Origin of the sequence: Phaeodactylibacter sp. (assembly GCF_040219495.1) — a bacterium.
In the GTDB taxonomy this organism is placed as follows: domain Bacteria; phylum Bacteroidota; class Bacteroidia; order Chitinophagales; family Saprospiraceae; genus Phaeodactylibacter.
In genome coordinates this window covers 1-57,671 of sequence record NZ_JAVJSK010000068.1, presented here as the reverse complement: position 1 = coordinate 57,671, position 57,671 = coordinate 1, and the positions used below count along the sequence as shown (strand labels likewise).

At 51.3% G+C, this 57,671-nt stretch carries 48 protein-coding genes (1 of these 48 running past the window's edge); 22 read left to right on the top strand and 26 right to left on the bottom strand.

Annotation, left to right across the window (positions count from 1 at the left end; translation table 11 throughout):
• Together RIC19_RS10240 and era are read left to right on the top strand one after the other, a co-directional pair.
• Positions 1-315, top strand: the 3' portion of a protein-coding gene (locus tag RIC19_RS10240; protein WP_350178216.1) for a hypothetical protein. It extends 279 nt beyond the left edge of the window; only the last 315 of its 594 coding nucleotides appear in the window; the start codon falls outside the window, past its left edge; its stop codon occupies positions 313-315.
• A gap of 14 nt (positions 316-329) precedes the next feature.
• Positions 330-1,220, top strand: a complete 891-nt coding sequence (era, locus tag RIC19_RS10235; protein ID WP_350178215.1) for a GTPase Era — start codon at positions 330-332, stop codon at positions 1,218-1,220.
• Here the strand turns inward: era and RIC19_RS10230 are convergent.
• Positions 1,217-1,537, bottom strand: a complete 321-nt coding sequence (locus RIC19_RS10230) for a hypothetical protein (RefSeq protein WP_350178214.1) — start codon at positions 1,535-1,537, stop codon at positions 1,217-1,219. The two genes, era and RIC19_RS10230, sit on opposite strands and share 4 nt — an antisense overlap.
• A 229-nt stretch (positions 1,538-1,766) precedes the next feature.
• Between RIC19_RS10230 and RIC19_RS10225 the strand changes: the two genes are divergently transcribed.
• Entirely contained in the window at positions 1,767-3,611 is a 1,845-nt protein-coding gene (locus tag RIC19_RS10225) for a right-handed parallel beta-helix repeat-containing protein (RefSeq protein WP_350178213.1), read from the top strand.
• A 2-nt stretch (positions 3,612-3,613) separates the two neighbouring features.
• Here the strand turns inward: RIC19_RS10225 and RIC19_RS10220 are convergent, their stop codons facing one another.
• The 4 genes from RIC19_RS10220 to RIC19_RS10205 all read right to left on the bottom strand — a co-directional run bounded on the left by RIC19_RS10220 (position 3,614) and on the right by RIC19_RS10205 (position 9,280).
• The gene (locus RIC19_RS10220) at positions 3,614-4,483 is read right to left on the bottom strand and encodes a 5-oxoprolinase subunit C family protein (RefSeq protein WP_350178212.1); all 870 of its coding nucleotides are present in this window, start codon (positions 4,481-4,483) and stop codon (positions 3,614-3,616) included.
• An 11-nt stretch (positions 4,484-4,494) separates the two neighbouring features.
• A complete protein-coding gene (pxpB, locus tag RIC19_RS10215; protein WP_350178211.1) occupies positions 4,495-5,124 on the bottom strand; it encodes a 5-oxoprolinase subunit PxpB in 630 nt (209 codons plus the stop codon).
• A complete protein-coding gene (locus RIC19_RS10210; RefSeq protein WP_350178210.1) occupies positions 5,121-5,879 on the bottom strand; it encodes a 5-oxoprolinase subunit PxpA in 759 nt (252 codons plus the stop codon). The genes pxpB and RIC19_RS10210 overlap by 4 nt, the downstream gene beginning before the upstream one ends.
• Before the next feature lie 83 nt (positions 5,880-5,962).
• Positions 5,963-9,280: a T9SS type A sorting domain-containing protein gene (locus RIC19_RS10205; RefSeq protein ID WP_350178209.1), complete on the bottom strand. Its 3,318-nt coding sequence runs from the start codon at positions 9,278-9,280 to the stop codon at positions 5,963-5,965.
• Positions 9,281-9,421: 141 nt separating this feature from the next.
• Between RIC19_RS10205 and RIC19_RS10200 the strand changes: the two genes are divergently transcribed.
• Positions 9,422-10,372 (top strand): phosphoribosylaminoimidazolesuccinocarboxamide synthase, encoded by a 951-nt coding sequence (locus RIC19_RS10200; protein ID WP_350178208.1) that lies wholly within the window; start codon positions 9,422-9,424, stop codon positions 10,370-10,372.
• Between the two features lie 205 nt (positions 10,373-10,577).
• Here RIC19_RS10200 and RIC19_RS10195 read toward each other — a convergent pair whose 3' ends face one another.
• Positions 10,578-11,789 (bottom strand): NAD(P)-dependent oxidoreductase, encoded by a 1,212-nt coding sequence (locus tag RIC19_RS10195; RefSeq protein WP_350178207.1) that lies wholly within the window; start codon positions 11,787-11,789, stop codon positions 10,578-10,580.
• Between RIC19_RS10195 and RIC19_RS10190 the strand changes: the two genes are divergently transcribed.
• From RIC19_RS10190 to RIC19_RS10180, 3 genes are all read left to right on the top strand, one after another.
• Positions 11,788-12,015, top strand: coding sequence for a hypothetical protein (locus RIC19_RS10190; RefSeq protein WP_350178206.1), 228 nt, complete (start codon positions 11,788-11,790; stop codon positions 12,013-12,015). The two genes, RIC19_RS10195 and RIC19_RS10190, sit on opposite strands and share 2 nt — an antisense overlap.
• A gap of 88 nt (positions 12,016-12,103) precedes the next feature.
• Complete coding sequence (locus RIC19_RS10185) at positions 12,104-13,156, top strand: alkaline phosphatase D family protein (RefSeq protein ID WP_350178205.1); 1,053 nt, start codon at positions 12,104-12,106, stop codon at positions 13,154-13,156.
• 220 nt (positions 13,157-13,376) lie between these two features.
• On the top strand, positions 13,377-14,276 hold the full coding sequence (locus tag RIC19_RS10180; RefSeq protein WP_350178204.1) for a prohibitin family protein: 900 nt from the start codon (positions 13,377-13,379) through the stop codon (positions 14,274-14,276).
• 120 nt (positions 14,277-14,396) lie between these two features.
• Here the strand turns inward: RIC19_RS10180 and RIC19_RS10175 are convergent, their stop codons facing one another.
• A complete protein-coding gene (locus RIC19_RS10175; RefSeq protein ID WP_350178203.1) occupies positions 14,397-15,335 on the bottom strand; it encodes a sterol desaturase family protein in 939 nt (312 codons plus the stop codon).
• A gap of 380 nt (positions 15,336-15,715) precedes the next feature.
• Between RIC19_RS10175 and RIC19_RS10170 the strand changes: the two genes are divergently transcribed.
• The gene (locus tag RIC19_RS10170) at positions 15,716-16,750 is read left to right on the top strand and encodes a hypothetical protein (protein WP_350178202.1); all 1,035 of its coding nucleotides are present in this window, start codon (positions 15,716-15,718) and stop codon (positions 16,748-16,750) included.
• Between the two features lie 549 nt (positions 16,751-17,299).
• On the opposite strand, the gene RIC19_RS10165 is transcribed toward RIC19_RS10170, so the two are convergent.
• A complete protein-coding gene (locus RIC19_RS10165; RefSeq protein ID WP_350178201.1) occupies positions 17,300-17,734 on the bottom strand; it encodes a cytochrome B in 435 nt (144 codons plus the stop codon).
• 307 nt (positions 17,735-18,041) lie between these two features.
• Here RIC19_RS10165 and RIC19_RS10160 point away from each other — a divergent pair, with 307 nt between their 5' ends.
• Positions 18,042-18,446, top strand: a complete 405-nt coding sequence (locus tag RIC19_RS10160) for a DUF983 domain-containing protein (RefSeq protein WP_350178200.1) — start codon at positions 18,042-18,044, stop codon at positions 18,444-18,446.
• A gap of 7 nt (positions 18,447-18,453) precedes the next feature.
• Positions 18,454-20,823, top strand: a complete 2,370-nt coding sequence (locus tag RIC19_RS10155) for a prolyl oligopeptidase family serine peptidase (protein WP_350178199.1) — start codon at positions 18,454-18,456, stop codon at positions 20,821-20,823.
• 23 nt (positions 20,824-20,846) lie between these two features.
• Here the strand turns inward: RIC19_RS10155 and RIC19_RS10150 are convergent, their stop codons facing one another.
• The 14 genes from RIC19_RS10150 to RIC19_RS10085 form a co-directional block, all read right to left on the bottom strand.
• Entirely contained in the window at positions 20,847-21,473 is a 627-nt protein-coding gene (locus tag RIC19_RS10150) for a chromophore lyase CpcT/CpeT (RefSeq protein WP_350178198.1), read from the bottom strand.
• Positions 21,474-21,554: 81 nt separating this feature from the next.
• Positions 21,555-23,282 carry a bifunctional isocitrate dehydrogenase kinase/phosphatase gene (aceK, locus tag RIC19_RS10145; RefSeq protein ID WP_350178197.1) on the bottom strand — a complete coding sequence of 576 codons (1,728 nt, stop codon included), beginning with the start codon at positions 23,280-23,282 and terminating at the stop codon, positions 21,555-21,557.
• Positions 23,283-23,295: 13 nt separating this feature from the next.
• The gene (locus RIC19_RS10140) at positions 23,296-24,015 is read right to left on the bottom strand and encodes a VIT1/CCC1 transporter family protein (RefSeq protein ID WP_350178196.1); all 720 of its coding nucleotides are present in this window, start codon (positions 24,013-24,015) and stop codon (positions 23,296-23,298) included.
• Between the two features lie 8 nt (positions 24,016-24,023).
• Positions 24,024-24,560, bottom strand: coding sequence for a heme-binding domain-containing protein (locus RIC19_RS10135; protein WP_350178195.1), 537 nt, complete (start codon positions 24,558-24,560; stop codon positions 24,024-24,026).
• A gap of 56 nt (positions 24,561-24,616) precedes the next feature.
• Entirely contained in the window at positions 24,617-25,843 is a 1,227-nt protein-coding gene (locus RIC19_RS10130) for a TolC family protein (protein ID WP_350178194.1), read from the bottom strand.
• Positions 25,844-26,048: 205 nt separating this feature from the next.
• The gene (locus RIC19_RS10125) at positions 26,049-26,843 is read right to left on the bottom strand and encodes a DUF2202 domain-containing protein (protein ID WP_350178193.1); all 795 of its coding nucleotides are present in this window, start codon (positions 26,841-26,843) and stop codon (positions 26,049-26,051) included.
• Positions 26,844-27,167: 324 nt separating this feature from the next.
• Positions 27,168-27,515, bottom strand: a complete 348-nt coding sequence (locus tag RIC19_RS10120; RefSeq protein ID WP_350178192.1) for a T9SS type A sorting domain-containing protein — start codon at positions 27,513-27,515, stop codon at positions 27,168-27,170.
• Between the two features lie 29 nt (positions 27,516-27,544).
• Entirely contained in the window at positions 27,545-27,694 is a 150-nt protein-coding gene (locus tag RIC19_RS10115) for a hypothetical protein (RefSeq protein WP_350178191.1), read from the bottom strand.
• An 86-nt stretch (positions 27,695-27,780) separates the two neighbouring features.
• Entirely contained in the window at positions 27,781-29,817 is a 2,037-nt protein-coding gene (locus tag RIC19_RS10110) for a dipeptidyl-peptidase 3 family protein (RefSeq protein ID WP_350178190.1), read from the bottom strand.
• Positions 29,818-29,832: 15 nt separating this feature from the next.
• On the bottom strand, positions 29,833-30,312 hold the full coding sequence (locus tag RIC19_RS10105; RefSeq protein WP_350178189.1) for a DUF4112 domain-containing protein: 480 nt from the start codon (positions 30,310-30,312) through the stop codon (positions 29,833-29,835).
• Complete coding sequence (locus tag RIC19_RS10100) at positions 30,312-30,515, bottom strand: DUF4177 domain-containing protein (protein ID WP_350178188.1); 204 nt, start codon at positions 30,513-30,515, stop codon at positions 30,312-30,314. The genes RIC19_RS10105 and RIC19_RS10100 overlap by 1 nt, the downstream gene beginning before the upstream one ends.
• Positions 30,516-30,559: 44 nt before the next feature.
• Positions 30,560-31,288 carry a metallophosphoesterase family protein gene (locus tag RIC19_RS10095; protein WP_350178187.1) on the bottom strand — a complete coding sequence of 243 codons (729 nt, stop codon included), beginning with the start codon at positions 31,286-31,288 and terminating at the stop codon, positions 30,560-30,562.
• A gap of 80 nt (positions 31,289-31,368) precedes the next feature.
• Complete coding sequence (locus tag RIC19_RS10090) at positions 31,369-31,896, bottom strand: GNAT family N-acetyltransferase (protein ID WP_350178186.1); 528 nt, start codon at positions 31,894-31,896, stop codon at positions 31,369-31,371.
• A complete protein-coding gene (locus tag RIC19_RS10085; protein ID WP_350178185.1) occupies positions 31,896-32,792 on the bottom strand; it encodes a hypothetical protein in 897 nt (298 codons plus the stop codon). Before RIC19_RS10085 ends, RIC19_RS10090 begins: the two co-directional genes overlap by 1 nt.
• 294 nt (positions 32,793-33,086) lie before the next feature.
• Between RIC19_RS10085 and RIC19_RS10080 the strand changes: the two genes are divergently transcribed.
• A complete protein-coding gene (locus RIC19_RS10080; protein WP_350178184.1) occupies positions 33,087-35,216 on the top strand; it encodes an elongation factor G in 2,130 nt (709 codons plus the stop codon).
• A gap of 155 nt (positions 35,217-35,371) precedes the next feature.
• On the opposite strand, the gene RIC19_RS10075 is transcribed toward RIC19_RS10080, so the two are convergent.
• A complete protein-coding gene (locus tag RIC19_RS10075; protein WP_350178237.1) occupies positions 35,372-38,821 on the bottom strand; it encodes a pyruvate carboxylase in 3,450 nt (1,149 codons plus the stop codon).
• 190 nt (positions 38,822-39,011) lie between these two features.
• On the opposite strand from RIC19_RS10075, the gene RIC19_RS10070 reads away from it, so the two are divergent.
• The 5 genes from RIC19_RS10070 (at position 39,012) to rplI (ending at position 44,752) form a co-directional block, all read left to right on the top strand.
• Positions 39,012-40,592 (top strand): formylglycine-generating enzyme family protein, encoded by a 1,581-nt coding sequence (locus RIC19_RS10070; protein WP_350178183.1) that lies wholly within the window; start codon positions 39,012-39,014, stop codon positions 40,590-40,592.
• Positions 40,593-40,602: 10 nt separating this feature from the next.
• Entirely contained in the window at positions 40,603-43,197 is a 2,595-nt protein-coding gene (locus tag RIC19_RS10065) for a YCF48-related protein (protein WP_350178182.1), read from the top strand.
• A gap of 290 nt (positions 43,198-43,487) precedes the next feature.
• Positions 43,488-43,970 (top strand): 30S ribosomal protein S6, encoded by a 483-nt coding sequence (gene rpsF / locus RIC19_RS10060; protein ID WP_350178181.1) that lies wholly within the window; start codon positions 43,488-43,490, stop codon positions 43,968-43,970.
• Positions 43,971-44,009: 39 nt separating this feature from the next.
• A complete protein-coding gene (gene rpsR, locus RIC19_RS10055) occupies positions 44,010-44,276 on the top strand; it encodes a 30S ribosomal protein S18 (protein ID WP_502930832.1) in 267 nt (88 codons plus the stop codon).
• Positions 44,277-44,302: 26 nt separating this feature from the next.
• Entirely contained in the window at positions 44,303-44,752 is a 450-nt protein-coding gene (gene rplI / locus RIC19_RS10050; protein WP_350178180.1) for a 50S ribosomal protein L9, read from the top strand.
• A 145-nt stretch (positions 44,753-44,897) separates the two neighbouring features.
• On the opposite strand, the gene RIC19_RS10045 is transcribed toward rplI, so the two are convergent.
• Positions 44,898-45,659 carry a M48 family metallopeptidase gene (locus RIC19_RS10045; RefSeq protein ID WP_350178179.1) on the bottom strand — a complete coding sequence of 254 codons (762 nt, stop codon included), beginning with the start codon at positions 45,657-45,659 and terminating at the stop codon, positions 44,898-44,900.
• Positions 45,660-46,613: 954 nt separating this feature from the next.
• On the opposite strand from RIC19_RS10045, the gene RIC19_RS10040 reads away from it, so the two are divergent.
• The 4 genes from RIC19_RS10040 to RIC19_RS10025 all read left to right on the top strand — a co-directional run bounded on the left by RIC19_RS10040 (position 46,614) and on the right by RIC19_RS10025 (position 53,317).
• A complete protein-coding gene (locus RIC19_RS10040) occupies positions 46,614-48,821 on the top strand; it encodes a T9SS type A sorting domain-containing protein (RefSeq protein WP_350178178.1) in 2,208 nt (735 codons plus the stop codon).
• A complete protein-coding gene (locus tag RIC19_RS10035; RefSeq protein ID WP_350178177.1) occupies positions 48,818-49,504 on the top strand; it encodes a hypothetical protein in 687 nt (228 codons plus the stop codon). The genes RIC19_RS10040 and RIC19_RS10035 overlap by 4 nt, the downstream gene beginning before the upstream one ends.
• A 775-nt stretch (positions 49,505-50,279) precedes the next feature.
• On the top strand, positions 50,280-52,637 hold the full coding sequence (locus tag RIC19_RS10030; protein ID WP_350178176.1) for a hypothetical protein: 2,358 nt from the start codon (positions 50,280-50,282) through the stop codon (positions 52,635-52,637).
• Positions 52,634-53,317, top strand: a complete 684-nt coding sequence (locus tag RIC19_RS10025) for a hypothetical protein (protein ID WP_350178175.1) — start codon at positions 52,634-52,636, stop codon at positions 53,315-53,317. Before RIC19_RS10030 ends, RIC19_RS10025 begins: the two co-directional genes overlap by 4 nt.
• Positions 53,318-54,078: 761 nt before the next feature.
• On the opposite strand, the gene RIC19_RS10020 is transcribed toward RIC19_RS10025, so the two are convergent.
• Complete coding sequence (locus RIC19_RS10020; RefSeq protein ID WP_350178174.1) at positions 54,079-54,879, bottom strand: TlpA family protein disulfide reductase; 801 nt, start codon at positions 54,877-54,879, stop codon at positions 54,079-54,081.
• A gap of 105 nt (positions 54,880-54,984) precedes the next feature.
• Here RIC19_RS10020 and RIC19_RS10015 point away from each other — a divergent pair, with 105 nt between their 5' ends.
• Positions 54,985-55,401, top strand: a complete 417-nt coding sequence (locus RIC19_RS10015) for a hypothetical protein (RefSeq protein ID WP_350178173.1) — start codon at positions 54,985-54,987, stop codon at positions 55,399-55,401.
• 60 nt (positions 55,402-55,461) lie between these two features.
• On the opposite strand, the gene serC is transcribed toward RIC19_RS10015, so the two are convergent.
• Positions 55,462-56,541, bottom strand: a complete 1,080-nt coding sequence (serC, locus tag RIC19_RS10010) for a 3-phosphoserine/phosphohydroxythreonine transaminase (RefSeq protein WP_350178172.1) — start codon at positions 56,539-56,541, stop codon at positions 55,462-55,464.
• Between the two features lie 261 nt (positions 56,542-56,802).
• Between serC and RIC19_RS10005 the strand changes: the two genes are divergently transcribed.
• Positions 56,803-57,447 (top strand): head GIN domain-containing protein, encoded by a 645-nt coding sequence (locus RIC19_RS10005; RefSeq protein ID WP_350178171.1) that lies wholly within the window; start codon positions 56,803-56,805, stop codon positions 57,445-57,447.
• The last annotated feature ends 224 nt before the right edge of the window (positions 57,448-57,671 follow it).

Genomic DNA, 57,671 nt, shown 5'->3' with positions numbered 1-57,671 from the left:
GACCGCATGTCAGATCAGGGCATCTACAAATACATCATAGTATGCGAAAATGTGCTTAACTTTCACGGCTCTGACGACTGTTACTACGAAGAGTGGTACGAGGATGTTGTTGAAGAAGGGGGGTGGATTTGCTTTGTCAACACCCTGTCTCATGTGAAAGAGGAAATGCAAGACACCCAATTGCATCAGTTTGTTAACTTTGGCGATGCGTTTAACGACATCAACTGGCGGCCTCATAAGCCTAAACTGTTTTTCAAGGCTATGGACGCGCTGGTGCACGGTGAACTTCAACGGTATCTTCCTGAAGAGCTGTAATTAATTCTAACGGCATGCATCAATCCGGATTTGTGAATATTATTGGCCGGCCTAACGTCGGCAAATCTACGCTTATGAACGCCCTTGTTGGCGAGCGTATGTCCATCATTACTAAGAAACCGCAGACCACCCGTCATCGTATCATCGGGCTGGTGAGCGGAGACGATTATCAGGTTGTTTTTTCGGATACGCCCGGGGTAATCGAAGCTCCTTCCTACCGTATGCAGGAGTCCATGAACCACTTTGCCTTCTCCACCTTTGAAGATGCAGATGTCATGATGTTTGTCACGGAGCCAGGCGAGCATTACGCTGACGACGACCCCATCATTCAGCGCCTGCAAAATGTCAAAGTGCCGCTGTTCTTGCTGATCAATAAAATTGATACCGTAGATGATGGGAAAGTGCTGGAGTTGATCAGGTTTTGGAATGACCGGATTACTTTCACAGAGACCATCCCGGTTTCTGCCCTGCAGAAGGTCAATACAGAGCGTTTGATGGAGGTGGTCATGAAGTACCTGCCTGAGGGTCCCGCTTACTACCCCAAGGATCAGCTGACCGACCGCCCGGAGCGCTTTTTTATCAGTGAAATCATCCGGGAGAAAATTCTGATTCTTTACCAACAGGAAATCCCTTATTCCTGCGAAGTGATCGTTACGGCCTTTCAGGATGGCGAAACGACGAGGGGGGAGCCATTAGTGCGTATTAGCGCGGAGATATATGTAGCTCGTAAAACCCAAAAGTCTATCATCATTGGCAAGGGCGGGAGCGCGATTAAAAAGCTCGGCATGGAAGCCCGCAAGAGTATAGAAGAGTGGTTAGATAGTAAGGTATTCCTGGAGCTGCACGTCAAGGTGAAAGATAACTGGCGGGATGATGAGCGGTCGTTAAAGCATTTTGGGTATTAATCAACCTGTCTTATTTCATAGTCTTTCCCAATCTCCACCTTGTACTCCCGTATGGCCATCGCCTGATCGTACTGCCGGGGCTCAACGCCTGTTTCGAGCAGTTTCTCTACGGGCGCGCCGCAACTGGAACAAGCCCCTTCCACGATGACATCGCCGGCCGGGTTAAGCCATAGTTTTTCCGGACGGACAGCGTTGTCTTCCTTTTGCCGGCAAGCCGGGCAGAACGCATCCCGCAGGGCAGCAGCATAGCGGGGCTCGAAGGGCTTGCCCATGATCAACCGCAGGTCTTCTTCAGTGATGGATATATCTACGTACATATTGCTTTTACTATCTTAGAGTTTGTTCCAAATATAGCCTTGGAGCGTGTTGGGACTTTAGTAATCGGGCTTGCTTATACTTCGTCCCGAAAATCCTTCCCGCAAACTGCGGGACAGGCATTTAACTCCGGCTAAACTCCGGTTTTCGTGCCTCGTACAACCAAAAAATGGTTAGTTTTCGACTAGGAGACAAAAGTCCCAACACGCTCTTAGGTCCAAACAGCTAGTCATGAAAGTTATTCGGTACAACGGTCTGGTCTTTTTATTGTTTGCTTTGACACTTTGGAGCTGTAGCACAGCGCCGAAAGCCACCCGGCTGCAGTCCGGGCTGATTATTACACAGTCAACCGATTTCCAATCTGACACCCTTTTTATTTCCAGTGAGACCTTGTCCCGGCCGGTTCTCATTATAGAAGGGGAAGGGCTGACGGTTGACTTCGGCGGTGCTTTACTCATAGGAAGTAAAACGGATACCCTGCCCAACACTTTTACCGGATTGGCTGTACTGGTGCGCAACAGCAAAAACGTGACCCTCCGCAACCTCAACGCCCGGGGGTATAAGGTGGCGCTAATGGCGGAAAATACCGATAGCCTGATTATCGAGGACTGCGACTTTAGCTATAACTACCGGCAGCGGATGAAAAGTACCCCTCAGGCAGAAGACCTCAGCGATTGGCTGTACCATCATCACAATGAGGATGACGAGTGGCTGCGGTATGGCGCGGCGGTCTATCTGAAAAACTGCGATGCCGCTACGGTCCGCCGCCTCCGCGTCACCGGCGGGCAAAACGGGCTGATGATGACCCATTGCAATCAGGGGGCTTTCTATAATAACACCATTCAGTTTAATTCAGGTATCGGTATCGGGCTGTACAGGAGTAGTTACAATCAGGTCATGCACAACCGCCTCGACTGGAATGTGCGGGGCTTCAGCTACGGGGTGTACAGCCGCGGGCAAGACAGTGCCGGCATTTTGTGCTACGAGCAAAGCTCAAACAATACCTTCGCCTACAACTCCGCCACCCACTCTGGCGATGGCTTTTTCCTTTGGGCAGGGCAGCATACGATGGATACCGGTGAGGGCGGGTGCAATGACAACATCATCTTTGGCAACGACTTTTCTCATGCGCCCACCAACGGCATTGAAGTGACTTTCAGCCGTAACATCATAGCCGCTAACCGCCTGCATGAGTGCCGCTACGGTATCTGGGGCGGGTACAGCTACGAAAGCCTGATGAGCGCCAATGACCTCCGAAACTGTGACTTCGGTATCGCTATAGAGCACGGGCACGGCAACACCATTCAGTACAATATTTTTGATAGCTGCGCTGTGGGCGTCAAGTTGTGGGAACGGGCAACGCAACCGGAGGATTGGGTCTACACTCAACAGCGGGAGGTGGATAGCCGGGATTATACCCTGCAGCATAACCTCTTTTATAAAACGGGCATTCCGCTTTCGGTCTCCGGCACCTCCAATATGGCGGTGAATGACGACAATCAGTTTTATGCATTCGAAAAGCTTTTGGAGGTTGAACAGCCTAATGACGCACTCGTGCTGGTGAAAAACCGGATTGGCAGGGGCGCGCTCGGTGACGCCAGCGCTTTTGCAAGCGATAATCCAACCGCAGACTTGCCTGCCCCCGCTGTACGCCGCAACTGGCGCACTACTAGTCGGGGGCTCGCACCCGTTCAAAAGATTCAGCCTGCCCCCTTGCCCGATGCCGGGGATGCTATGCTGCCGGAAGGGCACCTGCGTGGACGGAAGTATATCCTGGTAACCGAATGGGGGCCTTATGATTTTCGGCGGCCCATCGCCTGGCTGCGTGCACAAAACGAAGAAACAATGACTTTTTTGTTGCTCGGACCACAGGGCAATTGGCGGCTCAGCGGAGGGGAAGGCTTTACTCGGGTGACGCCCAAAACGGGGACCTTCCCGGCTACAGTCACGGCCCGAGTTGATCCGGACGCTGAACGGCAGGCTTTACAATTTGAGTTTGTGGGAGAAGCCGTGACTACCGCCTTTGGGGTGTTTAAGAAGCGGGGTGCTGCCGTATCTTTCCAGTGGGATAATTAGATTTATTCGGGTAAGGTAAACCGGATCCTGTCCCCAGGGCGCAACTGTGCTAATATGGGCAGATCGTCTGCAAGTACCTGTACCAGCCGTGGATAACCACCGGTGGTCTGTGCATCTGCCATCAGGATGATGGGCTGACCGGAAGGAGGCAACTGCACCGTACCCGGCAGTACGGCTGATGAAATGAGCTGGCCTAATGTTGAAGTATGCTCTACAGTCTCCTTCAATCGCAGCCCCATCCGGTTGGCCTCATTACTCACGGTGAAGGCTTTGCCGAAAAAGCGGGCAATCGCCAATCGGGAGAAGGCGGGCCACTCTGGACCGGGTAAGACACCCACCGTTCGTTGTTGAGGAAAGGCAGGGCGGTTTTTCAGCTCTATTGCCCGAATGGGCACCAATTTGCCGGCTTTGATATGGATACGCTGATGAGGCCGGATCACGCTTGCTGGCGTGAGCTGATCCGCCTGAAAAGGAGGCGGACTGCAACTGCCGAGCCATTTCGGTACTTGCCATTCACCGTGAACGGCCAGGTACGTTCGGCAACCTTTTTCCATGCGACCGACTTCCAGTACCGATCCGGCGCCGACGGTCAGTGTGGTGTAGGTTGGTACGGGGGCCCCATTGAGTTGAGGTTGGATAGAAGCGCCGGTCAGGGCAATTTGGGCTGGGGTATGAAAGCGCAGCCGGGGCCCCATCAGGGTACTTTCCAGAACAGGCGTAGAGAGGGGGTTATGCACCAGCTGATTAGCGAGCGCCGCCGCCCGCCGGTCCATCGCACCCCCAACGGGCACTCCGAACGACTGATAGCCCGGCCGGCCTTCATCCTGCAGGGTATCGTACCATCCGGTAGAACCTATTTCGATCTCGGGCATCTGGTTGAGGGTTAGAGGGGGGTGAAAATAACGGTATCACCGGCGCGCAGCAAAAAAGGGGCTTCCGCTTTCGGGTGGAACACCGGAGTGGGGGTCTGCCCGATGATTTGCCAGCCGCCCGGTGCTTCAAAAGGATAAATACCGGTTTGAGCACCAGCCAGGCCAATAGCTCCTGCTGGCACTGACCTGCGGGGTGTCGTTTTTCTGGGGCAGTGCAGAGGCTCAGGCACAGGCCCCAGGTACGGGAACCCCGGTAAGAACCCGATCATATATACCTGGTAGGCCCGGTTGCTGTGCTGTTTGATGATTTCGGATGTTGAGAGGCCGGTGTGCCGGGCAACAGCGGACAAGTCGGCTCCGTTATACGCCACCGGGATATCAAAAGTTCGGCCGGATTTGGGTGGTCCATCTGTGTTGACTTTCAGGCTTTCCAGTTCTGCTTTCAGGGTCGCAAAGGATACCTCCAGAGGGTTAAATACAAGGGTTAGCGAACAAAAGGCAGGGATTGAATACGCCACACCTTTGATCTGCGCCCTGTCGATCGCCCGTTGCCAGGCATGTACCTCTGCATTGATTTCGGGGTCAATGCGCTGTGGCCAATTGATGAGCAGGGCACGGTCGCCGAATGGGAGTATCTTCATACGCTACTTTTTTGAATGCCGGATTGTGCGAAGAAGTGGTCCAGTGCTTTCAAGGCAGGAACCGCCATAGGGTTGTCTCCGTGGATGCAGAGGCTGTCCACCTGAAGAGGTAGCCGGGTGCCGGCACTTGTAGTGACCGAGCTTTCCATCAGGATTTGCCGGGCTTGTTCCACCACTTTGGCGGGGTCTTTGAGCACGGCTCCGGGCATATTTCGGGGAAGCAATTGCCCCTCCGGCCCATAACGGCGGTCTGCGAAGCCCTCACGAATGAAATAGAGCCCGGCCTTCCCGGCGGCACGGGCCAGCGCTGATCCCGGTAAGCCCATGATCTTCAGGTTAGGGTCAATGGCTGTGAAGACCGCTACGGCCAGTTGGGCTTGAGCTTCATGCTGACAGAGGGTATGGTACAAAGCACCGTGGGGTTTGATGTAGGAGAGTTGACCGCCCAGGCTTTCTACCATACCTTTCAGCGCACTGACTTGATAGCGGAGCACTGCTTGCAGCTCAGTGGAAGGCAGGTTCATCGGTTGCCGGCCGAAGTTGAGCCGGTCGGGGTAGGAGGGATGGGCACCAATTTGGAGCCTGTGTTTTAGTGCTTGCCGAATGGCCGCTTCGATGAATACCGGGTCACCCCCGTGGAACCCACAGGCAATATTGCAGGAGGACAAATAGGGGAAAAGGTGGTCTTCGTGTTCAAAACGTCGTGTTTGGGTACTTTCCCCTAAGTCTGCATTGATGTCGATCGATTGCTGCATGATCCATTCCTTTTGGGGCTGCAAGTGCACTAGCCCAGGCAGGGCAGAGGCCAGGAATTGATAGCCTCTGCCCATGCTCGCGCTTACTGCTTCATTACCTTAAACAATCGGGGAAGGTCCTCGTGTTCAAACCGGAGGAAGTAAGTGCCTGCCGGGAGGTCGTACAAAGACACAATACCACGCGTAGTGTCGCCGTAGGTGACGAGGCGCGCGTGGCGCACAGTTTGCCCGTTAGCATTCAGGATACGTACCGGGAGGAAGTTGGTGCGTTCCAGCCCACGGATTTCCACCTGAACGAAGCCATCCGTTGGGTTGGGGTAGAGCTTCACGGCTTTGCCGAAGAAGGTTTGGGTTGCTGAAGAAGTCATCTCTACTGTTACCAAGAGGCTCTGTTCGCAGCCGGCACCGTCCTGAACGGTAATGATGTAATTATCGGGCGCCAATCCTTCGAAGAGGCCGCTTTCCTGAAAAGAACCATTATCCAGTTGGTACAGCAGGTCACCTTGGGCACCGGTAACATTGACCAAAATACTGCCATTGGGTTGTCCCTCTGTAGCATTGGTCACTTCTGCAGACAGGTCCAGGGCGCAAGTTGCCAGGGTTATCAGGGTGTCTGCCAGACAGCCGTTGATATCTCGTCCTACACATTCGTAAGTCCCGCCGAACAGGTTGGAAAAAACCGGGCTGTCCTGGAAGGAATCTCCGCCATTGATGCTGTACTCGAAGTCCTGAATTCCGTCAGACAGGCTGAGGATGATACTGCCATCTTCAGCGCCCGGCGCAGATTCATTTATGACTGAGGCATCAATAGACAGCAGGCAGGAAAACGTAGCGCAAAAGGTGCGTTGGGTTTGGCTGCCGAAATTGATCTCGTCGCCCAGTTGCGCGAGGATATTGCCCTCCCCGTCAACGATTTCAAAATTACCGGCCGGTGGGCCAATCAAACCATCGCCCCAGCTGTCTTTGAGCACAAAAACATAGCAGGCATCCGGCAGGCAAAACTTCGTCTCCTGCAGGGAGGTCTGTTCCTCGAAGGGGCCTCTTTCACCGATCAGGTTGCCGGTAAGGTCAAGTATTTCCCAGCTGGTTTCATCCGGGTAGGAATCCGTCAGCAGGCGGACGGTAACTTCCTGTCCATCCAGTACAGCTTCAAATTGAATTTCCCGGCTGTCATTGGCCTGGTTTTCGTCGTTCACTTCATTAGGGAACCCCACGCTGACCGCAAACTCATTGGTGCCGTTCACAAGAGGGGAAAGTTCTAGTACAATCGTTTCGGTTGCATCGGGTGGGAGGGTGCCTTCCCACTCGATATCATCACCGATCATACCATTCAGGCCTGTAGTGATGAAGGCAGAGAACAGGGTATCCACTCCGGCATTTTGGATCACCAGTTCCACCAGTGCTGTTGTATCACAAATGTTTTGCTCCAGACCAAAGATATTAGCAATCGCCACATCGTTACGAGGCAGCTGCTCTACCTGTACGCGCAGGGTATCATTGAAATTGGCGGTATCCAGCGGATGGCTGGTGAACAGGTTGATGTTGTAGGTGCCAAGGGCTTCCATATCTACGGTCTCCGAAAAAGTATGCAGGTAGATACTATCTGATGCCAGTGTGTCCGGAATGGTATCGGTGAAGACCAGGCCATTTTCAAACTGAAAGCCTATGGTGTAGTCGGCCAAAGGCTTGTAGCCAAAGTTGCGCACGGCTACCTGCACGTTTTCGGTACCGGTGAGGTAACCAGAGGATTGCGGGGCGGTCAAAGCCTGAATGCCTACGTCGTTAGAGTCGCGGCGCAGCTTTGCCGAGAGGATTTTGGTACCCCATAGCCCATTTGCTCCCATATATTCGCCGGTGAACCAAAAGTCAGTACCCGTGAGGGGGTCAACGGCCATTGCGGCATAGTCGCCCCAGCGTGACCCACTTTGTGAACTTAAGCCTTCAGCAAACTCGTATTCTTCTACAGTCATAATGCCCAGGGGGTCGGCATTCAACCGCCCCGTGTAGCGCAGTGACAAGTCGCGGTCCGGCCCCCCCACAGAGTAAGCCATTAAGATATTCCCGTTGAAGTCCATGGAGATACCGCCTGCGAAGCGGCTTAGCCCATCATCTTTACTGTAAGTGCCTTCCTGGTAGATGGACCAGTCTGCCCCCGGTGTTTTGCGGAGTTCCATCCAGCGCAGCCCAGCCCGGTCGGTACCGTCTACATCAACGGCAAAGTGAAGAAGGATGGACTCATGAGAGCCAAAGTTGAGGTAAGGGACCCGGTGGAGGATGATGTCCTGCAGGCCATCCACGAGTTGTCCGTTGGGTTGTTCAATACAGTCGAAGAAGCCACCGTTGGGGCAGATTTCGGCATCGAAGGGTGCTCCAGGTATATCCATTGGGCCCGCAACAAAATTGTTGGCATCATTTGCCCAGTCGAGGTGCACTTCCCAAAGTTCGACTTTATCCTGACCGCCTTCCCAGGCATCATCGTACAAACGTACCACGTAGCCGGGGGCGTCTGCCGGGGGTGGGGTGTTGCCATCCCAGTCTACCGGTGTTGCCACTTGAAAGCCACCCACTGAGAATTTTGGAATGCCCAGCCGCTGCACACCGGGATCAGTACCCTGCAGCATCGCGGAACGTTCTAAAGCGTAGATGGGCACATTACCATCCGATGGTTCGTTGGTGGTGACGAGGTAGGCATTGTGCCACACGGAGTACTTCGGGTAATCCGGGAAGCTGGGGGTTTGAAAGCGGTAGGCGTACCATTCGCCGGCGGGGTCATCGGTTACAGAGACGGCGACCAACAACGCATTACCGCTAAAGTCCTGGAATTCAGAAATCATCCAACGGTTGGCGGCATGGTCCCAAAGGACGATGGGGTCTCCCAGTCCTGCTACGCCAAACTCTGCCCATAGTGTACTCAGTGAGGGGAGCTCAAGGGTCAGGTTGCCTTCCAAATCGTAGATCCTGAGCATGGTACCACCACTGGCATTGGTCATTTGGATGTAGTGTTTCCCGTTGAGGTCGCCGCAGGGGTCTGGTGGAGAAACGCCGCCGGAAGCCGGTCGGTCAATGCCCTCAAAAACAAGGGAAGGCTCCACCACCAGGTTCTGGCTGCGCAGCTGCTGGTCCGCCACCCTGGGGTCCGCACCCTTGGGCAAGGCTGTTTCCGCAGCATTGCGGGGCACCCGCTGGCGCTGAGTAAAATTAGGGATTTCCTTGGGGATCATTTTCCGGAGCTTGGCTTTGCCCGTGCGGGTCCTGTCCTGGTCCGTAAGGGTTGAAAGTTCGGGGCTTTTACCCAGGAATTCCGCCGTACTCCGCTCCGCCGGTAAGGTCAGCTGTTGAGCCTGAAGCAAAAGTGGGGCGTTAAATAAGAGTACAAAAAAGGCAGTAATACAGTTCCTCATTTTTTTTGAATAGTTTAGTGGTGGAAGGGCCAAGATTCGGTTGGCTTTTTCCTATTTCAGACCTTGAATATAACAGATTGAAAGAGCCTTACGGTAATTTGCTTTGGAAATTGTAATTACCTTTGCGAAAAATCTAAGCCGATGTCTAATCTAGCCGATGCTGTATTGGAGACGCAAATGAATCTGCCGGGCCAGACGGCCTTCTACCGCGGCAAAGTACGTGATGTGTACACTATAGGCGAAAAACTCATCATGGTTGCTTCCGACCGGATTTCTGCGTTTGATCATGTCCTGCTTCGTCCTATTCCCTACAAAGGGCAGGTGCTGAATCAGGTGGCTACGCATTTCCTGAAAGCCACTGAGGATATTGTCCCCAATTGGCTGGAAGCTGTGCCTGACCCCAATGTAGCGGTAGGGGTAGCTTGTACGCCTTTCAAAGTGGAGATGGTCATCCGGGGCTATCTGGCGGGCCACGCCTGGCGGGAGTATAAGGCCGGCAAACGTGTGCTCTGCGGGGTGCCTATGCCTGATGGAATGAAAGAAAGTGACCGGTTTCCGGAGCCTATCATTACACCGGCTACTAAAGCGGACGAAGGGCACGATGAGGACATCAGCCGGGAGGAGATTATCGCGAAAGGCATTGTAAGCGAGGCCGACTACAAACAGTTGGAGCAATACACCCGGGCGCTTTTTCAGCGGGGTACAGAGATGGCAGCAAAGCAAGGCTTGCTGCTGGTAGACACCAAGTACGAGTTTGGGAAGCGCGGGGGTAAAATTTACCTGATTGACGAAATCCATACGCCAGACAGCTCCCGCTACTACTACGCAGACGGGTACGAAGCACGGCAGGCGAAAGGGGAGCGGCAAAAGCAGCTCAGCAAAGAGTTCGTGCGCGAATGGCTGATGGAGCATGGCTTTCAGGGCAAGGACGGGCAGATTATGCCTATTATGCCGGATGCATTCATTGAGCAGGTCTCTGAGCGCTATATCGAACTCTACGAACGCATCACAGGCCTGGCTTTTGAGCGTACGGATACGACAAATATTGCTCAGCGCATTGAGCAAAATATTCTAAATGGGCTGAAGGAATAGTGCTTTGTCAAGTTTGAAAAGCTGGGTTTCCAAAGGTGAGTAGAAGGAGCACCTCCACCGATGGGGGATAACATGTGACTTCTCCGAAGTCGATCTCCTGTGGTGTTGCCAAGGTTGAAAAGGTTTGACTTCTCCGAAGTCAGGTTCGTAAAGCGTTGATTTGCAATAGCAACGAGCTCCAAACATGCTCTGAGCTTTTACGCTCTTACACCCCGACCCCTTCCACATACCCTTTGAGGTATTTAAAATGAGGCCCCAACTGCCCGTTTGCTGCTACAGTAGCCCGCTCAATAACTTTGCTGTGCGGTTTCAACAACTCAGGCAAAATGTGCTCCACAAATTGCTGTCCAAAGGCTTTGGAGGCATCCCGGGGCAGCTCATTGGGGAGATTGTCGATGGTCATCATATCCACTGTATCGGGCTGATAGGGCTCGCTTTCGGCACCGGCCGCCGGATCGAATCCAAATACCGGATCAGGGATCGTGCTTGGGCGCAGTGTGGAAGGAATAGAGGAAACGGGTGCAATATCGCAGGTGACATCAGCAATCACCTGAATATTGAAGTCCTCCTCCTGCATTTCCCCCAGAGAAAAGAAAGCCGGTGCTTCATTATCCCAGTAAATGCCATTGATCATGACATCCGCTACTTTGGCGTAAGGCGCAAAGATACTTTTGTAAGCGGAAGGGTTCTGATAGAAGTCCTGCTTTTGAAAGGGTTTGCCATCCTTTCTGGCCGCATAATCTGCACAGGCGAGTACCGTGAAGACGGCTTCTTCGTAATGCTGGGTAAGGAACTCCTCCGGGCTGACTTTTTTCAGCCCCATATCCCGAAGTACCAGAGCGGCACCTTTACCTACGCGGCCTGTGCCGGTTAGGACAACCTTCATGGCGGGCCACTGCATTTGCTTGTACACCTGACGTGCCGCTGCATAGTCCAGGCAATCTTTCATGCGCACCAGGTCAAAAAGGCCCGTTCGGTTCCCATAAGCCATGATCCCGTTGTGGGCACCAACCATGCCGGCGAATTTGCCGAAAGCGATTAACCGCCTGCCCCGTTCATCCGTCAGGACCTCGTAGTCGATCAGGCGGATGTTGTTCTTTAGGACTGCCTGTAGCAGTTTCCGGTTGTAGGGCTGCTCCTTGATGGTGTGCGAAAAGAAGAAGTAAGTCTTGTTGGGGATCAGTTGGCTGACCGGTACTTCCTTTACCCCCATAAGGACTTCGCAGGAATTAAGGTCTTCGGTCAGTTTTATGTTTTGGTGTCGGTAGGCTTCATTCGGGTAACAGCGGCCCGGGGCTGGCTGCACAACGATATCAACGCCCTGGTACTTTCCCATAATGGCAGCACATTGCTCTGGAATGAGCGGAACGCGCGAGTCAGGCGGGATTTTACCCTCTCGGATAATGCCAATTTTCATGAGCTATAATTTTGGTGACTGGAGAAGCGAGCCTTCCTCAGTTTTATTTGGTGATGGTAAAAATATAGAAATCGGCGAGAACAGGAAGGAGGTGGGGGGAATTTTATCTTTTCAGGGGCTACATAAGTCAATCCAGCCCCCAAAGCGGGATTTTAGAACGTTTACCCCTTTATCTTTTGATGAGCAGTTGGTGGGTAATGCTGTTTTTACCAAACGGCAAGGCTGAAATCCTTACAAAACCTTAATTTGGGCAGGAAGAAGGATCGTGGGATATAAACACCGACTACCCCTAATCTCTAATAATTCAACCCAATATGAAGAATCAGCTTTACCTATTCCTTGTTGCGGTGCTGCTATGGAGTTGCGCAACCACACCTGAAAATGATGACGTGCAGCCCGTTACCCGCATCGCATTTGGCTCCTGCGGTTTTCAGGATCAGCCACAGCCGGTACTGCGCCTTGCTGCTGAGCAACAGCCTGATGCCTTCGTCTTTCTTGGCGACAACATCTACGGCGATACCCACAATATGGATACCCTCCGCAACAAGTACGGCCGCTGGATGGCCAAGCCGGAGTATCAGGCACTGAAAGACAGTACCGTGATTTTGGCGACCTGGGACGACCACGACTATGGCTGGAATGACAGCGGACGGCATTATCCGGAGAAAGAAGCTTCCAAGGCGATTTTCCTGGAGGTGTTTGAGGTGCCGGAAGCCGATGAACGCTACAGCCGTCCGGGCATTTATACCGATTATGTGCTGGAAGCTGGCGACAAGAAGGTGCAAATCATCCTGCTGGATACCCGGACCTTCAGAGATGATTTGCGTCCCTACGGAGGGCAGGAAGTGGACACGGTGGCTTTCCATTACGATCTGGGTTATTGGCCCTACGAAACCGGGGACTCCACAATGCTTGGCGAAACGCAGTGGGCCTGGCTGGGCAAAGCCCTCGAAAAGCCCGCTGATCTAAGGATCATAGGCAGCAGTACGCAGTTTGGGATTACGTACAACGGTTATGAAGCCTGGGCTAATTTCCCGCATGAACAGAAGCGCATGTTGGAGCTCATCAAAGCTAAAAAAGCCAATGGAGTGGTCTTTATTTCCGGCGATGTGCACTACGCGGAAGTTTCAAAGGTGGACTACCCCGGGCTGTACCCCATCTATGACGTCACGTCCAGCGGCATCACCTCTACCTGGGGCTTTGCCACTCCGAATGACCACCGGATTCAAGGGCCAGTGATGGAAAACCACTTTGGACTGCTGGAAATAGACTGGGAAAAAGGGCAATTACGCATGAAAATTATCGATGTAACGGGCAAGGAGCGCTTTACGGAGGTCGAGGCTTATGATCGGCTTGTGAAATGGTAGCGTGTTTTGGGCAGCTTTTACCTTGTCAATCACCTCCAAACATAATCTTAGGTTCCCTGTCGGCTTGCAGCACTGCAGGGAACCTAAGATTATGGAAATCACGATCCTCGGCCACTACCAACTCGCTGTCCATAAATGTTTAGGTATTGTAAGACCGTAAAGCGTGCAAATGCGTGAACCAAAAGCAGGTTCTCAAGGTCATTATAAGAAAATTATAGCTATGAAAATCAGAACCGTAATAACCGTGTTTATCGGCACCTTTTTGTTGAGCAGTTGTATGGTCGTCCGTCCTGGCGAAGTAGGCATTAAGCAGCGCCTGGGCAAGATCAGCAACGAAGCTTTGTCGGAAGGCCCCAAGGGGTATAATCCATTCACGACTAATATCATCACGCTGCCGACCCGTACTGTAAACCTGGAAATTAAAAGCAGCCTGCCCTCAAAGGAAGGGCTGACGATCACCTCTGTAATGTCCATTTTGTACCGTATCCGGCCTTCCAGCGCACCGAAGCTGCTGCGCGATATCGGGCGGGCTTATGAAAGCGAAGTGATACTGCCTGTATTCCGCTCTGCAGCTGCTGATGTCAGCTCCCGTTTTCTGGCCAAAGATATGCACTCGGGTGAACGGGCCGTTATTGAAGCTCAGATTCGTGACCGGATGGCAGAGATTTTGGAACCCAAAGGTTTGATTGTCGACAATGTGCTAATGAAAAGCATTGTGTTGCCCTCCGGGCTGGCGAACTCCATTGAAGAAAAGTTGCAGGCAGAACAGGATGCTCAGCGTATGGAGTTCATCAAGCAGCGGGAGCAACTGGATGCAGAGCGCCTTGTCATTCAGGCCCGTGGCGAGCGGGACGCAGCCGTCATTAAGGCAGATGCAGAACGGCAGCGGGTAGAAATACAGGCTGCCGGTGATGCCGCAGCTCTCCGGTTGCAGGCAGAAGCGCAGGCAGAAGCCAATGCCGGGCTTCAGGAGTCTCTTACGGGGGAAGTACTGCGCTACCATGCCATAGAAGCTTTCCTGCAAATGGCTCGCTCCCAAAACTCGAAGATTATCGTGACCAACGGAGATACGCCTTTCCTGGGGCTGCCTGCTGAATTGTTGAATAACGATCAAAAGTAAGCCCCGCACTTTCCTGTAGCGCTCACAGGCAAGCCCTAAGGGCATAACGGAGTGCAACACCAACCGGAACGGCAGCTCAACCAAAAGGGCTGCCGTTCCCGTTTTTGGACAATGGCCCGCCTATACTTCGGCTTTAGCCTTTGAAGGTGCGGACTGTTCTTCACCGGGAGTGGGCATCCCTGCTGCTTCGGCGTAAGCTTTTTTGTCTAAGGTCAGATTAGGGCTGCCGAACAGGATTTTCCACCAGGCTTTTGGTGACCGGTATGCGGCCAGGTCTTTTACGATGTCTATTGCCTCATGAAAAACCAGATAAACCGGATTGTAAGAGTTGACAGGCTTGAGAATGCCATAGTCCGGTGTTTCTTCCTCCTCCTTAAAAGAGCCGAAGATGCGGTCCCAGATGATCAACGTAGAGCCATAATTTTTATCCAGGTACTTCTCATTCGTCCCGTGGTGGACGCGGTGGTGAGAAGGTGTGGTGAAGATGTATTCAATAGGCCGGGGCAATTTTTTGATGAGCTCGGTATGCAGCCAAAACTGGTACAAGACTTCCACCTGATGGACAATGAAGAAGACCACCGGGTGGATGCCCATGAATGCAATGGGCAAAAAGAAGATGATCTTCAGTTGTTGAATCCAGGACAGGCGGAAGGAGACCGTAAAGTTGTATTGTTCTGAGGAGTGGTGCGTGACATGGGTTGCCCACCAGAAGCGCTGTTCGTGCGCCACCCGGTGTGCCCAGTACCGGCACAAATCCAGCACGATAAAGCAAATCAAAAAAGACCACCAGGTAATGGGCAGGCTCCAGGGTACGAGGTTGTAGCAAAACAAAACGACGCCAAAGGTGACCACCTTTGTGAGGGCAGAGGAGATGATATTGCCAATCCCTACTGCAGTGGCGGCAAATGCATCTTTCGTATCATAATTACGGCGCATCTTTCGAATCCGGATGAAATACTCTATGAAGACCAACGTAAACATCACCGGAGCGGCATAAATAATGATTGGAGGCAGGTCCATGGCGAAGATCTGCTCTAACGTCAATTTAGGATTGTTCATTTCCTGTTTTTTGATAAAAATGATAGGCGGACATGTAAAGAAGTGCTTTAATACACAGAATAACAAAGATGTACGGTAGAAATTTTGTCAAGTTTGATGAGCTGTTGACCTTTTGCCCCAATAGCGGTATGCCTGAAAAGCATGCGACACCAAACTGATGTAATAGGACACCGTAACCCCCTACTTCCTCCTGAAATTCGTTGGATTTTTCTGGATGCTAATCTAAAAAAGTAGGGGGCAAAGCCCTTTAAAGGCATCTTTACAGCATGAACGCTTCTAAAAAGCCCCGACACGCTATAAGATAAGTTCAGCATAAAAGAAACCGACAAACAAAGGGCACAGCGCCCGTTTTTTTGAAATCACCACGACATTTAAAAATTATGAAAACAATTTTCAGAACGCTGCTATTAGCAGTCTGCCTTACGCCCCTGGGGCTTAGGGCTGAGAATCCCACCTTATTTGACCAGTTTGAGCATACGGAGTTGTTAAAACTGGAACTTGAATTTAGCCTGGATACCATGTACGCCAAGGTGAATACGAACGAAGAATACCCGGCGGTTTTCCGTTTCCAGGATGCCCATGGAGCCTGGGTCGAACTGTCCGGGGAAATTCGCGCCCGTGGCCGTTACCGCCGCCGGGTATGTGACTTTCCACCTTTACGGATCGATTTTTCCAAAAAAGACCTGCGGGCACGTGGCTTAGCAGACTATGATGACCTGAAGTTGGTAACCCATTGCCAAACCGGTAGGAAAGGTAAGGAAGCAGTCCTAAGGGAGTACCTCACTTACAAAATGTATCAGCAACTTTCTGATCACGCACTCCGGGCTAAATTGGTAGAGGTGACCTATATCGATACCGAAAGCAACCAAAAGCTGGTCAAGTACGGTATTTTGCTTGAAGATATTGATGAGCTGGCGGCTCGCAAAAACAGTGTGGAGTGCGAAGAATGTTTCGGCCTTTCCACGGTGGAGTTCCAGCAGGATAACCTGCGGACTCACGCGATGTTCCAGTATATGATCGGAAACGTGGACTGGTCTGTTCCGATGTCCCGTAACCTTAAAATCCTGAAACCAGTCAATGGAGGCTTGCATACCGTTGTGCCTTATGACTTTGATTTCTCAGGCTTGGTTAATGTGGGTTATGCGGTGCCTTCGCAGGAGGTTGGACAGACTAAAGTGGGGGATCGGGTTTATCTGGGAGCTGAGCGCTCCGGCAGTGAACTCCAGCCCACCTTAGAGCTTTTCAAGTCAAAGCAGGATACCTTTGTAGCGATGGTAGAAAATTTTGATTTTCTCAGCCGCAGCGGCAGGCGTGAAATGACAGAATACCTGGACTCTTTCTACGTAGCACTGGATAATGGGCTGGTTTGTGAAGACATGGCCATACAGGGGTGCCCTACGCCACTGAGCAAGTAACTCTTGTGAGGTTCCGGGAAAACAAAAGCCTGTTTTGCATCATTGCAGAACAGGCTTTTGTTATTCAGGCTGGTGAAGCTCTGGTGCGATTGGTCCGAATTATTTTGGCGTATTTCAAGCTCGAGAGCTTGTTTGGAGCAGTTTCGTCATGAAAATCAAGGATTTATGGTTCTGGCAAAGGCACTAAATTTGAGTTTAGCGGGTTAGAGCGTGTTGGGACTTTAGTAATCGGTTTGTCCTGGTGCACCGGGACACTTTTTTGCTTGGACTTTGTCCCGAAAATCCTTCCCGCAAACTGCGGGACAGGCTATCTAACTAAGGCTAAACTCCGGTTTTCATGCCTCGTCTAACCGAAAATTGTTAGTTTTCGACTAGAAGACAAAAGTCCCAATACGCGCTAAATGAAAATTTAGTGAGGAAGTCAGAGCTTGCCCCGCATTTCTGCGGGGTTCATAAAGCGTTAATTTGCAATAGTAACGAGCTCCAAACATGCTCTGAGACCCTTGGTTCTCCCGAGCTTCTACGCTGAATGGTTTCCGGAATAACGGATTAGAACCACCCCGCCCCAAGGCCACGGAACGGCCACGGAATACCCAATAGGATAAGCACCAGGCCGATCAGGTAAAAGACAAAGACTGCTTTGCCGGCTGCGGTACTGTCTGTCTTGCGCTTGCCCCGGCTGTAGCCTATGGTGATCAGCACAATGGCCAGGATCATGGTGACAAAGTGCTCCATCGTGTAGAAGCGGGTGATGTCGTTTTTCATGAAGCCTTCTTCGAAAGAAACCAGAGGACTGAATACGAAGTACAATAACAGCCCGATGATGAGCTGAATGTGCGTGATAATCAACCCGATAAGTGCCGAAGGCTTGCTGAAAGCCTTTCCGCTTCTCCAGGATTGGAAACCTTTGATGATGGCATAGATGAGCGCCGCGAGCAGTAGCCACCGTAAGCCCGAGTGCGCGTGTTTAAGCATGTTGTACATAAATTCAAATTTTGGTCAATGGTGTGAAGGATTGGCAAATCTACTATTTCTAAGCCACTCCCCTTAGCTTTCTCCCCGTAAACTGGGATTTCGTAATGTAGTTGTAATCTTTACCTTCCCGGCCAACTTTTAGGGGGCATAAAGATGTTGAAAATCTATCTGCATTGGGGAGTAATCAACTTATGAAGTTTTTTACATTTGTGGGTGCTGCATCGGATTGCAGCGATGGAAAGGGCAGCCAAAAGCCAATCTGGCTCCATCTTATGCCTGCTGATGGATGAGCTATTTTCAAAAAAAAACATTAGAGATGAAACTATCCTGGAAAAGAATTTGGAATTATAAGTGCCCCCGCTGTGGCGAGGGCGATATGTTTAAGAAGCCGTTCAATTGGACCAATCCCATTGATATGCACAACCGGTGCGAAAAATGTGGCCTGGACTTTGAGCCGGAACCAGGTTTTTACTTTGGTGCGCTGATCATTTCTTACGGGATTTCTTCCTGGATGCTGCTACTGCCCGCCCTGCTTTTGGTCCTGTATTACGACTGGTCGGTCATGGCGGCAATGGGCTTTACCCTGGCCTTTGCGGGCCTGACTTATTTCAAAATCATGCGTTTGTCCCGCTCTCTTTACCTGCATTTCTCCATGCGCTACGACAAGAGCCTGGAGAAGTCTGATAATTCGAGTTCCAAGTACGACAAGACTATCTTTTAAAACGCTAATGATTACTTTTGTCGAAAAACACACCATGCGCCTGTTTTTCCACCTCCTTTTGCTGAGCCTTTTCCCCTGTGTTGTTTGGGCACAGCCTTCTGATCTGGAGATCGCCGATATCATGCAGGGCGAAAGATATGTAGGGTTCCTGCCCGAAGAAATTCGCTGGCACCCCAATAGTCAGGAAGTGTTTTTTACCTGGAATCCGGAGCAGGACACCCTGCGCTCCCTGTACAGTGCTGGCACGGATGCAGCACCGCCGGCTGCCGTAAGCCTGGAGCGGCAGCGGCAGTTGCCGGAGCCGGGCACCTACAACCCAGACCGTTCTCTTATGGCTTATGCCAAAGATAGTGACCTCTTCCTCTACGACGTAGCCACCGGCAGCAGCCGGCAGTTGACCTATACCGCTCAGCGCGAGTCTGCTCCTTCCTTTACCGCAGATGGGCGGCAACTCCTCTTCACCGCTGATCGTAACCTTTTTGCGTGGCACCTTCAGGAACAGCAGCTGCAGCAGCTCACCTTTTTTGAAAAGGGGATGGAAAAGAGCAGCAGTACCCCCGATCAGCAGGAGAAATGGCTGGAAACCCAGCAAATGGAACTCTTTGAGGTGCTGCGCTGGCGAGATGCCCAAAGCCGCCTGCAAAAAGAGCGCAGGGAAGCTCTCGAGGCCGACCGTCCCAAAACCGTCTACATGGGGAATAAAAGCTGGTACGGCCTGCAGCTTAGCCCCGACAGCCGCTACGTGACCGTGCAAATGCAGGTAGACGAGGACGCTCAACGAACACAAGTCCCGCATTTTGTAGACCCAACAGGTTATTTGGATATGGAGCGGGCACGCCCAAAGGTAGGCCACGCCCAAGACACCTACGAGATGGGTATTTATGACCGGCAGCGGGACACCTTTTATACCGTTTCCACCCTTAGCCTGGAAGGTATATATGATAAACCGGCTTACCGTTTGGACGTTTACGGTGACACCGTGGCGCAGTACGAAGCGCCCCGGGCAGCCATCATACGCGGCCCCGTATTTAGCGATGATGGCCGGGCGGTGGTTGTGGTTAGAGCTCTGGACAACAAAACCCGCTGGATTGCGGAGCTCGACTTGGGTAAGGGGCAGCTTATACAGGCGGACCGGCAACAGGATGACGCCTGGATTGGCGGGCCCGGCATATCCGGCTGGAATTTCTCGACCGGCACGCTGGGCTGGCTGGACGAGCACACTATTTACTATCAGTCAGAGGCGACCGGCTATTCCCATCTTTACACCCACGATTTGGATACAGATGAGCGTACCGCTTTGACAAGTGGTGCATTTGAAATCCGCAGCGCACAATTGTCACGCGATAAACAGACCTATTTCATCATCGCTAATGCGGAGAGCCCCTTCGAGCAGCATTTTTATCATCTGCCTGTTGAGGGAGGTACCTTGCAGAAAGTGACCGATGCCCCTGGCAAGTACGAAGTGGAGGTTTCACCGGATGAGCAGACCCTGGCCCTGCGTTATTCTTACAGCAATCAGCCCTGGGAGCTCTACCTGATGGACAATCAGCCCGGTCGTAAGATGAGGCAGGTTACAGGATCAACGACTGAGGCATTTGAGAGCTACGAATGGCGGGAACCGGAAATTATTCGCTTCACGGCATCCGATGGGGCAAAAGTACCTGCCCGCTTGTACAAGCCTAAAAAGGGTGCCAAAGGTGGTAAAGCGGTCATTTTCGTGCACGGCGCCGGATACCTGCAAAATGTGCATCGCTGGTGGAGCAGCTACTACCGGGAGTATATGTTTCACAATCTGCTTGTAGACCATGGCTTTACGGTGCTGGACATTGACTACCGGGGCAGCGATGGTTACGGCAGAGACTGGCGTACGGGCATCTACCGCCACATGGGCGGCAAAGACCTCAGCGATCAGGTTGACGGCGCAGCATATCTGGTGGAAGAATTGGGGATTGACCCTCAGCGGATCGGGATTTACGGAGGCTCCTATGGTGGTTTTATCACCCTTATGGCCTTGTTCACCTCTCCCGGCACTTTTGAATGCGGTGCTGCTCTGCGCTCAGTGACCGATTGGGCACATTACAACCATTCCTACACCTCCAATATCCTCAATACGCCGGTAGAAGACTCCATTGCCTTTCGGCAAAGCTCTCCCATCTACTTCGCAGAAGGGCTGCAGGACCGCCTGCTCATCCTCCACGGCATGGTTGATGACAACGTGCAGTTCCAGGATGTTGTGCGCCTGTCCCAACGCCTCATCGAGCTCGGTAAAGAAGACTGGGAGCTGTCCGTTTTTCCCCTCGAGCCCCACGGCTTCATCGAGCCCAGCAGCTGGACCGACGAGTACCGCCGCATTTTCAAACTCTTCAAAGATTTATAAAAAAGCCTGCCCGGCTGCAAACGCTATTGCTTCAAAAAGATATATCCTCCTTTTTCAGCACCCCAGACCTGTTTGCCGACCTCATCAAACCCCCGGTCCCAGCTTACAATCTTCCCAGGCAAAATGGAGACCTCGGAGGTAGCGTAAGCTGCGCCCCGGAGGGTGCTTTTGCAGAGGTCTCCCTCCGTGCTGCCGGTATAGGAGCCATCCGGTTGCTGAGCTAAGATCACCGCGCAACCCTCGCGCAGCCGGAGGTCCTCAGCGGCAAGGCGGTCAAAGCTTTCCGGGACCTGCCAGTCGCCTACAACATCGTCTTCATCATTCAGGGTGTAGACAATGCTCCTAAAGGTCTTTTTGTCGACCTGTTCGAGCTTATAGACCCGTTGCCGGTAAGGCTTGGCGGGCATCGTGCTCACGGCCTGCTCAACATACAGCCAGTGCCCCCGGTCTTTCCAGATGGGGTACATGTGCAGGGTGATATCATAAAAGGCGTCATCTTCGGCCGATTGCGCAGCGCTGCTATAAGTACCCGTCATCGCCTGCTGTAGTTCATCCAGTGCTTTGGTGGCGCTATCAGTATGGGTTGTCTTGGTGGTGTTGCAGGCTGCAAGCATAAGTACTACGGCCAGGGTAAATAGTTGGGTTCTCATGTTTTTCCCGGCAAGATAAAAAAACCAGCGTTCCCGATATTCGGAAGCAGTAGCATTTACCAGGCTTTGGGTACTGCAGATTTACGGCTGATACCGCTCAGAGAACCGCAGGCTCTGCCGGTAAGGGAAGACATCGAATAAATGGCCGGCTTCCAGTTTTTTCTGCGTTTCAATCCAGAATTGAACATCGTAGAGGTCACCATGCAGGCGGTAGAAAATATCTCGGATGTCCTTCCGCCCAATGAGGAAACGCCGGAATTCTTCCGGGAAAATATCATCAGGGCCTACAGAATAAAAAGGCTCGGAGGACAACTCCTCTTCGTAGGTTCGGGCCTCCGGGATACGCCTGAATTTATAATCGGTCAAGGGGCCGATCTCATCGTAATCGTAGAAAACCACCCGCTTGAGGCGAGTGACCCCGAAGTTTTTCAGGAGCATATCGCCCGGAAAAATATTGACGGCTGCCAACTGCTTAATGGCTTTGCCATAGTCATTAATAACGTCTTCTGCTTCCTGAAGTGTAGCTTTGTCCAGAAACAGATTAAGAGGGATCATTTTTTTCTCGATGTAGAGGTGTTTTATTTCAATGGTATCGCCACTGATTTGGACTTTGGAGGGCGCTTCTTCCAGCAGGTAGTCCAGCAACTCATCAGAAAAGCGATTTCGGTCAAAGCGGAACTGTTCAAAGATATGGCTGTCTGCCATACGCCCTACGCGGTCATGAAAGAAGACCATCTCGTACTTTCGCTTCACTTCCTCTTGTGTGACCTGCTTCGGTGCTGCAAACCGGTCTTTGATGACCTTGAAAACCATATTGTAGGAAGGGGTCGTAAAGACCGCCATAACCATACCTTTGATGCCAGGAGCATGGTCAAACTTGTCGAGGGTACGATCCATGTGTCGGAGGTAGTCCCGGTAAAGCACCGTTTTGCCATGCTTTTCAAATCCGATAGAGTTGTAAAGCTCGCCCAGGCTTTTGGTAGGCAAAATAGACTTGAGGAAATCTATCGTCTCGCTGACAATATCCACATCTACCAGAAAGTAAGACCGGTTGTAGCTGAAGATGGAGGATACATCGTTGTAGTCCAGCAGCAGTGCATCCACGAAAATACCGTTCTCTTTATGCAGCAGGGGCAGGATGAAGGGCGTAACCCGGTCTTCCAGGTGCAACCGCCCAACAATATAGGCCCCTTTATTGCGATAAAACACGGACTTTAGCAGCTCTATGCGGGCGTGGCGCGGCAGCTCACCGGAGGGTAGCATTCCCCGCAGCGTATCGCAGATGTAGGAAATATCGCGCTCCATGTCTTCCCAGTGGGCATCAAAGGTAAAAAAGTGGAAGACCTGTCTGAAGATGTGCTCCAGTGGTTCGATCAGGAAAAAGGTCTGATGTATAGGAATAGTAGAGCGGAACTCTCGGTAGGTACCGGTAGCCAGCACAAACATCAGGTCTTTGTCTACGCTCAGCCCGCGGTGGCTGTGGCGGAAAATAGAATTGTAGAATGTTTCAGCAATGTTCCGGGTGTTGAAGTTGCTGACTTCTTCGAGGTAGTCTTGCTTGATTTTTTTCCAGGTATCATCGTCGCTTGAGAGGTGGCCGAGCAGTTGTACGACTTCCCTGGTTGTCACATCCACCTGATTACGGTAGAGCGTCAACCGTTCGCGGGCATCTGCTTGCATACCTCTCCAGTCCCGGTGCTCAAATCGGATTTGAGCCCGTTTGGTGATGCGTTTGTAGTTGTAATAGTACTGTTGGAAGCTCCGCAGGATGAGGTGAGCCGTATCGTAGGGAAGTAGTTTTTCAAACATCGCAAACTCTGTTTTAGCCAACAATAATACGTTCCAGCACATCACCTACCCAATAAGCAACACCGGCAGCGAGTGCACCCAGGGTCACCGTTTCCAGTATGCCTTTCCACATGGAGGTTTCCGTGATATGCGTTTTGAGCCATCCTACTGTGGCAAATCCCAGTCCGGTAAGCAAAGAGGTCGCCAGGAAAAGGTTGCCGTCAAATCCGAAGAGGTAATCATACAGGTATAAAGCCAGTGGAATGAAACCGATCAGCAAAAATGCGATATAGGTCACAGACCCTATGGTAATGGGCGACCGGTTTTGCTCCATCATGTAAAGCTCTTCCTTCATCATAACGTCCGCCCAGCGGTCCTTATCAGCGGTGAGCATGTCTACCACTTGTTCCAGCAGGGGCCCCTCAAAACCTTTACGTCGGTATATTTCCCGTACTTCTTCCCGTTCCTCTTCTGGTTTGTGCTCAATCTCCCAGTATTCTATCTTTTTGTGCTTTTCGTAATTGTGGGCTTCTGACTTTGCAGAAAGGTAGGCCCCAACTGACATGGAGAACCCATCGGCCAGAAGGTTGGCAAAGCCAAGGATGAGAATTACGGAGCTGTCCAGCCCCGCACCTACTGATCCGGCCACCACGGCAAAGGTAGTTACGCTACCGTCAATCCCACCGTAAACGAACTCGCCCAGGTAAGCCTGATGCCTTTGAAAAAAACTGGGCGGTGCAGGCGCATTTTCCATGACTTAGATTATTCAGTCGGAAGATTTTGGTGGGCAGGGACAGGCTTAGTGCTGTTTAAGGGCGCTTTTTCGCGCAGCCGCTTAGAAATATCCCGGCCATCTGCCAATGCTTCAAACCAGGTCACCAGCCGGTCGCGCTGTTCATCAGACAGGCGGGCTTCGGGGTGTGTGAGCGGGTAAGCTTTTAGTGGCATATACCCTTCTCCTACTTCTTCTGCTGATTCTTCTGCTTTGTGGGCACGCTTCTCGGCATCATAAGCTGCCCAGGTAGAAAAGTTGAGATGCTCCCGGGCTTCTTCAATATGGCCTTTCAGCCACCATCCTACCGGTTGTATATTGGTATACCAGGGATAGGTGGTCTGATGAGAGTGGCAGTCGTAGCAGGCATCCTTTAGTATCTGTACCACGTCTTCGGGTGGTTGAATGACCGTGATGAAGTCCTGCCCTTCCGGAGCCGTAGGGTTGGTCTTGTCAATCTGAAAAAATTGCAGGATCACAAAAATACCAAGTAGACCGAAGAGGATGCGCTTTATGAGTTTAGACATGACTTTTAGTTTTAGTAAGCAACAAGGTAGCGAAAACTGCTTTTTTTGCAAAGAAATTATTGGCGGCCGCTCAGGAATTCAAGCTGTAGGCGCAGCTGATGATAAGTGCTCAGGTTGTGAATCCACTCCAATTTCGTTTGCAGCCCTTGTTCCAGGTTGACGAGGTAGTCGTGGTAGCCTACTGCACCGCTTTTGTAGGCAGCTTCAGCCGATTGGATCTGCTCATTCGCCAGGGGTAGCATTTCTTTTTGGGTATATTCCAACAGCTTTTTCTGAGACAAGAGCAAGGTGGTCAGTTCCCGCCTTCGGTTCTCTAATGCCCGCTCGGTGGCGTCCAGCTCTGCCTCCCGGACGGCTACTGCTTTTTCGGCTCCTTCTATCCTGGATTGTATGGCTTTGGGGCTGATCGGTACGCTGAGCCCGAGCTGATAACCTACAAAGGGCACTGTTTCATTGATCATCTGCAGTTGAGTGCCCGCCAGTATTTTGGGCATGAGTTGACTGCGTTCCCGCTCTATCTGGGCTTCTGCTAATCGTACTTCCTGCTGTTTCTTCAGTAATTGGGGGTGGCCGCCGTTGACATACCAATTGGGTGTGGGGGAGGGGAGCGGCAAAGAATCGAGGAGCGCATAGAATACCGAATCAGAATGCAGGTAGTTGTTGAAGATGGTGTGTGCCAAATCGTAGGCTTTTTGAGCTTCCTGCTGCTCCAGGCTGGCTTGTTTTTGTTTGCTGTTGGCAGAAAGTACGGGTATTTTGCCGGTTTCACCAAACTCATATCTGGCTAGAGCGTATTCCACGAGCCGGCTTGTGAGCTCCTGCTTCTCCTGATAGTGCAGTTGCAGGCTTTTAGTGAAAACCAGCTGATAGTAAGCCCGGGCCACTTCCTGTCGGAGCTCCCAGTCAGTAAGCTCTAGTTGAGCATTGCCCAAAAGCATGGCTTCTTCCAGTGCTTGTTCACGTAGCTGGGTAGCTCCCGGCCAGTCGAAAGCTTTGAAAAAACCTGCGCTGTGCAGCCCGGTAGAGAGATTGGACGGATCTACCATGCCGCCTGCGAAGAACAATTGGGTTGGATTATTGGGGCGGGCAGTACCACGCAGCGCCTGCAGTTGCTCCAGAGCTTTTTGATCCCGCCTAAGCTCCGGGTAGTTGCGCCGGGCGATAGCCATCGCCTCGTCGAGAGTGACTGGGAAGCGGGACTGCCCTGTCAGTGGGCTAACGGGGAGCACCTGCAGCATCAGGCAGATCGGCAGGAGGAGTAATAGGGAGGATTTCGTTTTCATGGTCAAATTGGATGGTTTTATCAACAAGCTAAATTCCGTTATCAATGCAAATGGGATCATGGGCAAAATGGGGCTTTCTGATCGCATTCCTTCCACCGCGCTCGTTTCTTACGGAATTTATCAAAGAAGGAACAAAAGTAATGCCCTTTTTCCGAAGCTTCAGAAAAAGGGCATTAAGGAACGTTTTTCCAGGGCTTACCACACCCTAAAGATCCGTTTTTTTACCTTGGCAGCCACCTTGGCCTTGTCCTTTTTTGCCACTACAGCAAGCCTTGTCAGATGGTTCGGCGTTTTTGCTGCTACAGCAGGCTTTACCTGATTGGCCGTTATTTTTCCCTGCGCACCCGGCCTCCGCCTGATGCTTTTTACCCATACAGCCTTGCTGTTTGCCAGGCTGATTTTTACCCGGCTGGCAGGCTTGAGCGCTGCCACGCATGATCGCTTCGTAATCCGCTGTGGTGATGTAACTGGGTACATAAGCGGTGCCGGCTTGCTTCAGGTTTTGAGAATAGGCGGCTAAATGATTCCTGGACCCTTCCAGCAGGCGCTGATAGGTTTGTTGCAGTTGCGCATTGTTGGTCTCGGTTATTGCGGCATTCAGGTCCTTAATGTCCATCTCTTCGATGAGGGCACCGACCTGGAAAGCGGCGGTGAGCGATTGCTGTCCCTTTTGGGTCAGGTCGATGTAGGATTTTTGCAGCACAGCATCGTCAAAAATGCCCCTTTCACCGGAGCGGACCGCTTTAGACATATTGATGTCGTAGCGGTCGGCCAGCGTCTTGATCATTTCCAGATGGCGTTGCTCGGCAGCAGCAATTTGGATGAAAGCCTGTGCTTCCCAAAGCTCTGCCATATTCATGTACACATCGTACGCCAGTTTTTCCTCCTCAGCCATACGGGCAAGGGTTGCGCTCTCCTGTTGATTGAGCACCAACTGCACCTGTGCGGTACCCAGCTGTAGCGTCATAAGGGTGATTAAAAGCAAAAATATTTTTCTCATGGCCTATACTTTTGCCGGAAAGGTAGGGTTGTACCCGTTTCCAAACACTAACCCCTGTCATGCAGGTTGATGATATTGGTCAGTGCAGGCCTTGTGGCGCCTTAGGTGGGTATTCTTTGATCGGGCCATAATCCTGGTCCATGTCAACCCACTTTGATGCTGGCCTGCGGTCAACACTTCGGTCTCCGGTGGCCAAAGCCCACAGGCGACGAGACACAGGCAGGTATTGATAAAGTTCGGTCTGGTAAACTATAACCACTGCCCGCAACAAAATATTTCCGGGCAGTGGCTTAGGGCACCTCCAAACATGCACTAAGTATGTAGTTATCGCCTGACGAAGCGCAGTGCGCCCCGGCGCTCCTGATCACGTAGCTCGAGCAAGTAAGCGCCCTTCGGTAGGTGACTGGCTTTGAAGGCCACCTGCTGAATGCCATTAGGCACGGCCTCCAACCAGATCAGCTGACCCTGAGTGTTGTAAATCCGGGCGGTACCGTTGGTTAGCCCTTCGCCCATCGTGACATTCAACTGTTCTGCAACCGGGTTAGGGAAGGCAGCTACGGTAAGCTCAGCCAGTTCGCGTAAGCTGTTTTCGAAATCGCCTATGCCCGTGAGGTTGAAGACAAAGGTGCCGCCCTCATTGGCGTTGGTGTTGAGGGTCAGTGTGGCATCCAAAGGGTTGATCTCGCCCGGGCGAAACCCGATTAGGAACGTATCCTGTGTGCCGGCAGGGATGTTCTCGCAATTTCGGTAACAGAGGCATCGTCTCCGGGGGAAATATCCTTCACCAATACTGGCTGTGCCGATAGCCCAAAGGCCAGGAATACAAGAATCAGGGTGAAATCGATTTTCATAACACAGTTTTATTTGAAAAAAATATCGTGGCTAAAACGTATTTCCGGAGTCTATACTTTGGGTTTGCAAAAGTCCCAACACGCTCTTACTTCAAAAACGAGTATTTTCCCGCATACTCCAGCATTTGCTCCGTAAAGTCGGCGGGGTATTCTACCTTAATATCGGTAATCTCGCCATCCTCACCGGTAACAGGGACGAGGCGCGGGTTGATGAAGCCGCCGTAGGGCGGGATATTGAGTTTTTCTGCCCGTTTCAGTACTTCTTCATGCAGTGCCGCATCCACCTGTACACCGTAGGTTTCGATCAGGTTTTTGCCGGCTTCGTAGTCGCCCTGCGACTTGATGCGCTGTACCTCGCGCAGTAGCTCGCCAAACAGGTCGCGGACTTTTGCGTAGTCCTTGATGTCGATGTAAGTCTTACCGTCACGCTTGACGATCTCGATAGAACCATTAGCCGTACCTTTCTCAATGGTCCAGCGGGAAATCATCTGCCGGTCGCGCATATGGGCCTGCTCAATGGTCTTTCCGGGCTCAATGCGGCGCAGCTGCAGCATGTAGCCGTTCTTTAGGTAGCCGTCGTACTCTGCTTTGGCCACTTCGTCAGAAGGTACCAGGCCGAGCTCCTGCAGCTTGGCGTCCATGATGTAGTACAGGGCTACGAGGTCGGCCCGGGCTTCTTCCAGTGGGGAAGCGTAGTTTTTGAGGGTCTCTTTGGGGGTCGAAACGCCTTCCTCCAATTGACCGGAGGCATGGCCTACCACTTCGTGTAGGGCGGTATGCATTTTGCCGCCCAGTGAACCGTATTCCCGGGCGCGGGCCATTTCGTCCTCATCGTGGGAGAACTCCTGCAGCAGCCCGGGGCCGTCTGCTTTCTCGTAGGCCTGAGTGATGTTGCCCAGGCTTACCGACTTGGAGCCGTGCTTGGCGCGTATCCAGTTGGCATTCGGCAGGTTGACGCCAATCGGGGTGGCCGGAGAAGCATCGCCGGATTCACCGGCAACGTTGACTACCCGGTAAGTAATGCCTACGACTTCTTCCTTTTTATGCTCATCCATAATGGGCGAGTTGTCTTCAAAGTACTGGGCATTTTCGGATACGACAGACATGCGCTCAGAGGCATCAAAGTCCTTGATCTGTACGATGTTTTCGTAGGAGCCTTTGTAGCCCAGCGGGTCATTGTAAACTTCAATAAAAGAGTTGATGTAGTCGATGTCGCCATCGGTAGCGGTTACCCAGGCGATGTTGTACTTGTCCCAGGTTTCCAGGTCGCCGGTTTTGTAGTACTCAACGAGGAGGCGCAGGGCATTGGCTTGAGCTTGGTTTTCGGCTACTCCTACCGCTTTCTCCAGCCAGGAGATGATTTGCTGAATGGCAGGGCCGTACATGCCGTCAGCGTGCCAGACGGCCTCTTCCAGCTCCCCGCTTTCGTTGCGGATGACTTTGGAGTTGAGGCCCATAGAGACCCGCTCGTTCTCAAGTTTAGACTTCAAATCAGCGTAGAAGGCTTCCGCTTCCGCTTGTGTGATATCCGGATCATAGAAGTTGATGGCTGAAGCTTTGACCAGGTCATCCGCACTTTGGTTGATCTTTTTGGCGTCCATTTCGGGGTCAAACATGGCCTTGAGTGCCTCTTCGGGCAGGCCCGCACCCGCCGCTGCCATCAATTCTGCGAAGTAGGCCTGCGAAAACGCAGGCTGGAACTTATCATTCGAATAATGATGGTGAATGCCATTGGAAAACCAGACGTTCTTGGCGTACACCATGAATTTGTTCCAGTCTTCGCTCGATTTGTTACCCGTGTATTCCGATACAATCTTATCGATGGCATCGCGGATGGCCAGGTTGTGGCGGTAGTTCTGATCGTACATAATGTCGCGCCCGCTCAGGCCGGCCTCCACGAGGTAGTAGACGAGCTTCTTCTGGTCCAGGCTCAGTTGGTCGAAGCCCGGCACCCGGTAGCGGATCATTTTTTTGTCGGCAAAGGTCTCGGTTAGGTACTGAAAGCCTTCGTCAGATTCCTCGGTGGGCGTTTCGGTATTGTCTTCGGTGGTTGGTTCTGCACCTGGATTGCAGGATGCGATCAGGGCGGCGAGCCCCAGCATCCAAAGCCATTGTTTACACATAATAGGGTATGTTGGTTAGAAAAATAGTTGGATCAGTTCGCTGAAGATACGCCAAATTACATAAACGCTGAACGCGAGTAGCCCCAACAAAACCAGGGCAACAAGCATAACCGGGCCCCAGGCGCTGCCCTGATGCCTGCCTTCCCGGTAGTGTTCCTCCAGCAGGTGGAGGTTTCGGCGGTTGGCTTTGTAGCCCAGGTCAAAAAGGTCTCCGAATAGCGGGATTGTGCCTACGACAACATCCAGTACGATGTTCCCGATCATTTTGAACAACACCATGCCGCTCGCCCCTTTGCGCGCCATTACGAGCACCAGTATGGCGGAGATGCCAAATGTGATCGCGTCTCCCGCTCCCGGAATGAGGCCCACCAGGAAATCTGCCCCAAACCGGACATTGGTGCCAGGGATACGGTAGCGCGTATCCAACAGGTCAGAAACGGTGTCCAGCCATTTCAAATCTTCGTAGGGCGTGGGAGAAGGGGATGGGTGCGTCATTAGCGTTTGTCGCGTTCAAAATACAGGTAAAAGTACATACCCGAACCAAAGTCTTCGATGTCAGTGGAGGCCAAACGCCAGCCATCAGCAGCGTATTCGTCCAGCTTTTGCTGTATGTCTTCGGTGGACGCTTTGAGGATGTGATTCCTGTCAAAGGTTATCTTGCTGTAATAGATAAGGGATTCCAGACGGTATTCTTTCATTTTTATTGAATATTGTCCTCACAAAATACCAAATCCCGGTCATATTACAAATAGTGCACGGCATTCATCATGAGGCCATTGCTCCAGTCGATGGTGCGCAGAGCGATGCGGTAGTGGTCTACCTCAAACGCTTCGGACCGCTGCCCGATTTGGAAAAAGCAGGAAGGGGTAATGTAAACGGTGAGGTTGTGTTTGGTCACCACTTTTTCTACATGGTAGTGCCCCGTGAATACCTGCACCGGGTGCGGGTGCTGGAAGAATACCTTTTGGACCGCGCTCATATTGCGCAGGCTATGCTTGGTGTCCATAAAAGGTACGCCACTTGGCAGAGGCGGGTGGTGCATAAAAACGAGTGCCGGGCCGTCTATAGCTTTGAGGGACGCCTCCAGCCATTGGAGCTGCGTGGCTGATATTTCGTAGGTGGTGGTATCCAGAAAGAGGATGGTCCGCCCCGCATACGACCGGCTGAAGTACAGTTCTCTGCCCTTGAGCAGGTCTTCCCGCCCAAAGGTTTGGGCAAGCAGCGCCGGGTCGTCATGATTGCCGGACATGACTTCGTAAGGCAGGCCAGATTGGTCGAGGTGACTTTTGATCCACTGATAAATACGGGCATCACCATCGCGGTAGCAGAGGTCGCCGGAGACGACGAGAAGGTCTGGGTCTTGCGCTTTGGCTTTGTCGAGTATGCGAAGGAAATTCTGCCGGACATTCACGCCATAGGTGTCTTCATCTTCTAAGCCTACGTGCAAATCTGTCAGTTGTACAATTCTCATAGTAAGGGGCCGTCATTGATTGCTTGTTCCTAACGTCAATGGGTGGTGGGAAATTTTATGAATCGGCGGCAAAATAGAAATCATAGGTAGTCAGGCTTGAGCTTAAGGTAGAGTACGGGTTCGGCATCATCGGGCAGGTGCGTGATTTTTTCGAACCGGAACCCCAGCCGTTCCAGCAGCTTCCGTGAAGCGGTATTGGGCTCAATCGTGATGGCGCTGATTTCGGGCAGGCCAATTTCCCGGAAGGCGGCATTAATCAGCCGGCGGGCAGCTTCGGCGGCGTAGCCTTGCCCTTCGAATGCAGGCAGCAGGGCAAAACCCAGGTCTACACCTTCCAGCCCTGCCCGGTCGTAGAGCCCGCAGGAGCCTATCTTTGTACCATCGCTTTTGCGCACAAGTGTGTAGTTGGCGTAGCCCAGGCGGTCGTACTGCGGGCGGATCCGCTCCTGAATATATTGGGCTGCATCCTCAAGGGTATGTACTTTGCGGTCACCAATGAATTTCAGCCATTTGGGCGTATTGAGCAGCTCCAGAATGAAAGCCGCATCTGCTTCATGGGTTACCCGGAGCCAAAGGCGCTCGGTCTCAAATTCCGGAAACTTTTGCATTATTCAGGTTTGCTGCCGGAGCTACGGATGTTGACCAGTTTGCGCAGGAGGTCAAACCAAAAGGGGGCACCAAGAGAAACCGCCAGAGCCGTCACGCTCCAGCCCAGCAGCTTCAGCAAGACATCGTATACGGTCACTTCCGACCATACCACATTTTTCCAGCCCAGTCCAAGGGGGGACTTGATGGCCTCAATCTGATCGTTGACCATACCTTCCAGCTTCGCCAGAGAGGCGTCAAACTCTGGAGACGTCTGCGCGGGCGCAATTTCCAGACCGTCCTTGCCATTCACGTAGTCTTCAGCCAGGGTGAGAACCTGCTGCAGGGTTGCCGGGTCAGATTCCAGGCGCTCGTAAATGGCCAGGGTATCGGCATTAAAAACGATGGCGATTAAAAAGCCCATGCCTACCAGGATCTTCTGCGTATAGCGCTTATACCATCCGGAAGCCCGGTCCATGACATCGTTGTACCAGGTGCGCACCTTACCTTTGAACACTTCCGTATCTTGCTCTGATTCCCGCAGGAATTGCCTGAGGACGTCCTTCAGGTCGGCATCGGGCAACTGTTCCAGCTTTTCCTCAATCTTTTCGAAGCCTTCCCCTTTGAGTATGGTATCCATTAGTATAGACTGAAAGGAGCGGTCGCTCAGGTAAGAAGGGGAGTAGCGCTTTTTGCCGTATTTGTAAGACAGCTGTTTGTACAACGCATTTCCCTTGAAAGTCTCCACAAGCTGATTGTCCACTTCCGTAGAGGCAAGCATGTTGCGGAGTGCTTTTTCCAAATTACGGCCCCGCAGGGAGAAGGCGGAAGCTACGAGCTCCATCATCGTTGTAGCCAAAAGGCTCAGGAGGAGCAAAACGAATATCAGGCCAATCACGACCTGTAGCATACCAAGCATAGTGTTGAGGTCTTAGTTTGGGCTGAATTTACAAATTCTGAGACAGATCCCCGTATCCTTTTTACTTCAGTCGGCCGGATTTTTGAAGAGGTGCTTTCTGTTTTTGATTTTAGTTTTGAAAAACAATTTAAAATCGTAATTTAATTCCGGATTTAGTCGCATGACTGGAATTATGGACCGATGCGGGTGCGGACCGCCAGCCTATGGGTAAATGTCACTGCCCTGGCATGCGCCTCGTCATATTGCTTGCAGGGAAGACCATAGATATTTAAGCCAATAAAAAACCAATTACGCATGAGCTACGACACCAAAAATCTACGCAATGTCGCCTTACTTGGCCACCCGGGGAGTGGCAAAACATCCTTCACTGAATGCATGCTTTTTGAAGCAGGTGATATCCAACGGATCGGCACGGTAGAAGAAAAAAACACGCAATCTGATTATACCAATATCGAAAAAGAGCGTGGCAACTCCATTTTTGCTTCCCTGACTCACGCCGAGTGGAAGGATTCCAAGATCAATATTCTGGATACACCGGGTTTCGATGACTTCATTGGAGAGGTGGTTTCTGCACTCAAGGTGGCTGATACCGGACTGATGGTGCTCAACGCTCAGAATGGCGTGGAAGTAGGCACCGAAATCCTTTGGGACTATGTGGAGCGCTTCGAAACGCCCTGCCTTTTCGTGATCAATCAAATGGACCACGAAAAGGCCGATTATGAAGCCACTCTGCAGCAGGCTCAGGCTCGTTTTGGTGAGAAGGTTATTCCTGTACAGTACCCCATTGAATCCGGCCTGGGCTTCAACAAGATCGTGGATGCCCTGCGCATGGTGGTGTACGTCTTCCCCGATGGCGGTGGGAAGCCGGAAAAAGAACCCATCCCGGAATCTGAAATACAACGTGCTCAGGAAATGCACAATGCGCTGGTGGAAGCCGCCGCTGAAAACGATGAAGGTCTTATGGAGCGCTTCTTCGATGAGGGGACCCTCACCGAAGAAGAACTGACAGAAGGGCTGCGGATCGCGATTGCGCATCAGGATATATTCCCGGTCTTTATCAGCTCGGCCACCCGCAATATGGGCAGTGGCCGAATCATGGGCTTCATCAATGACGTGTGCCCGTCTCCTGCCGACCGCCCGGCCGCTAAACTGGTCGGTACGGATGAAAAACTGCCTTGTAACCAAGATGCTGAAACCACCATCTTCGTCTACAAGACCATGACGGAGCCGCAGGTCGGGCTCGTTTCTTACTTTAAAGTCTACGCCGGCACACTAAAAGCCGGTGATGAATTGATTAACCAGAAAAACCAAACGACAGAGCGGTTCGGGCAGATTTTTATTGCCGAAGGTAAAAACCGGGAGCAGGTAGAAGAGCTCAGAGCTGGCGATATTGGCGTAACCGTCAAGCTCAAGAATACCCATACTAATAATACGCTCGACGAGAAAGGCACTGATATCCAAATCGACCCGATCCACTTCCCCGAGCCCCGCATCCGGGAGGCTGTACAGCCAACGAATATCAATGATATGGACAAGATCTATAAGGCCTTGCACCAAATCGAAGAGGAAGACCCTACGTTTATCGTTGAGCAGTCAGCGGCCCTCAAACAGACGATTTTGCATGGGCAGGGGCAGCTCCACCTCGACCTCATCCGTTACCGCATTGAGAAGGTGAACAACGTATCAATGGAGTTTATGGAGCCGCGCATTTCTTACCGCGAAACCCTCACCCGAAAGGCCGATAGTATGTTCCGGCATAAGAAACAGACCGGTGGTGCCGGCCAATTTGCGGAGGTTCACCTGCGTGTAGAGCCTTACTCAGAGGGCATGCCTGACCCCGAAGGCCTTAGCGTGCGCAATAAGGAGGTTCTGGATTTGCAGTGGGGTGGTAAACTGGCTTTTTATTGGTGTATCGTAGGTGGGTCTATTGACGCAAAGTACGCTAATGCGATCAAGAAGGGGCTGATGCAGCGCATGGAAGAGGGCCCGCTTACGGGGTCGCCCTGTCAGGATATCCGTGTGAGTATTTACGACGGCAAAATGCATGCTGTTGATTCCAATGATATGGCGTTTATGCTGGCGGCCAAGCAGGCCTTCCGGCAGTCTTTCCACGAAGCGCACCCCCAATTGCTGGAGCCGATTTACAAGGTGGAAATCCTTTGCTCGCATGAGTCTATGGGCGACATTATGGGCGACCTGCAGACTCGCCGTGCCATCATCATGGGTATGGACAGCGACGGGCACTACCAGAAAATTACCGCAAATGTACCGCTGGCTGAGCTTTATGAATATTCTAACCGCCTCCGCTCCCTGTCTCAGGGCCGGGCTAAATTCCACCAGGAGTTCCTGGAATACCAGGCCGTACCGCACGACTTGCAGGCTGATCTGATGAAAGCGCACGAGGAGGAGCCGTCAGAAGCTTAACAAAAATATTTTTTCAACAATTGGTGTATGAAAATCGGGAGCCGCAATGTATTGCGGGCTCCCGATTTTATTTTGGTTGTTCAGAATGGCGTCAGTTGGCCCAAAGAGGTGGTGGATCAATTGGTTGAATCACAAAAGGAATAAGACACCTCCCCTTACGTCAGCTCAATCACCAAATCATCCTGTTCCACGAGTGTCTTCTCCGTGAGGTAAATCTTCTTAACCGTACCTGCCATAGGGGAAGTTACGGTAGACTCCATCTTCATCGCTTCAATTGTGAAGAGCGGACTGTTGGCATTCACCTCCTGTCCTTCTTCCACTAGAATCTTGGAGAGGTTGCCCTGCAGGGGGGCACCGACCTGCTTCTCATGCTCTACTTTGCGGTTGACGACTACATCAGACTGTACCTTCTTATCGCGGACCGGCACGGAGCGGGTCTGGCCGTTCAGTTGGAAGAACACTAAACGCACCCCTTGTGCATCCGGCTCAGACATATTGATGTACTTGATCAGCAGGCTCTTGCCGGCATCAAGGGTGACAATAATCTCCTCGTTGGGCTTCAGGCCAAAGAAAAAGGCCGGTGTGGGCAGGGCTCTGACCAGGGCATAGGTTTCATAATGCGCCCGGTATTCCTCGTACACCTTGGGGTATAGCTTATAGGAGAGGAAGTTGCGCATGTTAAGGTGCTTGCCGAAGCGGGTTTTGAAGGCCGCATATTCGGTGTCAAAGTCTACAGGCTCAAGATGTGCATTCGGGCGATCGGTGTAAGGTTTTTCGTCTTTGAGCACAATTTTCTGAATATCGGCCGGGAAGCCGCCCGGTGTTTGCCCCAGGTCGCCCCGCATCAGGGCTTTTACACTATCCGGGAAGGAAAGCGTATGCCCTTTCTCCAGAATATCTTCGCGGGTCAGGTTGTTGGAAGTCATAAACATGGCCATGTCCCCTACCACTTTGGAAGAGGGCGTCACCTTGACAATATCACCGAAGAGTTCATTCGCTACGCGGTAGTTTTTCTTGATGGTCTCAAACTTCTCCTCCAGTCCGAGTGCCCGGGCCTGCGGCCGCAGGTTGGAATACTGGCCGCCGGGGATTTCATGCTCGTATACCTCAGCCGTTCCGGCGCGCAGCTCGGTCTCGAAGGGGTAGTAGTAGCGGCGCACTGCTTCCCAATACGTTGAAAATTCATTCAGGGAGTGCAGGTCAATCGGGTGTTCCCGTTCGTGGCCTTTCATCATAGCGGCCACGGCATTGAAGTTGGGCTGTGAAGTCAGGCCCGACATAGAACTGATGGCCACGTCAACGACATCAACGCCTGCTTCCACTGCTTTGATATAAGTACCCGCCTGAATGGAAGCGGTATCGTGGGTATGCAGGTGGATGGGCGTATGCACGGTTTCCCTGAGAGCACTGATGAGCTCCTCAGCGGCGAGGGGCTTGAGCAAGCCAGCCATATCTTTGATCGCAATGATGTGGGCGCCCTGATCTTCCAGCTGTTTGGCTAGGTCAAGGTAGTACTGCAGGTTGTATTTGGCCCGTTTGGGGTCGGAAATATCGCCGGTGTAACACAGGCAGGCTTCTGCCACGCTGTTGGTCCGCTCCCGCACGGTTTTGATGCTCACCTTCATGGCTTCCACCCAGTTGAGGGAGTCGAATATGCGGAAGATATCGATACCGGCCTCGGCAGCTTCTTCTATAAATTTGATGATCAGGTTATCCGGATAGGCCGTGTAGCCTACGGCATTGGAGCCGCGCAGCAACATCTGGAAGCAAATGTTCGGAATGGCTTCCCGCAGGAATTCGAGCCGTTTCCACGGGCATTCCTTTAGGAAGCGCATGGAGACGTCAAAGGTGGCACCGCCCCAGACTTCCATAGAAAAAACATCGTTGCTGTGGCGCAGTGCAAAGCTCCGGGCGACCTTGTCCATATCGTAGGTCCGCATCCGGGTGGCGAGCAGGGATTGATGGGCATCCCGGAAGGTGGTGTCCGTGTACTGTAAGGCTTTTTGTTCTTTCAGCCATTGGGCGAAACCTTCTGCACCGAGTGCCTGTAGCTTCTGCCGCGTGCCATCGGGCACGGGGGCTTTGGGGTCGTAAGACGGGATGACCGGGTCAATGAAGATGGCACTGTTGTCCTTATATTTCACATCGGGGTTATCATTCACGATCACCTCCGCCAGGTAGCGGAGCAGCTTGGTGCCGCGGTCCTGCCAGTTGGGCATCACCAAAAGCTCGGGATGGTCCTGTATAAAATTAACCGTAGCTCTGCCCTCCTGAAAGGTTTGATCTCTCAGCAAATTGAGCAGGAAGCCAATGTTTGTGCTCACGCCGCGCACCCGGAACTCCCGGAGTGCCCGGTGGAGGCGCTGCGAAGCCCCCTTCATCGTCCGCCCCCAGGCTGTAACTTTCACCAGCATAGAGTCGAAGTAAGGTGATATTTTGGCGCCCGGGAAGGCCGAGCCTGCGTCGAGGCGTATCCCCATACCCGATGCCGAACGATAGGCAATCAGAGTGCCGTAGTCGGGTTTGAAGTTGTTGGCAGGGTCTTCGGTGGTGACCCGGCACTGAATGGCGTAGCCGCTGCACTCCACGTCCTCCTGACTACGGATGTAGATAGTCTTGTGGCTGAGTTCATAGCCCATCGCGATGAGGATCTGCGAGCGGACAATATCCACCCCGGTAATTTCCTCAGTGATTGTATGCTCTACCTGAATCCGTGGGTTGACCTCAATAAAGTAAACGTTTTCGTCTTTATCGACCAGGAACTCGACGGTACCGGCATTACTGTAATTCACGGCTTTGCCCAGGCGGATGGCGTAGTCGTAGAGTTTCTGCTTCGTCACTTCATTAATGGAGGGGCAGGGCGCAATCTCCACCACCTTCTGGAAACGGCGCTGTACGGAGCAGTCCCGTTCAAAGAGGTGCACGAGGTTGCCGTACTTGTCGCCCAACAGTTGCACTTCGATGTGCTTGGGCTGATCAATAAACTTCTCAATGAATACGGTATCGTCTCCAAAGGCATTGCCTGCTTCCCGCCGGGCTTCTTCAAAAGCATTGGTCAGGTCTTCTTTTTTGCGGACGACCCGCATGCCCCGGCCACCGCCGCCGGCTGCTGCCTTGACCATCACCGGAAACCCGATGCGGATGGCTTCTTTCAGGGCCACCTCTGCATTGATCAGCGGCTCATGACTGTCTTCAATCAGGGGCACCTCTTCCTGTCGGGCCAGCACCTTTGCAGCGACTTTATCGCCCAGGCGCTCCATGCTTTCCGGAGCAGGCCCCACAAACTCTATACCTTCCTCCCGGCAGCGCCGGGCAAAGGTCACATTTTCAGAAAGGAAGCCGTAGCCCGGGTGGATGGCATCCGCCTGATGCAGCTTGGCTACCCGAATAATCTCTTCAATATCGAGGTAAGGCTTCAGAGGATCATTATCTTCACCTACCTGATAGGCCTCATCAGCCTTATATCTGTGCAACGAATAGCGGTCTTCGTACGTATAAATAGCAACTGTCCGTAAATTGAGCTCGGATGCGGCGCGCAGTACCCGGATGGCAATTTCTCCGCGGTTGGCTACCATGAGCTTTTTGAATCGCTTGCGTTCTGGCATCATTTTTTTCGCTGTTGATTGTGATAGTTGAGGATAGGGCGGTCCGGAAGATAGTAATTGCCGTCAGGACGGCAAAATTTAGTTTTCAGATTGCTGAGTGGAATTCTGATACCCACCAGTTTCGAAAAACCAAACGGCGGTCTGCAGCAGATAACGATCCTGCATTTTGTCAGGTCAAATAATAACAAATATGATCAACAAACTCTTTTATGTCTTGCTTTTTAGCTTGTTCTGTACAGTGGCCTGGCCACAGCAACCTTCTATTACTTTGGTAGACAGGGGTGTTTACCAGCGCGGCTGCACCAGCGGGCAGCAGCCCTGTGAAGCGGCTTCTCTGCCGGCTCATGCCGTTACGGTGAGCAGCTTTGCCATCGGCACCTACGAAGTCACTCAGGCGGAGTACCTGTCTGTTATGGGCAATAACCCCGCTCAGAATATCGGCTGCAACAGTTGCCCGGTGGAGCGGGTCAGCTGGTACGGCGCTGTGGTTTTTTGCAATACCCTCAGCCAGCAGCAAGGCCTGGAGCCGGCCTATTACAGCGATCCTGGCCTTTCGGTGCCTTTCTTCAGTACCGCGGGTGCCGTATACTGGGATACCGAAGCCGATGGTTATCGCCTGCCCACTGAAGCCGAATGGGAATATGCAGCCCGTGGGGCTAGTATGGACAATGATTTCAGGTATGCGGGCAGTAATAATTGGCAGGAAGTGGCTGTGACGGGCAGCGCGACCCAGCCGGCTGGGTCCAAACCACCTAATGAGTTGGGTTTGTATGATATGAGCGGTAATGTCGCAGAATGGGTATGGGACGGGTACGGGGATTATCCAAACTTCCCGCTTTGTGATCCGCGGGGCACAGCAGCGGCAGCGGCCCGGGTCATCCGGGGTGGGCACTTTCAGCAGGCTTCAGGCATCGCAGTGAGTAGCCGTGGGCAGGAAGAGGCGGGAAGCCAAAGCAGCAATATTGGTTTTCGGGTAGCTCGTACTACCGGGCGGATGGTGAGGGTTGCCGGTGGCACTTTTACCATGGGGTGCACAGACGAGCAGGAGCCGGATTGCCAAAATGATGAGTATCCTCCGCATACGGTCACGGTGGGTGATTTTTTCCTGTCCCGGTTTGAGGTGACACAGGCAGAATGGGCGGCCCTGGTCCCCGAATACACGCCCCTGTACAATCGGGGTACTGGCCCCGACTATCCTACCTACCGGGTGAGTTGGTACGATGCTGCCACTTTCTGCAACCGCCTCAGCCTGGCCGAAGGGCGGACGCCCGCTTACTACTTCGACGAAGACTTTACCCTGGCATTTGACTCTCTGGTAGGCGATCAGCTGGCCTACGTAGACCTGTATTGGGATACAACAGCTGATGGTTACCGCCTGCCCACTGAAGCTGAGTGGGAGTACGCTGCCCGGGGGGGCGCAGCTGGGGGTGGTACGCTGTATGCCGGCAGTAATGACCTTGATGCCATCGCCTGGCACAGCGGCAACAGCAGCGTCAGCAGCCAACCGGTGGGCGCTCTTGCCCCCAATGCGCTGGGACTATACGATATGACAGGCAACGTTTATGAATGGTGCTGGGACTGGTACGATTCAGATTACTACGAAGTCAGCCCTTCCGAGGATCCGCTGGGGCCACCGGCTTCTACTGTGCGGACCATACGTGGTGGCTCCTGGAATACGACGCCAGACGGTTCCCGCCTGGCTAATCGCCTGAATTTTCTTCCCGGTGCACGCCGGACTACATTTGCGTTTCGAGTAGCGCGTTCAAAATAACCCACTTTTTATGAAAACGATATATGCACTTCTTTTAGGGCTGTTTTTTACTTCAGCAACCTGGGCGCAATGCCTGGAGCAACTCAGCTCTCCGGTAGTGGCTGATTGGTCGGCTGCGCATTTTCTTTCCAACGATCAGGGGTGGCTGATTGGAGCAGAGGGGCACCTTTTTCAGACGCTCAACGGCGGGCAAAGCTGGATACCGGCCGACCCGCGCACGGAGGGAAGCCTCCGGGGGCTTACTTTCCTGGGGTCCGCAATTGGCTGGATCGTTGGTGAAGGGGGCGTTATCCGGCGTACCTCCGATGGTGGGCAAACCTGGCAACAGCAATTCAGCCCCATTGGCGCCAATTTGAACAGCGTTGGCTTTGTTTTTAGTAATCTGGGCCTCGTGGCCGGCGATTGCGGTACGCTGCTGCGCACCGTCAACGGCGGTGTTGTCTGGGACTGGGTGGATGCAGGTACACCGAATAACCTGCATACCCTGCACTGGGTCAATACCCAGATTGTACTGGCTGCCGGCGAAGGGGGCGTATTCCTCCGCAGTACCAATGGCGGGCAGACCTGGAGCAGCGTCAGTGGCACCGGTACTGGCGACCACTTTGCCCTCGAGGCGCAAGGCGAAGACGTGTGGCTGTCGGGGGAAGGAGGGACCTACTATTCTCAGGATACCGGCCTGACCTGGGAGTGGATGGACAATCGCCGGTTTTATACTTTGGATGTTGACGATACGGGGAGATTAGTTGGTGCCGGGCAGGACGGGCTGGTTGCCCTGAGTACGGATAACGGTCAAACCTGGAAGGACCTGGACCTCCTGCCGGATGCCTATTGGTCCTCCGTCACGCTGACTGGCGAGCAGTCTGGCTACCTGGCCGGCAAGAGCGGGCTTGTGGCTGCCTTTCGCTTGCTGGAAGCTTCTGTCAGTGGCCCCGCTTCCATTTGTGCCGGGGAGCCGGTTGTCCTGGCTGCCGGCGAAGCGCCGGGTACATCAGGGTATTTCTGGACGGGCCCGGATGGTGCGCTGGGACAGGGGCAGGCCCTCAACTTTGTGCCTGTATCGAGTGGTTGGTATACCTTGAGTGTGGAAGAAGACGGGTGTACCGCGCAGGACTCCCTGTTGTTAGAAGTCTTCCCTGCTCCTGATGCCGACCTCGGCGGCGATGTGGTACTTTGTGAAGGAGAAACTGCAGTGCTTTCCGGTCCGGTGGGCGATTTCAACTATACCTGGAGTGTTGGCAGCAGTGCTCCTTCGCTACAGGTAGCCGCAGCAGGGACCTACGGGCTGACTGTTGAGAATACCTTCGGCTGTGCAGACTCCGATCTGGTTACCGTGGAAATACAGGAGAACGGTAATTTATTACTCGACACCTTACTATGTTCCGGTGAGTTTCTGGAAGTAAATGGTGTATTCTACGATGAATTCAACCCGATTGGTACGGAGGTCCTGCCCGGCGGCGCTGCGAATGGATGCGACTCCGTGATCATAGTACAGATTGAGTATTCCTTCACAGAGCCTGTGACACTGGATACCGCGGTTTGCAGTACGGCTTTTCCTTTCGTCTACGCGGGTCTTGAGGTGGGAGCCCCGGGCGACTACTTTGTACAGACTGTGAACGCGGACGGTTGCCAGCAGATGATTTTTCTGAATGTGCAGGAGCTGCAGGAATACAATGTGTCCGTTCAGGATACTTTTTGTCAGGGGGGCTTATATGTGTGGAACGGCATCGTACTGACCAATTCGGGGATTTATACGCAGACATTTGACGCAGTTGATGGTTGTGACAGTACCGTTACGCTCAACCTGACAGAGCACCCTGCTTCACCAACCAACCTCGAGCTGTCGGTTTGTGAAGGGGAAACCGTCATGGTGGGTGATATGGTATTCGGTGCAACAGGCAGTTACGAAGTCGAGCTAACGGGCACTGCTGGTTGTGACTCGGTTGTCAATCTGCAGCTTACCGTTCTTACCGAAGACCTCATTACGGAATCCGTGGGGATTTGCGAAGGCGAAACCTATGCCTGGGAAGGCAGTACGCTGAGCAGTGCGGGGCAGTATCAGGTGATGTATATCAATAGCGCTGGTTGTGATAGCGTACGGCAGTTGGAGTTGAACGTTTTCAATAACCCTGAGCTGTTTATCGTCGATACTCTGCCAGACAATGGGACGGGCAGCGGTGCTGCAGTACTCGATGTAACGCAGGGGCAGGCACCTTTTGAGGTGAATTGGAGCAACGGAGTAGAAGGACTGGTCCAAACCGGGCTTTCTGCAGGCACGTATACCGTTACGGTAACGGATGTTAATAATTGTTCAGATACATTGTCTGTTACAGTCCCTATGGCGACAGGAGTAAAGGAGGCGGCGGATGCCGTTGCAACCGTATGGCCCAACCCTGCCTCCGGTCAGCTTTGGGTCCGGCTGCCCGCTTCCTGGAATACCGCCGAAGTGCAGCTCGTACTGTACGATTTGCTGGGGCGCCCGCACCAAAATTGGACGGGCCATGCCGTCCGGGAAGCATTGGAGCTGTCAGTGCCCGATGGGGCCTACTGGCTCAGTATTGAATACCGTGGGCGCCGGCAGGTGAATCAAGTAATTGTAGCGGACTAAATCACGTCTGGAAGCCCCGGGGTTGCTGAACTGTTACGTTTGGTTACTTCTGAAACACGCTCTAAACGGTTGAAAATGGACAGCTATAAACGCGAATTCGCTATCTGCAAGTTCACGATTAGAAAGCAGGCATTGCAAATTCAAAAACCTTTTTTATCTTTGCAGCCGCTAAAATGAACAGGGACAGCCTGTTTTGGGATTCAAAGCACGGTCGACCAGTATTTTAGCGGTTCAATAACCTTCGGCAGAAGCGCCGGAGTTTTCTATTATTTATTAATATGTCTGATCCAATGAAAAATTACGAAGTAACTTTCATCGTAGACCCGGTGCTGTCGAGGGAGGAAATCGAAGCGACAGCTCAGACATATGTCGATCACCTCAAAAATGAGGGCTGCCAGATCGTACATGTGGACGAAATGGGGTTGCGTCAGTTGGCTTATCCAATCAACCGCCGAACCTCCGGGATTTACTACTGCATTGAATTTGAAACGCCTACCGGCGAATTGATTGACATGATGGAGCTGGCCTTGCGCCGCGACGAGCGCATTATGCGTTTCCTCACGGTAGCGCTGGACAAGTATGGCGTCAAGTACAACGCAGACAAGCGTGCCGGAAAGATTGGCAAAGTGAAGAAGAAAGCGAAGAAGAGCGACGACCGTAAGGATAGCCGCCGTGACAATCGCAAGAAGGACGAAAAGCGCAAGCCTGCTCCTAAGAAAGAGGAGTCTGCTCCTAAAAAGGAAGCGCCTGCTGCTAAAGAAGAAGAAGAATAGTCGTCCACCCCATTTGTTAAAATTTAAAGTTGAAAGATCATGGCATCCAGAGACGATATTAAGTTCCTCAGCAATCCAAAAATTGGTCAGAAGCGCCAGAAGTACTGCCGCTTTCGCAAGTTTGGCATTAAGTACATCGATTACAAAGATGAAGACTTCCTGACTCAGTTTGTCAACGAGCAAGGCAAGATTCTGCCACGCCGCATCACCGGCAACTCTTTGAAGTATCAGCGCAAAGTGGCTACAGCTGTCAAGCGTGCCCGCCACCTGGCCCTGCTGCCTTATGTGACCGACTTGCTGAAGTAATTTCTTGGCCTCTAAATTTTTGAAAGATGGATATCATTCTGTTAAAAGATCTAGATAAGGTAGGCGATAAGCATGAGCTCGTGAGCGTAAAGCCGGGTTATGCACGCAACTACCTCATCCCTCAGGGACTGGCCCTTGTTGCCAACGACGCTAACCGTGCAAAGTTGGATGAAATCAAGCGCAAGGAGGAAGAAGAACTGGCTGCCCGCAAGGCAGAGTTCGTGGAAATGGCCGATACGCTGAAGGGTAAAGTACTGAAGATCGGTGCAAAAGCCGGTCAAAGCGGTAAAATCTTCGGTAGTGTAACCAACGTACAGCTGGCTGCTGCTCTGAAGGACCAAATGGGTGTCGAGGTGGACCGCCGCCGCGTTATCCTGCCGGAAGACGATATTAAGACCCTCGGCGCTTACGTTGCTGAGCTGAACCTCCATCCGGAGGTAGATATCAAAGTAAACTTTGAGGTTGTAGAAGAATAAACTACGCCTCGGGTGTTTGGTTCGGTGCGGTAGGGTTGTCCTTAGCATGCACCAGCCGAAACAATCTACATTTCGAGCCATTTGTCTTACCTGGTAGGGCAAATGGCTTTTTTATCTTCCCACCAATTGGGTACCCTGACTTCTTTCAAAACCCCAGCGCTCCACCATGTACCTTCAGCCATTCCTCCTTCTCTCGGTAATCGGGCATTGCATCTGAGACCAGCTTCCAGAAACGAGGGGAGTGGTTCATTTCAATCCGGTGCGCCAACTCGTGGATGATGACGTAATCAATGACCTCATCGGGCGCAAAAAGCAGACGGGTGGAGAGGTTGATATTCCCTTTTGCGGAGCAGCTGCCCCAGTTGCTGTGGTTGTACTTGAGGCGGACTTCTTTAATGTCCTGCTTGAAAAACCGGTCGTTGAGGTCATCAACCCGGCGGGTGATCTCCGGCAGGAAGTCCTGTGCGACAATCCGGCTAAGCAGGTGCTGAATGTTTTTAGCAAAACCAGGCCCCTCATCGTGCTGACTCAGCTTTAGGGCGATCGTTCCGTCTTTCAGTACCTTGCCGGCATGGGTTTTCCGGTCCTCGTACTGAATGGAAAGCCGATACTGCTTTTTCCCCACCGTCAGGAGGTCGCCGTCTTGATAGTCGCGGTGCCCGAAGTGCCGGTTGATCGTATCGCTTTTTGTCACTTGTTGTTGCAACCAGTCCCGGAACCACTTCAGGTGTTTTTCCTGTTCAGTTGCGGGTAGCCCGTAGGGCATGCGCAGGTAAGCCGCTGTCTTGCCAATACTTGCCCGGACATTATACCGGTACTCTTTGTAGATGCGCACGGGCACTGTTGTACCCCCGATGTCGAGCGTCAATTGCTGTAGAGTGGGTTTGGCCTTGCGTTTCCTTCTCATGGGGGCTAAGTTACAGATTTCTTTGGTTGCTGTTTATGGAGGTAGAGGCACAGATTGGACTGATTGCGCGGATTTTCACTGATTTCCGGTAGGGCCATCTAGTGGGGCGGGTCTCGTTGGGCAGATCAGCGTCATCAGTGTACGCTAGTCTTGTTTGGAGAGAGGGGACACGGATTGGAGGGATTGCGCGGATTTTCACTGATTTCCAGCGGGGCATGCTTGTATGGCGGCACCGGTTTGCAAGATCAGGGCCATCAGTCAGATCAGGGTCATCAGTGTACGCTAGTCTTGTTTGGAGAGTGGGGACACGGATTGGAGGGATTGCGCGGATTTTCACGGATTTCCAGCGGGGCATGCTTGTATGGCGGCACCGGTTTGCAAGATCAGGGTCATCAGTCAGATCAGCGTCATCAGTGTACGCTAGTCTTGTTTGGAGAGAGGGGACACAGATTGGAGGGATTGCGCGGATTTACACGGATTTCCAGCGGGGCATGCTTGTATGGCGGCACCGGTTTGCAAGATCAGTGTCATCAGTCAGATCAGCGTCATCAGTGTACGCTAGTCTTGTTTGGAGAGTGGGGACACGGATTGGACTGATTGCGCGGATTTTCACTGATTTCCGGGAGGGCCATCTAGTGGGGCGGGGCTCGTTAGGCAGATCAGCGTCATCAGTGTACTATTAACGTGGGAGGAGGATGATAATATAGATTTGAGCTTAGAGCTTTTTCAGGAAAATTTAGAACACAAGCGGGGTGGGATTTCAGTAATTCCCACTAAAAGCGTGTCAGGGTGTTTTATTCTGGTATTAGGTCAAAAACAGTGTATTGTATTGATTTGGATAAAAAGACAATATTTTTTTTAAAAAAAAGCAGCACTGTGGTGTTGTATTATGTGTCGACATTGTGTATATTTATCGTAATAAACTATTATTTCTCTGTTTAAAAATTCAACGCTATGTACTCACGCATCACGCATCACGCATCACGCATCACGCATCCAATAGCTTTTACACTTAAGCGACAACAGTGGATAAGAGCGTCGATCTTAACTGTTTTTTCGCTTCTTTTTGGTATGATGGGTATTTCACAGACTATTCTAGAAGATAGCTTAGATTTGGTAATGGACACCACTTTTTTAGCGGGATATGAATATCCGCTTAGCTGGGTTGAAGAATCTTATGTTATCAATTTTCGAACTAAATCAGTAGCTTATTTGAAAGTTGGGGAAGCACAGCATCTGCTCGAAAACAATCGATTGAAGCTGCGTCAGGAAGATTCAGAGGAGGCAACTTTAATCATGCCTGCGGTAACTGATGATGGTTATCTACGCCTGGAGTTGTCACCGGGGCGGCAGTATGAGCTGCTCACCCGAACTACTCAGGGCAATTGGAAGCCGCTTAAACTTTTGGACACCCGTTTAAATACTGGCACCGAAATGATAACGGTATCTGAACAACTTAACGAAGCGCTTTATGATTGGCAGGAAGCAGGCAATCAGGATTTGTATACCTTTTTAATTGACCGCCCTGAGCTTTCTTTGTATGAACGATTTGCATTTATGCAGGGCTTTTTGAAGAAAGGAGCGCCATTATCTGACTTGTATGCCCAGGGAAGCATCCCACAAAGCGCTTTCATTTTGGGTCCTGTTGGACCAGGTCCTGTTGGACCGGGACCGGGAGGACCGGGAGGTGGCGATGGTGAATGTAGTTGTAGAGTTTTGAATATTAATGCTAATAATGTACTTGTCCCACATGGAGGGGAGGCAGAGGACCAGATACTACAGCCTGTAGTGCACGACCGTATCAATCACGAAACACACCGAAGGAAAATATGGGAAACTGGTCGTTTCATTGGTCCTGCTCGTTATCAACAGCTTGACGGTACCATTAAAAAAAACAGGTGTGGTGATGGAAGTTATTCTTTTGGAGAGGAGTTGCTTGAGGGTCCCAAAGAGGCGGTTATAAAGGTTCGTCAGCTTTGCAGGAATGGAAACTGGGAGCCTGGAGATTGCTACTGCACCCAAAAGGTTACTTTCAATTATCGATATGATTCGGACCTGTATGCCTTTTCGAAAACTAAATCTGGCGCTTGTTTTGATGGTGACCCAAGAACCGCTTATGCTATAGTTCAGGATGTAGTGGGTGCTTATGTAACAAGGCAAGTTAATTACAATACTGCTGAAATATTGTATGACTCAGTTCAAACCGGAATCGCTTACTCTTATTGCGAACAAGACTTCAATGAAGGTCAGATTTTAAATGTCTTAAAATTGGGTTTTGAAATTTACGCCGCAGCGAAAGGGCTTGAACTCAATTTATCAGCAGGAGGACAAGAATGGGAGTTAGCTGATACGCTTATAAATCAAGGTCTAAATATTGCTTGGAAAGAGTACCGTAAAACAAATGCATTTTCTACCTTGGAGAAACTGCTTACCGAAGAATGGTCAGAAAACAATTGTGTAACAGACAATACAGAGGTCACCCATAGATCTTCAAACAGTATTCCCTTTGATCTGCAAGGCGACCGAGAGCTTGTGTTCCGCTTAATCGCTGGTGACCATTTAGAAGTAGGAGGTGAAGAACGCTGGAGGTCTACAGCAGCACTCAGGAGTGGGTTCGCCATCTCGGTGCTTTTAGAAAAAAATGAAAATGTAGGGCAGGAAAATGAGTATTGTTGTACCAAACCTGCCGGCATATATCAGACTGAAACATTCAATCCAACCATCAGCTCGGAAAATTACCGAGAGGTAATAGGGGGGCATTTAAATGATTATTTGAACTGCTGCTTTCCTATTGACGGAAACGGGAACTTAATCATTGGTGAGAACGACCGGGATATCTTTATTGCTGATGAGTTGCCAAACTGTTCGACCACCGTCAATCAAGGATTAAAGCGGAAAGACCAATCCAATATCGCACAATCCGAGGTCTCAATAAAATACTCTACTTCTGAGGAGTCACTCGAAATCGCTAATCTTCCTGACGATAAGCCCTATCAGCTAGAATTGTTCAATGTCGAAGGAAAAAGATTGTCTCAAGGTAAGCTACAGGGTGATCAATCTGTTTCCTTGTCAACCATACCTGATCGCTTCCGAAGAGGTTTGGTGCTCGTTCGCATAAGCGGTCAAAACTATTCGCTTACCCAAAAAATATTTCTGCCATGAGAATAGCCAATATCTTTTTGCTTTTGCTCGGTTTCATTTTTGTTTTTACTGCCTGCAAAAAGGAAGAAGCAGAACCGCAGTGCCCCGAATGCTGGGATCAAAAGGCCGTTTGCGTAGATGCAGTTTGCCAATGCCCGGAGGGCAGTATTGAGGTCGATCAGACTGGGATGCGGGGGATTTGGAAGGCAGATAGCCTTTTAGATGAAGTTCCGCAGACTTATTGCCTGCAGCCAGACCCGCTTGCTTTTTTGGCAGAGTTTGATTCCCTTGGCTGTTACCGCACTATGGCGGTTTTTTTTCCTGCTGATCCTTGGCGGTTTGAGGAGGAATGGACTTCTCCGTTTGCACCAATGGCTAAGCCAGGGTTGCCTTCTAATGTGCGATTGAGTACAAGTATGTGGTTGACAGTAAAGGATGAACCAGAAGGTAAGTATGTCAAAATTGAGAACCTAGTTGGCACGGTCGGCTGGGTATTTGCCTATGGTTGTGCAGATATGGACTTTTCAAAAGGTGATGCTTTGGATGATATTACTACCGGAGGGATGTCCGCCGACTTCGAAGGCTATATGGTAGATGAAAACACCATAGAAGGAGAGCTGATCCTCAAAGCATCCGGGACTTACGAAGAAGAGTACGATGGCCAGCGCAAAGCCATTACTTTTGTACGGACGACGGCGATGTAAGGTCGTTTTGGAAATACCAGGCTATCAGAAATGGTTTGCCTCGTTTTTCCACTTAATTTTAGGATAGAGATACAGGCCTGTTTGGTTGGACTGATTCTTGGGGTGTCAACTTTAAGTTGTACTAATCCACTAGGGTCGGTCTAATCAGGCAGGTCATTTTATTTGATGTGACTGCCCTGTCGTATGTTGAAGGTGGGATATGGGCTTTCCTGCTTGGTGAAGGTCCTCCGGCGGGGCGGACCAGCAAAGCAGATCAGCGTCATCAGTCAGATCAGCGTCATCAGTGTATTATTATCGTGGGAGGCGGGTTGGAACACAGATTGGACGGATTGCACAGATTTCCACTGATATCCGGGCGGGCCTTCCAGCGGGGCGGGTCTCGTTGGGCAGATCAGCGTCATCAGTCAGATCAGCGTCATCAGTGTACCTGTGTCGTGCGTGGCGGGTGGGGAGCACAGATTGGACGGATTACACAGATTTCCACTGATATCCGGGCGGGCCTTCCAGCGGGGTAGGACCGGTTGGGCAGATCAGCGTCATCAGTCAGATCAGCGTCATCAGTGTACTATTAACGTGGGAGGAGGATGATAATATAGATTTAAGCTTAGAGCTTTTTCAGGAAAATTTAGAACACAAGCGGGGTGGGGTTTCAGTAATTCCCACTAAAAGCATGTCATAGTTTTTATTCTGGGATCAGGTCAAAAACAGTGTATTGTATTGATTAGGATAAAAAGACAATATTTTTTTTAAAAAAAAACAGCACTGTGGTGTTGTATTGTATTTTGACATTGTGTATATTTGTCTTGGTAAACTATTATTTCTCTGTTTAAAAATTCAACGCTATGTACTCACGCATCACGCATCACGCATCACGCATCACGCATCACGCATCACGCATCACGCATCACGCATCACGCATCACGCATCACGCATTTTATGTTTAATGCTGTATTTTTTGTGCCTAAGTAACCTCTACGGTCAATACCATCCGGTTGATACGACGGATGCATTTTTTGAAGACGCTCCTGTATTTGATGAAACCTGCTATCCTTTGGGGAGAATTGATGGGATTCATACCCTGCACTTTGAATCTGCTACACTTGTTTATCTGGACATCTCTACTTCTTTGGGGGTAGTGATTGATAACAGTATTAGAGTTAGAGAAGTAGGTTTGGAAGAATTTTCATGGAGGCCAGCCGATCAACAAGAGGGAGGGTATGTCGTTACTCTTGAGCCCCAAAAATCCTATGCTATATTGGGAGAAAATACTTGTGGAGAATTACATCCCGTAGCCAGAGTCAGCACTGTACGGTTACACGATGGGGACCTTATTCCCGTAAGCGAATCCTTATGGAATATTCTCCGGCCCTGGAGGCTTGGAGAAAGTACATTAAATCTATTTGACTATTTGGACACACATACCGAAATACCGGAGGCTGAGAAGCTATCCTTTCTACAGAATATGATGAAAGCTGGCGCGCCATTTTCCGATGGGATGCTTAATTCAGCTGATGTAATGGGAAGTGTGAAAAATAGTATGAAAGAAAACGAAAATGGGGAAAGGGAATGTTTTTGCAGGCTATTGAAAATAGATATGGGGTCTATCGTGACCCCTACATCAAGTGGACAGGTAGACCCTATGATTCATCCGGTTGCCCTGGGGCCTCAAATTATGACAGAAACGAGTAAGATTTTCATAAAGCGCAGTGGACTGATTGAAGGGCCAGCCAAGTACAAATCGCTCTGGGGAGGTACGAAGTCCGGAGGTGCTTGTGAAAACTCTCCTATTTCGGCTGACTGGGGCGATGAAGTGGATGGTGAAAGTGCAGAAGAGTCATTCCTGCGCAGTGCCAGCGGTAATGCGAAAATAACGGTCGGCCAGTTTTGTACCACCACCTTTGCTGAGATAGGGGACTGCTATTGTCGGCAAACACTTAGATACAGCTACCGGTATGACTCCTATGGCTTTACAGACACCAAAACAATGGCTGGATGGTGCTTAAGTACTCAAGGAAAGGAAAGTCAGGCTATGTTGAATGACTTTGGGGTATTGTTGGTATATAAAGAAGATGTTGATTATGTTGATAATCCCAACTTTGAAGAGAGGACACTAGTGTATGCGGATTTAACATTCAATCAAGTGGCATCTTCGTGTAAGGTAGACTTTCAGGAAGATAAAATCCTTGACCTGCTATTAATAGGATATGCGATTTATTCCTATTCAAAGGGGCTGCCAGTCATACTGCCCGGACAGCCTACAGAGCCTGGGGGAGGCAGTACCGTGACCTGGGAAGAAACTATTGGCAGCTTAGGAGATGCTCTGTGGGAAAATTATCAGGTTTCGATCATTAAAGAGAAAGTAGAGGGGCTCATCACCGAGCCTTGGGTGTTGAGAGAAGACTGCGGCGTTAAATCTAATTCTAGGCAGATGAAGGGGACGGATATTGTAACACTGGAAAACTACGAGGAAATCACCTTTGAACTTTTTGATGTAACAGCTATGCGGATACAGGGAAGAACTCGCTGGCGGGCCACAGCCGAAGCTGCAAGCGGTTTCCAGTTGTCTGTTGGGCTTGTGGAGAGGTATAATGGGCCGGATGGTGACGATTGCTGTACCCGGCCTGCAGGTATTTATGCCTTTTCCACGCAACATCCTGTCCATAATTCAAATACTTACACGCAGGAAATAGGTAACATGTTAAGCTCTGGTTTAATCGGTCTGGATGATTATTTCCCCACTTCGCCCTTTAATGATCAACTCATTATCGACCCAGAGATTGAATGGAATATTCTGATCCCGCCCTATGATCCTGAATTCAATTGTGACACTGAGATCAATGGCAGGTCTTTTGATCCTGAGGAAAACCATGAAGAATCTTTGCAGGTGACCAAGGCAGGAGTCTACTTCGATGGTGAAAATATCATGTTCAGTGATTTATCACAGTCTAGTGATCTGAGTAGGGCTCAATTGCTCTCGGTTGATGGGAAAGTACTGTTAAGCACCGGAATAAGCCAAAAAAGCGAAGAGGTCTTATTCAGAAGGCCACGCAATCGTATGCCCGCGGGTATTTACTTTGTTCAACTTATAGATTCAAACAACAATCTCTCTACCCACAAAATCTTTTTGCCATGAAATTGAAGCATTTAATTTTCACAGGCGCTTTGATGGCCCTTATGCTATTTGCCTGCAAAAAAGAGGACCCAGTTGCGGAGCCCACCTGCCCGGAATGCTGGGATAACGAAATGGTCTGTGTTGACTTGCAGTGTGAATGCCCGGAAGGCTCGATTGAGAATTGGTTTGAGGCATGGGGGCCCTTGGAGGATAATATGCCACCTCGTAAGTTTTGCATTGAGCCAAATCCAAAAACCTTTATCGCAGAGTTGGAACCCATTGGATGCCTGGATACCTTTGCTTTTACTTTTCCTCAGGAACCGTTGACCGAAATTGATTCGTTCAGTAATCAGAATGGTCCTGGTGCATCCACTTCCTTCAAAGTAGAACGTCCAGACAGAATCCGCCCTGAGGAAGTAAATTATACGCTTTTTTACAACGAAGTGGGAGCGCTGGAATTATATTTCTTCCAGTTTCCTCCCAACACAGGTGGAGAGCAGTTCCGATTTGAAAATTGTACCGATTTTGACGCAAATGGTGAGCGGATTGGTTTTGCCGTTCCAAGTTTTCAAGGGGTGTTTATTCATCCTGATACCATACGTGGCCAGTTAATCTTCAGTGGATATGGCACTTTTGAATACCTAGACAGTTTACATGTCGATTTAGACTTAATACGCACAGTACCCTACGAAGAAGACTAAATAGGTAGTTTTTAATAAGGGCAGCAGCTCCGGTTCATGGGGTACTGCCCTTATTTGCACTTTGTTTTATGGCTCTATAATTTTTCAGCTCCCTATGTTTGACTTCTCTGTTGACAGAATGCTTTGGGCCTAAAAAGCGTGCCTTAGGCTAGCATTTCCTTGCTGTAAACGTAGGGTTTTTATATTCTCAGGTCGTGAAGGTTTGGGTTTCCAGGTCAGTCAGATCAGCGTCATCAGTGTACCCTTGTCTTGTAGGGGGCAGGAACACAGATTGGACGGATTACGCAGATGTTCACTGATTTCCGTGCGGGTCCTCCAGCGGGGCGGGCCTAGTATAGCAGATCAGTGCCATCAGTGTGATCAGCATCATCAGTGTACCCTTGTCTTGTGTGGAGGGTTGGAACACAGATTGGACGGATTGCACAGATTCCGGGAAGGTCCTCCAGCGGGGCGGGACTCGTTGGGCAGATCAGTGAGATCAGTGTCATCAGTGTACCAGTGTCATGTGTGGCGCGAGGGAACATAGATTGGACTGATTGCGCGGATTTGCACGGATTGCGAGCGGTGGCATGCTTAGGACGGCACCAGGGTTGCAAGATCAGTGAGATCAGTCAGATCAGCGTCATCAGTGTACCAGTGTCATGTGTGGCGCGAGGGAACACAGATTGGATTGATTACACAGATTTTCACTGATTTCCGGGAGGGCCATCGCGAGGAGCAGCACATAATGACAAAGATTAAAGTAAATGAACGAAACCATCCTAAGGCTTCCCCAAAACACCTTCAATTACCAGCTTCAGACTATCCACCCCGGGCTTAGGGGCAGACATATCAATGACCTCACGAGACCGGCCCAACAAGGCATAGGACGGGATACTGGAAATAGAAAACAAGCTGCCATAATCCGAATCCATCCCCCCTTCCACATAAACCGGGAAGATATTGGGGTAGGCCGCTTGTTTGGACAACGCACGCTTCCAGGCCTCAAAGGAACGGTCAAAGGAAACGGTAAGGATGAGGAAATCCGGTTGATCCGCATAGTGCTCAGCCAGGGCATGCAAATAGGGTAGTTGCTGCATGCAGGGGCCACACCACGACGCCCAGGTATCGATGTAAACCACCTTGTCTTCAAAAGCACTCAGTTGGATGGCATTTCCATTGGTATCTACGGCAGTGAAGTCAGCTGCGTAGCGCAATTGGCGGGTGGTGTAGTAATGCTGCAACGCATCCGCGTAAAGCGCCCGGTGTGGATTGTGCTTGCCCAGCTTAAAATCCAGGAGGGCTACGGTACTTACATCGACCACCGCACTGTAGGTTTCCCAGCCTTTTTCCTGATTCAGGACTTGTGCGAGAAAGAGGGACTGCCAGTATTGCTGCTGCGTGCTGTCAGCCGATTGGGTGGCAATAAAGTCGAAAAACGGCTGCAACCCGGTAGGCGCAGGCTGGGTTTTGGCCCATTCCAGGAGCTGCTGGTCCGGGGCGGGCGTAGCCTGGCTGGCACCGGAAGGGGAGGAGCAGGACCAAAGCACAACCACAGATAGCAGGATAATGATAGTACGCATGGGTAAAGATTCACAAATTTGCAATATAGCGTTAGTGAGAAAAGTCACACAACCCCACCCAACGCTTGAATGAAATTTACCTGTCTAACTTATAAACCATCAGAAATGACCCGATTTAACGCAATTATTCTAACGTTTTTCACTCTTCTGGCCTGGTCATGCAACGATAGCCAGCAGCAGGAAGTGGAACTTAGTGCCCCCGCCCCCTGGGTTGGGTATTGGGACTTTCAAAACTATCCCGGCCCAAATGAACGGGCATACCTCCGTGTGCCTGACGACAATGGGTTTGAGGTGACGGAGAAAAATCAAATGCTGGAATTCCGGGAGGATGGTTTTGTGCGCGAGTTTTTCTGGAACCGCTGCGCCACAGCGCCTGCAATACCTACAGACTGGAAGGACGGTACGTGGACGCAGTCCGGAAGTGATCCGGTTGTGCTGCAGCTGACCATCGAAGGGCAGCCCCGGACTTACGAGATTCTTGCTCTGGACGATACCAGTTTGGTTGTCCGGTCAATACAGTAAATTCATACGAAGCAATCATAGCGGGGCGGGGGAGTAACACTTCCTGCGCCCCTTTTTTGTTTACCCAAACTTCCGTTCAAAGGACTGCATCACCTGCACCAGCGCCTGCACGCTTTCAATTTCCATTGCATTGTACATGGACGCCCGGAAGCCTCCCACAGAGCGGTGCCCTTTCACACCAGAGCAGTCTGCCGCCTTGCAAAGCTGCATGAACTCATCATTCAGGTGTTCTTTGCCCTCGGCAAGGACAAATGTCGCATTCATAGTGGAGCGGTCAGCGGGGTCAGTGACCGTACCTTTGAACAAGGGGTTGCGGTCAATTTCCCCATAGATGAGCTCGGCTTTGGCTGCATTCTTTTGTTGCATGGCAGGGATGCCGCCATTGGCTTTGATCCACCGCAGGGTCAGCATGCTTACATAAATAGGGAAGACCGGTGGGGTATTGAAAGCAGAGTCCTTTTTAACATGCGTGCGGTAGTCCAGAATGGTGGGAATGTGACGCTTCACCTTGCCCAGTGCTTCTTTCCGCACAATAACAAGCGTAGCACCTGCCGGCCCAAGATTCTTTTGAGCGCCTGCATAGATCAGGTCAAAACGGCTGATATCCACTGGTTGGCTGAAAATATCAGAGGACATATCGCCGACCATCGGCACGGAGGTCTCCGGCAGGGTTTTAAACTGCGTGCCGTAGATGGTATTGTTGGTGGTGATATGGACGTAGGACAGGTTTTCAGAAACCTCAAACTCCTTTGGTATGTAAGTGAAGTTGTCGGCTTTGGAAGAAGCCAATACTTCCACGGAGCCGAAGGCCTGCGCCTCTTTAATCGCTTTGGTCGACCAGCTGCCAGTATCAATATAGCCAGCTGTGGCATCCTGGTCCAGCAGGTTCATAGCGGTCATGAAAAACTGCGAACTGGCCCCACCTTGCAGAAACAGGATCGCATAATCATCAGGAACGTTGAGCAAATCCCTGATCAGGACCTTCGCCTCTTCCATCACGGCCGTGAATTCGGGAGATCGGTGAGAAATTTCCAGAATGGATAATCCCATGCCGTTAAAGTCACGTACCGCTTCTGCGGCTTGTTCGAAAACCGGAAGCGGGAGGATGGCAGGGCCGGAACTGAAGTTATGCTTTTTCATGGTCTGTTTTCTTTAGGCAAATGTAGGCATTCAACAAAAACCTTGTACGCCATGTTGAGCGGATTTTTCAGGGGGCGCTCCCCTTTTCGTCCGATCAAATCCCTTTTTAGAAGAAAAAACAGGTACAGGTGCAGCTTTTAGCTGAATTTATGCGCTGTTAATGTGTAGCAATAGGGGGCAGAAGCTTGCTAATGCATCATTAAACCGTAATCCATTTATTACAAAACCGGGCAATTCCTGCCCAACTGAAACCACAACGATATGAAAAACCTGTTAGCGCTTTGTTTTTTGATGGTATCCGGCTTTGCGATCACAGCCTGCGCCCAGACCAATGGAGACATGAGTCGCTCTAGTGCTGACTTGCGCAATTTTGAAGGTATCGCACTGGGCATTTCTGCCGATGTTTATGTTTCACAGGGAGACTATAATGTAGAAGTCACTGGCCCTGAAAAGAGTATTGACAAAGTTGAACTCAACGTAAATGGCGGGACCCTTGGCATAGGCACCAAACGTGGTATCCGCAACTGGAACAGCCGGGGCGTAAAGGTATACGTCACGATGCCTAACCTGTCCTCTATTGCCATCGGCGGATCCGGTGATGTAAAGGTAAAGGACAACTTTAATGATATGAAAAAGCTGGAAATTTCCATCGGTGGCTCAGGTAATGTAGAGATTGCCGGGAAAGCCAAAAGCATTGAGGTCAGTGTTGCTGGCAGTGGCGATGTAGACGCTTCAGGCGTTGATGCAGGTCGTGCTGAAATCAGCATCGCCGGCAGCGGTAACGTCAAAGTGGGGGAAGTGGATAAGCTGGAGGTTAGTATTGCCGGCAGTGGCGACGTTTATTACAAAGGCAACCCATCTGTGGAGAAGAGTGTAGTAGGCAGCGGCGATATCCGCAAACTGTAGCTATTAGAAATACCGGTAATAACCTAAGGGGGTAAATCTGTTGCAACGGATTTACCCCTGTTGCTTGCTGTTAGAGTTGGAGTTTTTTTACTAAAAAGACTAGAGTTTATTAAGGTAAGTTTTGTACAGGGTATGGATGAGTATTTTTTGCCAGATCAAAGAACGCCCGGAACCTCGTAGCCTAAGCTACGAAGGTGAGGACGAGATGCAGAGCTGGTGAAAAA

Bases quoted from the DNA above. Each gene is read 5' to 3' on its own strand.
- RIC19_RS10130 (WP_350178194.1), bottom strand. From the start codon at position 25,843: ATGAAAACGAAATCCTCCCTATTACTCCTCCTGCCGATCTGCCTGATG.
- RIC19_RS10095 (WP_350178187.1), bottom strand. From the start codon at position 31,288: ATGAGAATTGTACAACTGACAGATTTGCACGTAGGCTTAGAAGATGAA.
- RIC19_RS10135 (WP_350178195.1), bottom strand. From the start codon at position 24,560: ATGTCTAAACTCATAAAGCGCATCCTCTTCGGTCTACTTGGTATTTTT.
- RIC19_RS10190 (WP_350178206.1), top strand. From the start codon at position 11,788: ATGAGCTATAATTTTGGTGACTGGAGAAGCGAGCCTTCCTCAGTTTTA.
- RIC19_RS10015 (WP_350178173.1), top strand. From the start codon at position 54,985: ATGACCCGATTTAACGCAATTATTCTAACGTTTTTCACTCTTCTGGCC.
- RIC19_RS10040 (WP_350178178.1), top strand. From the start codon at position 46,614: ATGTACTCACGCATCACGCATCACGCATCACGCATCACGCATCCAATA.
- RIC19_RS10115 (WP_350178191.1), bottom strand. From the start codon at position 27,694: ATGAAAATCGATTTCACCCTGATTCTTGTATTCCTGGCCTTTGGGCTA.
- RIC19_RS10185 (WP_350178205.1), top strand. From the start codon at position 12,104: ATGAAGAATCAGCTTTACCTATTCCTTGTTGCGGTGCTGCTATGGAGT.
- RIC19_RS10085 (WP_350178185.1), bottom strand. From the start codon at position 32,792: ATGCTTGGTATGCTACAGGTCGTGATTGGCCTGATATTCGTTTTGCTC.
- RIC19_RS10210 (WP_350178210.1), bottom strand. From the start codon at position 5,879: ATGCAGCAATCGATCGACATCAATGCAGACTTAGGGGAAAGTACCCAA.
- RIC19_RS10105 (WP_350178189.1), bottom strand. From the start codon at position 30,312: ATGACGCACCCATCCCCTTCTCCCACGCCCTACGAAGATTTGAAATGG.
- RIC19_RS10005 (WP_350178171.1), top strand. From the start codon at position 56,803: ATGAAAAACCTGTTAGCGCTTTGTTTTTTGATGGTATCCGGCTTTGCG.
- RIC19_RS10110 (WP_350178190.1), bottom strand. From the start codon at position 29,817: ATGTGTAAACAATGGCTTTGGATGCTGGGGCTCGCCGCCCTGATCGCA.
- rplI (WP_350178180.1), top strand. From the start codon at position 44,303: ATGGATATCATTCTGTTAAAAGATCTAGATAAGGTAGGCGATAAGCAT.
- era (WP_350178215.1), top strand. From the start codon at position 330: ATGCATCAATCCGGATTTGTGAATATTATTGGCCGGCCTAACGTCGGC.
- RIC19_RS10205 (WP_350178209.1), bottom strand. From the start codon at position 9,280: ATGAGGAACTGTATTACTGCCTTTTTTGTACTCTTATTTAACGCCCCA.
- RIC19_RS10065 (WP_350178182.1), top strand. From the start codon at position 40,603: ATGAAAACGATATATGCACTTCTTTTAGGGCTGTTTTTTACTTCAGCA.
- RIC19_RS10020 (WP_350178174.1), bottom strand. From the start codon at position 54,879: ATGCGTACTATCATTATCCTGCTATCTGTGGTTGTGCTTTGGTCCTGC.
- RIC19_RS10170 (WP_350178202.1), top strand. From the start codon at position 15,716: ATGAAAACAATTTTCAGAACGCTGCTATTAGCAGTCTGCCTTACGCCC.
- RIC19_RS10075 (WP_350178237.1), bottom strand. From the start codon at position 38,821: ATGCCAGAACGCAAGCGATTCAAAAAGCTCATGGTAGCCAACCGCGGA.
- RIC19_RS10225 (WP_350178213.1), top strand. From the start codon at position 1,767: ATGAAAGTTATTCGGTACAACGGTCTGGTCTTTTTATTGTTTGCTTTG.
- RIC19_RS10165 (WP_350178201.1), bottom strand. From the start codon at position 17,734: ATGTACAACATGCTTAAACACGCGCACTCGGGCTTACGGTGGCTACTG.
- RIC19_RS10140 (WP_350178196.1), bottom strand. From the start codon at position 24,015: ATGGAAAATGCGCCTGCACCGCCCAGTTTTTTTCAAAGGCATCAGGCT.
- RIC19_RS10230 (WP_350178214.1), bottom strand. From the start codon at position 1,537: ATGTACGTAGATATATCCATCACTGAAGAAGACCTGCGGTTGATCATG.
- RIC19_RS10180 (WP_350178204.1), top strand. From the start codon at position 13,377: ATGAAAATCAGAACCGTAATAACCGTGTTTATCGGCACCTTTTTGTTG.
- RIC19_RS10080 (WP_350178184.1), top strand. From the start codon at position 33,087: ATGAGCTACGACACCAAAAATCTACGCAATGTCGCCTTACTTGGCCAC.
- RIC19_RS10200 (WP_350178208.1), top strand. From the start codon at position 9,422: ATGTCTAATCTAGCCGATGCTGTATTGGAGACGCAAATGAATCTGCCG.
- RIC19_RS10045 (WP_350178179.1), bottom strand. From the start codon at position 45,659: ATGAGAAGGAAACGCAAGGCCAAACCCACTCTACAGCAATTGACGCTC.
- RIC19_RS10070 (WP_350178183.1), top strand. From the start codon at position 39,012: ATGATCAACAAACTCTTTTATGTCTTGCTTTTTAGCTTGTTCTGTACA.
- aceK (WP_350178197.1), bottom strand. From the start codon at position 23,282: ATGTTTGAAAAACTACTTCCCTACGATACGGCTCACCTCATCCTGCGG.
- RIC19_RS10035 (WP_350178177.1), top strand. From the start codon at position 48,818: ATGAGAATAGCCAATATCTTTTTGCTTTTGCTCGGTTTCATTTTTGTT.
- RIC19_RS10155 (WP_350178199.1), top strand. From the start codon at position 18,454: ATGATTACTTTTGTCGAAAAACACACCATGCGCCTGTTTTTCCACCTC.
- RIC19_RS10160 (WP_350178200.1), top strand. From the start codon at position 18,042: ATGAAACTATCCTGGAAAAGAATTTGGAATTATAAGTGCCCCCGCTGT.
- RIC19_RS10025 (WP_350178175.1), top strand. From the start codon at position 52,634: ATGAAATTGAAGCATTTAATTTTCACAGGCGCTTTGATGGCCCTTATG.
- RIC19_RS10100 (WP_350178188.1), bottom strand. From the start codon at position 30,515: ATGAAAGAATACCGTCTGGAATCCCTTATCTATTACAGCAAGATAACC.
- RIC19_RS10090 (WP_350178186.1), bottom strand. From the start codon at position 31,896: ATGCAAAAGTTTCCGGAATTTGAGACCGAGCGCCTTTGGCTCCGGGTA.
- RIC19_RS10175 (WP_350178203.1), bottom strand. From the start codon at position 15,335: ATGAACAATCCTAAATTGACGTTAGAGCAGATCTTCGCCATGGACCTG.
- RIC19_RS10195 (WP_350178207.1), bottom strand. From the start codon at position 11,789: ATGAAAATTGGCATTATCCGAGAGGGTAAAATCCCGCCTGACTCGCGC.
- pxpB (WP_350178211.1), bottom strand. From the start codon at position 5,124: ATGAAGATACTCCCATTCGGCGACCGTGCCCTGCTCATCAATTGGCCA.
- RIC19_RS10220 (WP_350178212.1), bottom strand. From the start codon at position 4,483: ATGCCCGAGATCGAAATAGGTTCTACCGGATGGTACGATACCCTGCAG.
- RIC19_RS10150 (WP_350178198.1), bottom strand. From the start codon at position 21,473: ATGAGAACCCAACTATTTACCCTGGCCGTAGTACTTATGCTTGCAGCC.
- RIC19_RS10125 (WP_350178193.1), bottom strand. From the start codon at position 26,843: ATGAGAAAAATATTTTTGCTTTTAATCACCCTTATGACGCTACAGCTG.
- rpsF (WP_350178181.1), top strand. From the start codon at position 43,488: ATGAAAAATTACGAAGTAACTTTCATCGTAGACCCGGTGCTGTCGAGG.
- rpsR (WP_502930832.1), top strand. From the start codon at position 44,010: ATGGCATCCAGAGACGATATTAAGTTCCTCAGCAATCCAAAAATTGGT.
- serC (WP_350178172.1), bottom strand. From the start codon at position 56,541: ATGAAAAAGCATAACTTCAGTTCCGGCCCTGCCATCCTCCCGCTTCCG.